Here is a 57,671-nt window from a genome sequence, read left to right as displayed (position 1 = left end):
CCTTTAACTTCTCTGAATTATTTGAAGACGACAGTCTTGTCGCCATTTTGCAAAATGCGGTGCTCCACAAACCATTTCACCGCGCGCGCCAGCACCACGCACTCGACATCGCGTCCGATCGCGCTGAGGGTGTCGGCATCCATCGCGTGATCGACCCGTTCGACGTCCTGCTCGATGATCGGACCTTCATCGAGGTCGCCGGTGACGAAGTGCGCCGTGGCGCCGATCAGCTTCACGCCACGGTGGTGCGCCTGCGCGTACGGCTTGGCGCCCTTGAAACTCGGCAGGAAGGAATGGTGGATATTGATCGCCCTGCCCCGCATCGCCTCGCACAGGCCGGGCGACAAAATCTGCATGTAGCGCGCCAGCACCACCAGGTCGATCTTGTGGGTGTGCATCAGGTCCAGCACGCGCGCTTCCTGCGCCTGCTTGGCCGCCGCATCCGCCCCCGCCGCCAGCGGCAAGTGGTGGAACGGAATGTTATAGCTGGCCGCCAACTGGTAGAAATCCATGTGGTTCGAGACGATGGCCGGAATTTCCACCGGCAACAGGCCGCTCTTGTAGCGGAACAGCAAGTCGTTCAGGCAATGCCCGATTTTCGACACCATCAGCAGCACGCGCGGCTTGGCGTGAGCGTCGTGCAACTGGCCGTTCATGCCCATCTGCGTGCACAGGGCGGCAAAATCGGCGCGCAGCGCGGCGTCGCCGGCGGCGTTTTCTTCCAGCGCAAAATGGACGCGCATGAAAAACAGCTTCGATTCGGCATCGCCGAACTGGGCCGAATCGATGATGTTGCAACCATGTTCGGCGAGGAAGCCCGAAACACGATGCACAATGCCGCGCTGATCGAGGCAGGACAGGGTCAGGATGTATTCTGGATGCGTCATGGTCTTGTAGTGGATGGCGTGGGAACTGCGAACCTTGTATTGTCGCATGCGTCAGGGAAAACCGCCCCACCACAAAAAAGCACGCTCGTGCAGAATTGCGGTATAGTAGACGAATCACTCCCTCACACAAGGATTCGCCATGACGACTACCGCACTGATGAACCAGCAGTTCCGCCTCGCCGCCCGCCCTGTCGGGATGCCGAAACGCAGCGACTGGGAACAAACCACCGAACCAGTGCGCGACATCAACGATGGCGAAATCGTAATCAAGGCCTTGTACCTCTCGCTCGATCCCGCCATGCGCGGCTGGATGAACGACGCCAAGTCCTACATCCGCCCGGTCGCCATCGGCGAAATCATGCGCGCCGCCGGCGCGGGCGTGGTCGTGGCATCGAAGTCCGACAAGTTCGCCGTGGGCGACACCGTGTCCGGCGGCATCGGCGTGCAGCAATACTGGGTCGGCGCGGCCGATGACAAGTCGGCCAAGCTCTACAAGATTTTCCCGGCCATGGCGCCGCTGCCCACCTGGCTCAACACCCTGGGCATGCCCGGCATGACCGGCTACTTCGGCCTGATCGAATCGGGCCAGCCCAAGGCCGGCGAAACGGTCGTGGTGTCGGGCGCGGCCGGCGCGGTCGGCATGACGGTCGGCCAGGTCGCCAAGCATCTGGGCTGCCGCGTGGTGGGGATTGCCGGCGGCAAGGAAAAATGCGATTTCGTGGTGAATGAACTGGGCTTCGACGCCTGCATCGACTACAAGAACAGCTCGGTCAAGGATGGCCTGAAGGAACATTGCCCGGACGGCGTGGACATCTACTTCGACAATGTGGGCGGCGAGATCCTCGAAACCGTGCTCGCCCGCATCAACCTGCGCGCCCGCATCGTCATCTGTGGCGCCATCTCGCAGTACAACACCACCACGCCATTGAAAGGCCCGGCCAACTACATGTCGCTGCTGGTCAACCGCGCGCGCATGGAAGGCATCCTCGTGTTCGACTACGCCGACCGCTATCACGTGGGCGTGGCCGCCATGGCCAAGTGGATGCAGGAAGGCACCTTCAAAAGCCGCGAAGACGTGGTCGACGGCCTGGAAAACTTCCCCGAAGCGCTGCTGATGCTGTTTGAAGGCAAAAATTTCGGCAAGCTCGTGCTCAAGGTGGCCGACGCCTAAGTCGCGCGCCGCAGCGATGATCTGATCAGCATCACCCGGGCCGCCCGTTCGCGGCGGCCCTCTTCCTCCCTCCCCGCTTGACCGAACGCGCCCGCGCATCATGTTCGCGGAACTTTGACGCCTCCCCTCACGTCTATCACATGCCCATTCGACGTCCGTTCGCCTGACCGCGACCGCGTCCTTTCCATGTTTTACGACGAGGACAGCCATGCCATCCAATTCAAGCAGACCATCCATGCGTGCGCAGTTCGACATGCAGGTGGACTTGTTAACCGAGCTGGCCCGCGCGGGCATCGACGCGCTGCGCAGGCTGAGCGAGCTCAATGTACACCTGGTGCGGCAACTCAATGACGATGCCGTGAATGCCGCGCGCGCCATGCTGTCGTGCGGCTATCCCTTCCAGCCGCCCGTGGTCGCCGCAAGCGAGGCGGCGCCGTTCATCGGACACCTGCGCAGCTACCAGCAGCAACTTGGCGGCCTGCTCTCGGGCGTGCAAATGGCGCTGGCCCGGCAGGCGCCAGCGCCGACGGCGCGGCCCACGTCCTGCACGATATCCACCACACGCCGGAGTAAAAACCGGTACACAGCCCAACACGGAGTTCACCCATGTCTACCCACGGTAAGCCAAAAAGCGGCGCGGCGATCGACGCGCTCGCATTGCTGAAAGCCGACCATGAAAAGGTCAAAAGCCTTTTTCGCGAGTTTGAACGTCTGCGTGACGACGAAGACGCTGATGAACGCAAATTTGAACTGGTCGACGATATTTGCTACGAACTGACAGTCCATTCGATGATCGAGGAAGAAATTTTCTATCCGGTGCTGCGCGCGCTGATCGATGACGACCAGTTGCTCGACGAAGCCGGGGTCGAACACGCCGGCGCGCGCGACCTGATCGGCCAGCTCGACGTGATGTACCCGGGCGACGACCATTTCGACGCCACGGTAACGGTGCTGGGCGAGGAAATGGCGGACCACATCGACAGGGAAGAAAGCGCCTTGTTCGACGCCGCGCGCCAGTCCGGCATCGCCCTCGACGACCTGGGCGAACGGCTGTCGGCCCGCAAGGATGAACTGGAGGACGACCTGACCTCGCCGCCGGCCCCGGTCGATGCGATGGAACCGCACAACGGCGCGCGCCGGCCGCCACGTCCGCCGAACTAGTGACGCATCACGGAACTTATGAAGTGAGCACGTCTCTAACCCACATGCCCAGTAACGCGCCAGTAGCGCATGAGAGCGGGGTTCCGATACCGAAGCAAACAAGGAGAACGACATGGCGACAAGTAAGGAAAGTGGAGGCAACAAGAACAGCACATCCGGCGGCAACGCGCAAAAAAGCGGCAGTGGCAATAGCCAGGGTCCCGCCAAGCGCGGCTTCGCAGCCATGGATCAGCATCAGCAGCGCGAAATCGCCAGCAAGGGGGGGCAGGCTGCGCACCAGAAGGGAACGGCGCACGAATTCGATTCCGAGGAAGCGCGCCGGGCCGGGCAAAAAGGCGGCGAGGCGGTCAGCCGCAACCGCGAGCACATGGCCGATATCGGACGCAAGGGTGGCGAGAGCCGCCAATCGGCGGCCCGCAACGCCGCTGCCGCTGCCGGCGGCGGTGCCGGCAGCGATGCTGGCGGCGGTGCTGGCGGCGGTGCTGGCGGCGATGGCGCCGCTGCAAAGGGTTCGCGCCAGGGGAGCAAGGAGAAGGGCCAGGACAAGACGGATTGACCGGCAAGTCCGCTGGCCCCGGCCGGCATGGCAGGTCCGTGTCGGCTGTGGCTGATCCGGTACGACGGCACCAGTGGGTGTTTTCGTTCCGGTGATGCGCTTGCCGCGCTTGTGGCGGCACGCTGCCGGATCGCCGGATTGCCGGGGATGGCTCTCCTGGCAGCTCGCATGCCGCCACCTTCTCATAGCGGCTTGCTTGCATGCCCCCGCCTTCTCATGGCGGCTTGCATGCATGCCGCCACCGGCTTATTGCCTGTCCGGTTTCACGGCTGCTCGCCTGCTCGCCTGCTCGCCTGTTTGGCTGTTTGGCTGTTTGGCTGTTTGGCTGTTTGGCTGTTTGGCTGTTTGGCTGTTCGTTTGGCTGTTCGTTTGGCTATCCGGGCAGACAGTGAGTCTCGATGAGTCCATCGTGCCTCCGTTTGCGCTGGCAACACCGCGCCATGCGGCGGGTGCACGCGCGCACCGCACAGGTCGCCGCCGGAGTAAGCCATTCACCTGGCGCCCCATCCTGGCGTCCAGCTTCGCGTCCATCGTGGCGTCTACCCTTGGCGTCCACCCTGCTTTAGCGCCCGCATACATATACAGATAGTGCGGATGCGCCAACATCCCCGCATAGCCGCCGTGCGCATGAAGAGGGCCGGATGGGTCCCGCATCTCCCACTATGTTCGCGTGCATATACGTATCGGCGCATCCGGTGTCGGGCCATGCCGCGTCCGCATGCATATGACAAGCGCATCAACGCCAGTATGGCGCGCTTTCACGAACAGCAGCTCCCACGTCTCCTCAAACACGGCGAAATAATCTATGATGCAACTCCGGAAGCCGCCGCTGGCGCCCCCCCTCAATCCAACCAGAAAGCCGATTGCCATGCCACGTTTCGCCTTGCGTATATCCATGATCGCCATCGCCGCAGCTTGCAGCGCTTCCAGTTTTGCCCAGGCGCCCGCCGCGGTGGATACCCAGCGCGCGTTTTCCCACCCTAACCAGATGGTCGATATCGGCGGGCGGCGCCTGAACCTGTATTGCAGCGGCTCGGGAACGAACACGGTCGTCTTCGATTCGCCGTCGGGCATGGGGGGCTGGATCTGGTACGCGGTGCAGCCAGAGATCGCCAAGCAAACGCGTGCCTGCATCTTCGACCGCGCCGGCATGGGCTTCAGCGACCCGGCCGAACGCCCCAACACCTCGGAAAACGTGGTCGAGGACTTGCACGCCGCGCTGGGCAAGGCTGGCATCGCGCCGCCTTACGTCCTGGTTGGCAATTCCTTCGGCGGGGGCAACATCCAGTTGTTCACCTACCGCTACCCCAACGAGGTCAAGGGACTGGTGCTGGTGGAAGCCCAGCATGAAGATGAAATAGACCGCATCAATGTCGTCTCGAAAGGCAAGCTCAAGGAAATGAATGCGATGCAGGCGGAGTTTGCAAAAACCTGCGCGACGCAGTCCGAAAAAGGCTTCGCTCCCGGCAGCGAATTGTTCACTCAATGCACTGGCGGCTTCCAGCCGCAGTTCGGCCGCGCCCTGAACGCCGCTTACCTCGCCTCACTGACTTCCCCCGCCTACTGGCGTGCGCGCAATGCCGAGGAAGACGCCTTCGAGACCAGCAACGCCCAGCTGCGCGCGGCGCGCCGGCCGTTCGGCGACCTGCCGCTGATGGTACTGACGCGCGGCGTGTCGCCGTATGCGATTCCCGGCAAACCTCAAAGCGAGCTGAATAAGGCGACCGAAAAAGAAAATTTCATCATCCAGCAGGAGATGGCCGCCCTCTCCACGCGCAGCACGCAGCGGGTGGTGCCGGGCGCCGGCCACCTCATCCAGGTCGACAAGCCGCAGGCGGTGATCAAGGCGATCACGGACCTGCTCGCGCAAATCAAGCCATAATGCGGCATCAGCAGGCGGACCGATCCGCCTGCGACACATAAGGAAGCAGCATGATCCCAGTCGAGGTGAGGGCCGAGATAATGCGCCGTCTGGCGCGTACCGAGCAGGAAGAAGGCGTGCGCATCCTGCTCGCGATTGAATCGGGCAGCCGCGCCTGGGGCTTTGCCTCGCCCAACAGCGATTACGACGTGCGCTTTATCTATGCGCGCGAGGCCGACTGGTATCTGGCCGTGGATCTGGAAGAGCGGCGCGATGTGATCGAATATCCGATCGTCGACGATATCGACCTCAATGGCTGGGATCTGCGCAAGGCGCTGCGCCTGCTATGGAAAACCAATCCGGCGATGGTGGAGTGGATCCAGTCGCCGATATCGTATATCGAGACCGGCGGCTTCGGCGCCGGCGCGCGCGAACTGCTGCCGGCCCTGTATTCGACCGAGCGCGGGATTTATCACTATCGCAGCATGGCCAAGACGAATTACGCCAATCATTTGAGCGGCGCGCAGGTACCGCTCAAAAAATACTTTTATGTGTTGCGCGCGCTGCTGTCGGTGCACTGGATCGAGCGCTACGGCTCCGCCGCACCCATCGAATTCCACAAACTGCTGCACTTGCTCGATCACCGTCCGGATTTGCTGGCCGAGATCGACGCGCTGCTGGACAAGAAGCGCGCCGCCCCCGAACTGGGGCTGTCCGAGCCGATTATCAGCCTGAATCACTTCATCGAGCAGGAACTGGCGCGCCTGGAGTCGGTGCAGCCGCTGCCGGCCGCACGGGTCCAGCCGCTGCCCGCCTTGAACGCCCTGTTCCACAGCGTCCTGCGCGAACAGCAGGAATAACGCCGTCCCGCGCGCCCGCGCGCACGCCCCCAACCGGATGTCAAGCCTGACATCCGGGCACGATCACCCCCTTCCAATCCTCCCGATGCGCGCTTGACCGCGCCGCCGGCGGCATTTCAGCTGCCTGTCTGCACGTAATTCGTAAACCTTCTATAATTTCAGTAATTCCTGAAAATTCAATACTTCCAAAGACCTATAGACATGACAAATCTCAGCCCCCTTGCCCAGAAATTCATCCTCCACTTCGGCGAAATGGGCAGCCGCTGGGGCATCAACCGCACCGTGGGCCAGATTTACGCCCTGCTGTACGTGCTGGCCAAACCGCTCAATGCCGACGAAATCGCCGAACATCTGCAGTTTTCGCGCTCGAACGTGTCGATGGGATTGAAGGAGCTGCAATCCTGGCGCCTGGTCAAGCTGCTGCACCAGCCGGGCGACCGCCGCGAATACTTCGAGCCGCCCAAGGATATCTGGGACATCTTCAAGGCCCTGCTCGAGGAACGCCGCCGCCGCGAAGTCGAGCCGACCCTGTCGATGCTGCGCGACGCCCTGCTCGAAACGCCCGCCACCGATGCCGACCGCATCGCCCAGGAGCGCATGCGCGAGATGTACAACCTGATCGAGCTGTCGAGCTCCTGGTTCGACGACGTGCAGCGCCTATCGCCCGAAACCCTCACCTCGCTGATGAAAATGGGCTCCACGGTGAAAACCCTGCTCAACGTCGGCGACACCGTGCGCGGCACCTTCCGCAAGAAGCGCGCCCCCGAGCCGGCCGCCACCGACGCAACGCCCGCCGACAGCGGCGCCAAAGGCGAATAAGATGCGCGCCCTTCTCCACCGTCTCCCGTTCGCACTGGCGATCACGCTGGTGCTGGTTTTGAAGGTCGTGCTCCTGTTCATGCTCCACAAAGCCTTCTTCTCCACGCCCCAAGTAAAAAAAATGCGCATGCCGACCGCGCAGGTGGAACAGCACCTGCTCGATACGCCGCGACCGAAACCCTCTCTTCCTGCCAAGGCCACGCCATGATTCCCATTGATGATGTTGTCAGCCTGTCGCGGCTGCAATTCGCCGCGACCGCCATGTATCATTTCCTGTTCGTCCCGCTCACGCTCGGCCTGTCGTGGATCCTGGTGATCATGGAGTCGGTCTACGTGATGACCGGCCGCGAAATCTACCGCGACATGACCAAGTTCTGGGGCAAGCTGTTCGGCATTAACTTCGCCATGGGCGTCACCACCGGCATCACCCTCGAATTCCAGTTCGGGACCAACTGGGCGTACTACTCGCACTACGTGGGCGACATTTTCGGCACCCCGCTGGCGATCGAAGGCATGATGGCCTTCTTCCTCGAATCGACCTTCGTGGGCCTGTTCTTCTTCGGCTGGTCGCGCTTGTCGAAGGTGCAGCACCTCGGCGTGACCTTCCTGGTGGCGCTCGGATCGAGCCTGTCGGCCCTGTGGATCCTGATCGCCAACGGCTGGATGAACAACCCGGTCGGCGCCGAATTCAACTTCGAGACCATGCGCATGGAACTGGTCAGCATCGCGGATGTGATCTTCAATCCGGTCGCCCAGGTCAAGTTCGTGCACACCGTCGCCGCCGGCTACGTGACCGCCTCGATGTTCGTGCTGGGCGTGTCCGCCTTCTACCTGCTCAAGGCACGCGACGTGCCGTTCGCACTGCGCTCGTTCGCGATTGCGGCCGGCTTCGGCCTGGCCTCGACCCTGTCGGTGATCGTGCTGGGCGACGAATCGGGCTACACCGCCGGTGAAGTCAACAAGGTCAAGCTGGCCGCCATCGAAGCGGAATGGGAAACCGAGCCCGCTCCCGCCGGCATCACCCTGATCGGCCTGCCCAACGACAAAGAGGAACGTACCGACTACGCCGTCAAGATTCCCTACGTCCTGGGCCTGATCGCCACCCGCTCGCTCGATACCAAGGTCACCGGCATCAAGGACCTGAAAAAGCTGCACGAGACGCGCATCCGCAACGGCATGCTCTCGTACGCCGCCCTCACGCGCCTGAAAAGCGGCGACAAGTCGCCCGAAGCGCGCGCCGCGTTCCTGCGCCTGAAGGACGACCTGGGCTACGGCCTGCTGCTGAAAAAATACACGCCGCGCGTGATCGACGCCACCGAGGCGCAGATCAGGATGGCCGTCAACGATACCGTGCCCAAGGTCGCGCCGCTGTTCTGGTCGTTCCGCATCATGGTCGGCCTGGGGTTCCTGTTCCTGTTCATCTTCAGCGCCTCGTTCTACTTCCTGATCCGCAAGCGCCTGGCGCAGCAGCGCTGGCTGCTGAAACTGGCCGTGGTCTCGATCCCGCTGCCATGGGTGGCGGCGGAACTGGGCTGGGTGGTGGCCGAATACGGGCGCCAGCCATGGACCATCGCCGGCATCCTGCCGACCCACCTGTCGGCGTCGACCCTGCAGGTATCGAACCTGTATTTCAGCCTGGCTGGCTTCATCGGTTTCTACACACTGCTGCTGGTGATCGAAATGGGGCTGATGATCAAGTTTACGCGCCTGGGCCCGAGCGCCCTGCACACGGGTAAATATCACTGGGAAAAGCTGGAGGCCGCATGATCTTCGACTACGACACGCTCAAAGTCATCTGGTGGGGCTTCGTCGGCATTCTGCTGATCGGCTTCGCGCTGACCAACGGTTTCGACTTCGGGGTCGGCATGTGGCTGCCCGTCCTGGGCAAGGACGACATGCAGCGGCGCGTCATCATCAACGTGATCGGCCCGACCTGGGAAGGCAACCAGACCTGGTTCATCGCCGCCGGCGGCGTCATGTTCGCGGCCTGGCCGCTGGTGTACGCGGCCGCCTTCTCCGGCTTTTATGTGGCGCTGATGCTGCTGCTCTTTGCGCTGTTCTTGCGGCCGGTCGGCTTCGACTACCGCAGCAAACTGGCCGACCCGCGCTGGCGCAATGCCTGGGACTGGGGCTTGTTCACCGGTGGCTTCGTGCCGCCGCTAATCTTCGGCATCGCCTTCGGCAACCTGCTGCAGGGCGTGCCCTTCCACTACGACGACACCATGCGCATGGAGTACACCGGCAGCTTCTTCGGCCTGTTCAATCCTTTCGGCCTGCTGGCCGGCGTGCTGGGCGTGTCGATGCTGGCCATGCACGGCGCCACCTACCTGGCCCAAAAAACCGATGACGTCATCGCCGCGCGCGCGCGCAAGGCGGCCATGGCGGCCGGCGGGCTCACCATCGCCGCGTTCGCGCTGGCCGGCGTGTGGGTCGCCATCGGCATGGACGGCTATCGCATCGTCTCGATGCCGCCGGTCGACAGCGCCTTCATGCCGACCGCCAAAGTGGTCGAACGCGGCGTTGGCGCGTGGATGGATAACTACGCGCGCTGGCCGCTCACGATCGCCTTCCCGGTACTCGGCCTGCTCGGCGCGGCGCTGGCGGTGGCCTTGTGCGCGGCGCGCCGCAGCCTGGCGGCGTTCCTGGCCAGCGGCGTGTCGGTGGCATCGATCCTGCTGACGGCCGGCGCGGCCATGTTCCCCTTCATCATGCCATCATCGCTCTCGCCCGGCAGCGGCCTGACCGCGTGGGATGCGGTGGCCAGTCACAAGAGCCTGGGCGTGATGTTCTGGGTGCTGGTGATCATGCTGCCGATCGTGGTGCTGTACACCAGTTGGGTGTACTCGATCATGCGCGGCAAGGTCACCGCCGCGCACATCCGCGAAAACGAACACGAATCTTATTAGGAGCAGACCATGTGGTATTTTGCCTGGATATTAGGGATCGGCCTTGCCCTGTCGGCCGCCATCATCAACGTCATGTGGCTGGAAGCGAACTACGCGTTCGGCCTGCGCGACGAAGACGCCACCCGCGCCAGTTTTGAAAAGGCCAGCAACGATAATCTGCTGCTGTGAGGCGCCCGGTGGTCCCGGCAGCGGGGCTGCCGGGCGAGCAATACGGGTCCGGGATGTCAGGCGGCTTTGGCCTCGGGCACGAACTCGGCCTTTACCGTGCCACCTGTCTTGAGACGGCGAATGTTGTACCGGGCATCAGCTCCTTGCTCCGTGGAGAGCGCAGCCGGTCGCCGACTCACGACGAAACGGCGAAGCTGCTCGCGCCCAACCGGGTCGGCAAGCAGTTCAGTGGCGAACGGATTTTTCAGGACTTTCATCGTTATATGATGCCATGAGGCGGGCCAAACGCACGCACCGGTGACGCCGCCGAGATGGCCCGGCAAAGTATATCCGGAGGCAACGCGGCGGCCCGGTATGGTAAAGTGCTCTTATGCAACCCCTCAAATATCTAGGCGCCTATTCCGACCAGACGCTCGCGCAAGTGACCGCGCTAATCGAGCAAAACAAGCTCGGCGAAGTGCTGCAGAAGCGCTATCCCGCCGCCCACGGCGTACGGACCGACAAAGCCCTGTACGACTATGTGCAGGACCTCAAGACCGAATTCCTGCGCAATGCCGACCCGATCAACAAGGTGGCCTTCGACAGCAAGATCCACGTGATCCAGCACGCGCTCGGCCTGCACACCACTATTTCGCGGGTCCAGGGCAACAAGCTCAAGTCGAAGCACGAGATCCGCGTGGCCACCGTGTTCAAGGATGCGCCGCTCGAATTCCTGCGCATGATCGCCGTGCACGAACTGGCGCACGTCAAGGAAAAGCAGCACGACAAGGCGTTCTACAAGCTGTGCTGCTATATGGAACCGAACTACCACCAGTACGAATTCGACCTGAGGCTGTACCTGACGCAGCTCGACGTGTCAGGCCAGCGCCTCTGGTAAGCGGCTAACGCCGCTGCGCGCCCACTGCTCGCTGGCGGCGTTGTTGAGCGGATTCTGGATGATGGCCGCATTGTCCTGTGTGCTGCCACCCTTGACATCGAGCGCCATGCCGCTCAACTGGTTGCTCACCGTGTTCCAGCCTGCCCCCAAGCTGGCGAAACGCCAGCTTGGGGGCAGGCTGGCGAAACGCCAGCGCTGCCCGCCGCCGGCCCAGTAATCCCACTGCGCGATGGGGGTGCCGGCCGTGCTGGAGTTACCGTAGTTATCCAGGCTGCGCAGGCTGCCCGCGTTGATGATGCTGTAATACCCATCGCCCTGCCCGACCACATACCACGACTGGTGCTTCGCCCCGCTGTCGGCAGCCTGCTGCACCATGGCGCCATTGGCCGTTGCCGCGCCGGCCACCGTCAGCACCTTGCCGCTGGCGCGCGACTTGATCGCATAGGCGCCGTCGCTGATGCCGCCGCAGCCGGCAAAGCTGGTGAAATTGCGCGTCATGCCCGGCCAGCCGCCGCTGTACGTCATCTTGAGGATATCCAGCTTGGCCTTGCCCCCGTCGGCCAGGTCGTAATAATGGGTGGAGACGACATTGCAGCCATCCTGCTTGAGCACCGCCACGTGGCCCGGTCCCCGGTACTTGCCGTCGCTGACCGGCAGGATGGTGCGCACGCCCGAATACGGCCCCGTGATGCTGGTCGCGCGCTGCACTTCCACGTAATAGGTGCTGTCGGCCCACTTGCAGCAGGCGCCGCGGTTGACGAACAAATAGTAGTACCCGCCATTGCGCGTGATGTAGGGCGCCTCGATGTCCTGATGTGCGCCGCCCAGTATCTTGGTCACGCTGCCGGCCAGCTTGCCGGTGGCCTGGTTGATCTGCGCCACCCCGATCCCGCCGAAGAACGAGCCGTACGACAAATACACCTTGCCGTCATGGTCGCGCATCAGGGCCGGGTCGATCGCGTTGATCTCCGTGAACCCGCCGAACGATTCGACCACGATGCCAAGGTCGGTCCAGGACGGATTTTTGAGCGACGCCGAACGCGCCACGCCGATCGCCGAGGTGGTCGTGCCCCATTGCGACACCGAGTAGTACAGGTAGTAGTAGCCGTTCATATGAATCACGTCGGGCGCCCACATCGAGCCCTTGAAGCCCGGGATCTTGTTGGCGATCCAGGCCGGATAGGTGGCAAACACCGGTTTGGTCTGCGCCGACCAGCTCACCAGGTCCTTCGAGGTCGAGTGCCAGATGCCCTCGTCGCTCGTGGTGAAGTTGAAGTACGTGTCGCCGTCCTTGGTGATGGTGCCGGGGTCGTGGGCATTCTTGACGCCAGCCAGTTCGATGGCTGGCGCCGGGGCGGCGGCCAGGGCGAGGCAAAGCGCCGCCAGTAGTGGTGTTAACATGGGTCTCCGATCTTGTTATGTGCTTGTCCTGCCAATGCAGGGTAGGCCGCCCCGCCCGCGCCGGACAATGACTTTTTTACATCGCGCGATCACCGTTTCGGTATCGCCCGCCTTGCGCGCGAAAGTCGATTCTCACCGAATGTTGCATTTCCGCAGCACAAGTTATCAGGACGATTACGTCCGGCAGGATAATCATCGACAAGCGCCACCCTGCTCTATAAAGTCGAGTCTGAACCCGCGCCGGCCCGACTCCCGCCTGCCTGACAAAAAACCACCCCCCGCACCTGGCCCTTCGCTCGCGCGCGCACCACCGTGCTGCGCCTCCGCAAGGCATGTTCCACCGGACTTAATTCATGCACAAGTTTTACCCACGCCCCGCCCATCTCGTCGTCACGCGCGCCTGCGCCCTGGGCGCCGTGCTGCTGGCCGGCGTCGACGCGCGCGCGGCCGATCCCGATGCCCTGAACTGGACATTCGGCGGCTTCGGCACGGCTGCGGTGAGCCATTCCGACAACCGCCAGGCCGACTTCAGTTCCAGCGTGCTCAAGGCCACCGGCGCCGGCTACACCAAGGCCTGGAGCCCGCATGTGGACAGCCGCCTCGGCGCGCAACTGGGCGTCACCGTCAACAAGCAATGGTCGGGCGTGGTGCAGGTGATCACCGAACAGCGGCTCGACCGCAGCTACCGCCCCATCGTCGAATGGGCCAACCTGAAATACCAGGCCACGCCCGACCTGTCGCTGCGCATCGGCCGCATCGCACTGCCAGTATTCCTGGCGGCCGACTACCGCAAGATCGGCTACGCCTATCCATGGGCGCGCACCCCGGTCGAAGTCTACGACGCCATCCCGATCAGTAACAGCGACGGGATCGACGTCAGCTACCGCTGGCGCGCCAGCGGCGTCAAGTTCGTCAGCCAGGCGGTCGTTGGCGGCACCACCCTCGATCTGCTCGGCGACAACAAGGTCAAGTCACGCAAGCTGGCCGGCGTATCGACCACGGCCGAACGCGGCGCCCTGAGCGGCCGTATCAGCGCCTTCAGCAGCGAGGTGTCGATCAACCTGGCCGAATACCTGTTCGACGGCTTGCGCCAGTTCGGCCCGCGCGGCGAAGCGCTGGCGCGTCAATATGAAGTCGAGCGCAAGCGCTTCAACGCCCTGACCCTCGGCGCCACCTACGATCCGGGCAACTGGTTCGCCATGGCCGAAATCGGGCGCTTTACCACCCATTCCTTCTTCGGAAAGTCGATTACCTTGTATTCCAGCGCCGGCTACCGCATCGGCGCGTTCACGCCCTACATCGCCTTTGCCAGCGCCAAGGCCAGGAGCCGGACGCGCGACCCCGGCCTGCCGCTCGACGGCTTGCCGCCGGCGCTGGCCGCGCGGGCCGCCCAGCTCAACGAAGGCTTGAACTACCTGTTGATGAGCGTGCCGGTCCAGAACACCACCAGCGCCGGCGTGCGCTGGGATGTGCGCCGCAATATCGCCCTCAAGCTCCAGTACGACCGGGTGCGGCCGGGCGAGCACTCGCGCGGCACCCTGTTCAACGTGCAGCCGGGCTTCGGCGCGCATCCGCGCGTCAACCTCGCGAGCGCGGTGCTCGATTTCGTGTTCTGAGGGCGCCGGCATGAATAACCATTCCTTTCGCCGCGCGCTGGCCGCCTGCACCCTGGCGTTGCTGGCGCTGCAGCCGCTGCACGCCGCCGGCACCGAGCTGGTGGTGATCGTCTCGGCCAAAAGCGCGGTCGCCAGCATGCGCGCCGACCAGGTGGCCGATATCTTCCTCGGCCAGGTCGGCACCTTTCCCGACGGCGCCGAAGCGGTCGCGCTCGACCAGCGCATCGGCACCGGCCTGCGCGACGAATTCTATGCGCGCGTCGCCGCCAAGACGCCGGCGCTGCTGAAAGCTTACTGGACCAAGATGATCTTCACCGGGCGCGGCCAGCCCCCCCAGGAAGCGCCCGACAGCGCCGCCGTGCGCCGCATGGTGGCCGATAACCCGGCGCTGATCGGCTACATCGACAAGGCGGCGCTCGACCACAGCGTCAAGGCCGTGCTGGTGGTGCGCTGACCATGAGCAGCGCGCGCGCCCACCTCACGCGCCTGGTCGGGCTCGGGCTGGAAACCCACATCTCGCTACCGCTGTTCGCGCTGCTGCTGCTGGCGATGATCTGGATGACCACCGACAACTTCATCGGCATCGAGCGCGCGGCCGCGCGCAACGCCGCGCGCGAATCGAGCCAGGAACTGATCGACACCTACGAAGCGCAGATGCAGCGCAACCTGGGCAGCATCGACCAGACCCTCAAGGTGCTCAAGTACGCGGTCGAACTGAAAGGCACGGCCGGCGCGCTGCCGGCCCTGAACCAGCAAGGCTTGCTGCCTTCGGGACTGGTGTTCGTGGTCAGCATCGCCGACCGCGGCGGCATGGTGGTGGCCAGCAATCCGCCGGCGCGCGTGATCAACGTCTCGGCCCAGAACTACTTTGCCTTTCACCGCGACAGCGACACGAATACGCCTTTTGTAAGCCAGACCCTGCGCGACGACGCCAATCCCGACTGGCACCTGCACTTCACGCGGCGCCTGAACGACAAGGATGGCCGCTTCGCCGGCGTGGTCATCGTCGAAGTCGACCCGGGCTACTTCACCAGCGGCTACGAGCGTTCGCGCCTGGGCGAGTCGGGCGCGCTCGGCCTGTACGGCACGGACGGCGTGTTCCGCGCCCTGCGCATCGGCGATAAGGTGGTGTGGGGCCAGCGCGCGCCGCAACTGGCGCGCGAGGCCGGCGCCGGCCAGGTCGTCGCCAACGCCTGGGACGGCGTGCGCCGCTACACCAGCGTGCGCCGCCTGCACGGCTCTTCGCTCACCGCGCTGGTCGGCCTGTCCGAACACGAATCGATGGCCGCCTTCGAGCAGCAGCGCCGCAATTACCTGTGGGTGGCCGGCAGCGGCAGCGCGCTGCTGGTCATCATCGTCACCCTGGTATGCGGCTGGTCGTGGCAGCTCACGCGCACGCGGCGCCGCATCCGCCGCGCCCAGGAGACTTACGCCGCCGCCTCGGAAGCGAGCCTGGACGCGTTTTTCGTCATGCGCAGCATCAGTGCCGAGGGCGGCGCGATCGCCGACTTCGTCATCGAAGCGACCAACACGCGCGCCGAAAAGCTGGCCGGCATGGACAAACCGAGCCTGCGCGGCCTGCGCCTGTCGGCCATGCTGCCGGCCTTTCGCGACAATGGCATTTTCGAGGACCTGATCAAGGTCACCCTGGCCGGCGGCGTGCACGAAGCCGAATGGCTGGCCGAATTGAGCGGCGAGCGCACCTGCTGGCTGCACCGCCAGGTGGTGGCGGTCGAAGGCGGCGTGGTGGCGATCGTGCGCGACATCACCGAGCGCAAGGTGGCCGAGGAACGCATCCGCCACATGGCGCACCACGACGAATTGACCGGCCTGCCCAACCGCAGCCTGATCCGCGACCGCCTCGACCAGGCCATCCTGCAGGCGCAGCGGCGCGGGCGCTGCGTGGTGGTGGCCTTCATCGACCTCGATGGCTTCAAGCTGGTCAACGACGGCTTAGGTCACAACGCCGGCGACGAACTGCTGAAAGTCGTGGGCGCGCGCATGAGCGCCTGCGTGCGGCGCGAGGATACCCTGGGCCGCTTCGGCGGCGACGAATTCATCATCATCCTGCCCGACCAGGCCGACAATCCGATGGCGGTCGCCCCCCTCCTCGAAAAAATCCGCCAGGCGGTCACCGAACCGGTGCTGCTCGGTGGCCAGGAAGTGCAGGTCAGCTGCAGCATGGGCGTGGTGATGTACCCGCGCGACGGCGCCGATCCGAACGCCCTGATGATGAACGCCGACGCCGCCATGTACCGCGCCAAGGAGATGGGCAACAATAACTTCCAGTTCTACGCGCGCGAGATGAACGCCAGCGTGGAAGAAAAACTGATGCTGCTCGAAGGCTTGCGCGGCGCCCTCGACGAGGGCCAGTTCCACCTGCTGTACCAGCCCAAGGTGGACCTGCGCAGCGGCCTCATTTTCGGCGTCGAAGCGCTGATCCGCTGGGAGCATCCGGAGCACGGCGTGGTGTCGCCGCTGCGCTTCATCGGCCTGGCCGAGGAAAGCGGCCTGATTGTCGCCATCGGCGACTGGGTGCTGCACACAGCCTGCCGCCAGAACAAGGCGTGGCAGGATGCCGGCCTGGAGCCAATCACCATGTCGGTCAACGTCTCGCCGCGCCAGTTCGAGGAAAAGCGCCTGGTCGAGCGGGTCGCGGCCGCCCTGCGCGAGAGCGCCCTGGACCCGGGCGCGCTGGAACTGGAAGTGACCGAAAGCCTGATCATGCGCGACCTGGCGCAGTCGGTCGGCAAGATGCGCGAGCTCAAGGCGATGGGGCTTTCGCTCTCGATCGACGACTTCGGCACCGGCTATTCGAGCCTGTCGGCGCTCAAGTCCTTCCCCATCAGCACCCTGAAGATCGACAAATCCTTCGTGCGCGAACTGGCCGACAATACCGACGACCAGGCCATCGCGATGGCCGTGATCTCGCTCGGCCACAAGCTGAACCTGCGGGTGATCGCGGAAGGCGTCGAGACCGAGCAGCAGTGCACATTCTTGCGCGATAACGACTGCGACGAGATGCAGGGCTACCTGTTCAGCCGCCCGGTGCCGGCGGCGCAGATCGCGGCGCTGCTGGAAGAACAGGCGCGCATGCAGTCAGGTTGCGACCATCCAGGCGCTGGGGCCTACCCACAATCCGGCGCGGCGTAAGCAGTCTTACGCAAAGCGCATCGCCACCGCGCCGCCCGCAATCAAGCCGACCGCGCACAGGCGACGCACGCCAAGCCGCTCGCGCAGGAACACGCGCGCGATCAGCGCCGCAAACAGGATCGATGTCTCGCGCAACGCGGCGACGACGGCCACGGGCGCGGCGGTCATCGCCCACAAGGCCAGTCCGTATGACGCCATCGAGACGGCGCCACCGAGCATGCCGGTTTTCCAGTACTGGCGCCCGTATTCCCGCAACGCCTGCCGTCTGCCCATCACCGCAACGAGCAGCACCAGCGCCGACAGCGCCGACAGCGCGAACAGCCACAAGGTGTAGGCCAGCGGCGCCCCGGACCGGCGCACGCCGATGCCGTCGATCAGGGTGTAGCAGGCGATCACGGCGGCGTTAAGCAAGGCAAACAGGGTGGCGCGGCGCGCAGGTGGCACCGCGCCGGCACCGCGCCACAAGCTCATTGCCAGCACGCCGGCGCAAATGAGCGCAATCGCGCCATACTGCCTTGCACTGAGTGTCTCGCCGACCAGCACGGCGGAGCCCAGCGCCACCAGCAAGGGGGCGCTGCCGCGCATCAGCGGATAGGCGTGGCTCATGTCGCCGTGCGCATAGGCGGCGGCCAGCAGCCGGTAGTAAGCCAGGTGGCAGCATGCCGAACCGGCCAGCCACGGCCAGCTGGCCGTGGCTGGCAGCGCCAGAAATGGCAGCGCCAGCGCGGCCAGCAGGCCGGCGCCGCTGGCGACCAGCACGGTGGAGAGAAGTTTATCGGGGCCCGCCTTGACCAGCGCATTCCAGCTCGCATGCAGCAGTGCGGCGAACAGCACCAGCAGCACGGTGGCGCCGGACACGGGGCGGCCGGCGCGTCGTTAGCTGGCCAGCAGGCGCGCCAGCAGCGCCTCCGGCTCGGCTTCGACCATCATCAAGCCCGCATGCTCCTCGCGCACGAAGGCTTCGCGATGCTGGTGTGCCACGAACGCGGCCAGCAGGTCGTAGAAACCGCCGGCATTGAGCACGCCGACCGGCTTGCGGTGGATGCCGAGCTGCGACCAGGTCAGCATCTCGAACAATTCTTCGAGCGTCCCCATCCCGCCCGGCATGGCGACAAAGCCGTCCGACAGTTCGGCCATCATCGCTTTGCGTTCATGCATGTCGCGCACGATGAACAGCTTGGTCAGGCCGTCATGCGCCAGTTCGCGTTCGAGCAGCGCCTGCGGAATCACGCCGACCGCTTCACCGCCCAGGCGCAGCACTTCGTCGGCGATCACGCCCATCAGGCCCACCTTGCCGCCGCCATACACAAGGCCGATGCCCTGCCCCACCAGCGCACGCCCCATGGCGCGCGCGGCCTCCGCGTACAGCGGCAGGGCGCCATACGAGGCGCCGCAATAAACTGCGATTGACTTCATTGATTCCTGCTTCTTATTTGAGTTTTTTGAGGTATTCCTCGGACAGCTTCTGGAACAGCAGATGCGTGTCGCCGCGCAGGTAGGGCCCGATTTGCGAGAGTACCTGGTAGCAGCCGCGTGCCAGCGCGTCCGACATGGCCTGCTGCTCCGAATACTTGCGCGGATTGAGCACGTATTCGTACGACAGCCAGTAGGTGGCGACCACCACCATGTTGGTGGCCATGGCATTGATGTCGGCGTCCGACGCTTCGAGCGACTTCTCGCTGCGCAAGTCTTCGCACAATTCCTTGGCCACCTTGATCTTGTGCGCCAGGATCAGCTTGAAATGCAGTTCGAGCTTGCGGTTACGCGAGAGCAGGTCGTTCAGGTCGCGGTAGAAGAAGCGGTAGCGCCAGATCAGTTCGAACATCAGGTGCAGGTAAATCCACACGTCCTCGATGTTCGAGCGGCGCCCGTCCGGCACCGTCAGGATGCGCTCGATCTCCGCTTCGAACTGCACGAAGATCGAGTTGACGATGTCGTCCTTGTTGCGGAAATGGTAGTACAGATTGCCCGGGGAGATATTCATCTCCTCGGCGATCACGGTGGTCGTGATATTCGGCTCGCCGAACTCGTTAAACAGCCGCAACGACAATTCCAGGATGCGTTCTCGGGTGCGGCGTGGCGCTTTTTGTAGCATGGCGGGGCGGTCGGTGTTTTTTCTCACGCAAGCATAACACCGAACACCCATGTATTCACAGGGTCAATGACGATACCCCGCCGTACGGTCACTCGCCCTTGCCGCCCTTCGGCGCGGACGCTTTGCTGAGCGCGGGCTTGCGCGTGCGCGCCGCTGCCGTCCTGGCGGCTGGCTTGGCCGTCTTCCCAGCCGTCTTCCCTGCCGCCTTCCTGGCCGCCGTCCTGGGCGCCGCCTTGGGGGCTTGCGCGCCCAACTCTTCCAGCTGCTTGCTCAATTGCTCGACCTTCAAGGCCAGCGCATCGATTTCCTGCCGGGTCGGCACGCCCATCGTGGCCAGCGCGCGCGTGACCCGGTCTTCGAACACCTGCTCCATCTTGTCCCACGAACCGGATGCCTGGCGGGCCACGAGGTCGGCCACATCGGCGGCGGCATCGGCCACGTCGCCCGCCTTGTCCCCGGCCATCGAGCGCGTGCGTTTTTGCAGCTCGTTGCCTTCCTCGACCAGTTTGTTGAAGACCCGTGTGCCCTCCTGCTGCGCCTTGGCGAACGCGCCCAGGCCGGCCTGCCAGACCTGATGCGCCGAACTGCGCACGGTGTCGGTGAGCTGGGCGTCTTCGTCGATCGTTTGCGGCTTGAGTTTTTTTTCCATTGGGCAACTCCATTGATGAAGTGGGGATCGGGCAGGCTGCTGCCCATTCTAGTGGGCTATGTTAGAGCATGCTGTCTAAAGCGTGGGGCGTCAATCCATCTCGGCCGCCGGGCTGGCATCGTCGTCGGATAAAGACCGGCAATACATTTCCAGCATTCCCAGGCGCGTATGCGCAAAACCGGGCGGGGTCTGCGCGAGCAGTTTCTGGATTTCCTTCAAACGCGCGGCGCGCAGGCCGGGGTCGTCATTCTTGATTCTATCGAGCACGGCAACGGCCTGGTAGCCCGCCTCGTCGTACGGGCCGGCCGCCACGCGCAGCAGCGCGCTCACCACCGCGGGCGTCATCGGCGCCAGTTGTCCGATGCGCCGCACCGCCAGGGCGCCCCGGGTCGCGGGGTAGCGCCCGATCAGGATACCGGGGCCGCTGCGGATCACCAGGCCGTAGCCGGAAATCGGCTCGGGCACCAATTCGTCCGCATCGTTCCGCAATGGCAGCGCCAGCACGGCCGGCAGCACGCGCGCGCGCTGCCGCTGCAGGGCATCCTCGGCGGCGGGCGCGGATAACAGGGACTCGACGGCGGCCAGCGGTCCGTCGCGCAGGCTGCCGATGTCGGCCTCGATGCGCGGCAAGACCAGCCCGATCTGGCGCTGCAGGATTTGACTGAGCAAGTACATGTGTTCCTCATTGAGGCCGCCCAAAAAACCCTCATAGAGAAATTCCAGCGCATCACGGCTGTGCAGGTCCGCGAGCATGTTCGACACCGTGGCCAGGCACTGCGTCGCGTTGGCGCGGGAAGCGTCCCGATAGGCGGTTTTCAGCACGCCGGAATCGGCCGGCGGGATTGGCCCGAGGCTGGCCAGCAGGCTGGCGGAGCGGCATGCCACCGCAAAGCAGGCCGGCGCCGTGCAGCCGCGCGCGGGATCGGCGCTGCCCGCCGCCAGGGCGCGCGAGCCGCGCTCCGCCAGCGGAGCGGTCCTGGCGACCGCCTTTGACAGCGCGGCGCGCCGCACGCCGTCCGCGCCGTCCGTCGCCGCCAGCAGTGCGCGCAAGCGCTGGTTCGCCTGCGGAATGTCTTGCCCGAGCGCGGTAAAAACATCGGCAGCCGACGGATCGCTCAAGCGCTCGATAAAGTAGGCGATGGTCGCCGGCGATGCCATTCCCCGTCTCATCAGGTCCAATGCCGCAGGCAACAAGGCCGGCTTGTTGGCGGCAGTGAGAAGACGCCTGTCCAGTTCCGCCGGCGACGCCCGTTTCCTGAGCGCGGCCTCGATCGCCGTATGCATCGCGTCATCGCTGCTGGCCGCATACACGGTGAGAAGATGCGCAATCCCGATCTCGTTTCCCTGCACGCTGAGAAAAGCGTCGACCAGGCCGGGGCCGATGGGCGGCAGACGCAAGCCGGCCCGCAACGCCGGCAGCACGGCTGCGGCCCGCCCGCCCTGATCGGCCAGGAAGGGCCCCAGCACCGATACCGTCTGCGCGGTCAGGTTTTCCTCAGCCAGCAACAGCGGCAGTGCTGCAAAGCGCTCGCGCTCATATCCTTCAGTGAACTTCCAGAACAGGGCGAAACCCTTTGCGCTTACCTTCGCCTCGTCTTCCGGATCGCCATATTGGGCCAACAGATAGTGCGCCGCCGACTGCGCGGAAGCGCGCGGCGGCCCGCCGATGCACATCAGTGCGGATAAAAAAACTCCTTGTCCGATTCCTCAGGCCGGCCACCGGCCAGCGCCTCGCGCCGCGCAATCGCCTTGGTGGCGACGCAATACGAAGCGGGCCGGCCATCATGGAGGAGCCGGATCAGCACAGGGACGGCTTGCTCGCCCAAAGCCACCAGCCGCTCTTCAGCACAGTGCATATGCTCCCCACCCTCATGAATCAGCGCCTCCAGGCGCTCCGGGGTCATGGACGCATACGCCCTCCCGCACGCTGGTGGCACGGCCATTCCCGCCCCGCTCGCGGCGAACGGGACAAGGGCAAACATCGCCATGAGCGCGGCACGGCGCATTGCGGGCGTGAATATCATTCCAGCACTTCCTATCGTAAAAAGACCACCGGATCCGCCGGCTTGCCATCTCCGGCAGATTTCCATTTGGTATCAATTGTAGCGCGCCATGGTGTATAAAAGAGCCTGCGACGCCACCGGCGTGACCGACATGGAGAGGATGACTTGAACAGGAACCTGATGGGATGCTGCGTGCTGGCCGCCATGCTGGCCGCATGCCACGACCGGGCCGCGCAGGCCAAGGACGCCCCCGGCGCGGCCAACACGATGAGCTGCATCATCGATGGCGCCACCGCCTTCAGCGCCAGCGGCAAGGATGTCAGCGTCGCCAGCCTGGGCACCACGGCCGCCACCGCCAACCTGGGACTCGGGCTGCACGCCGGCAGCATCGGCCGCACCCATGCCATATCGACCGGGCTGGTGGAGCTGCCGATCGCCCCGGGCAGCTATCAATTCCCCAAGCCCGGCACGCCAGGCGCATCGGGCGCCTACTATCGCATCAAGAATGACGCCAACGAGACCCTGGAAGACTATACCGGCAGCGCCTACGGGCAGTTTTACGCCCTGGCCGAGCAGGATCCGCAAGCCCGGCTGGTGCTCGACATCACCCGTTTCCAGAAGCTGCCCGCGACCATGCCGACAACGCAGCGCCTGAGCATCGCCGGCACCTTCCGCTTCAACGCGGCGTATGTCGCCTACGTCAAGGGCAAGCTGCCGGACGCCTGCAGCACCGAAGCGCTGACCCGCTCGATGAGCAATATCGGCAAGCCGGTCAGCTACCCGCGCTACAACCCGGACATCTGCGGCGCAAAACGCCACCGCGTCGAGTGCAAGTTCGACGTGACGCAAGACTTGATGCTGCTGTGAGCCGTCAGCGGCAGTTCGCGTTCCACGCATCGTAGTCGGCGCCGGTGCGGCGCGCCCAGATGGTGGCGTCGCCATCGCGCGCGCTGCGGAACACCAGCGCCACCATTTCTTCGCTGCCCTCGCCGCTCGCGCCGACATCGATTGCGTGCAGCTCGAACGGCGCCGAACGCTGGCGCGCGCAGCCGGTGTTCCCGGCCAGCAGCAGGCGTGCCTTGTCCAGCAGCTTGCCCTGCTGCGCCAGCACGCCGACCAGTTCCGTATCCGGCATGCGCTGCAACAGCGCCACCGGCCTGGCCGGCGGCACGCAGCCGCTGGCGCGGTCGAGCCAGACGAACTGGCGCACGCGTTCGCCGCCGCCCCACTCGCCTTTGTCGGGCGCGTAGGCAAAATCGATGCGCTGCATGCGGCACAGCAGCTTGAGAGCGCGCCGCGGGGCCATGAGCACCGTGGCCGTCACCTGCCATGGCGCGCCGGCGCCCGCGCGCGTGACCGCGAAGGCTGGCTGCGCGCTGTGATTCTCGGGAAAGCGCTTCTGGTAGTAGGCATGGAACGATTTGAGCTCGGCCTCGGCCGGGACCCGCGTCTCCACGGCCGCCTGCCCGGCACCCATATGCCCGGCGCCCGCCACCAGCAGCAGGGCCAGCAACGCCGCCCTCATGCGCGCACGACCGTGCGCCGCTCGACCGGCTCGCCGGCGCGCATGCGGAACGTAAAGCGCGTGGCGCCGTTTTCGGATGTCACTTCCAGCGTGCCGCCATGCGAACGGGCGATTTCGGACACGATGAACAAACCCAGTCCCAGGCCTTCGCTGGCGGCGTGGCCGGCGGCGCGCCAGAACGGCTTGAACAATTGTCCGATGGTGGCCGGCGCGATGGCCGGCCCGCCATTGGCCACCGAGATTTCCAGCTCGCCGCCGCGTGCAATGGCGCGCACCAGCACCGCTTCCTCGCGCGCACCGTGCACCAGCGCGTTCTTGAGCAGGTTCGACAGCAATTGCTGGATGCGCCCACTATCGCAATACACGCAGCCCGGCACGTCGATGTCTTGTGCGATACGGTGTTCCGGATAGGCGCCCTGCAACTCGGCCACCACCTGTTCGAGCGACTGCTGCAGGCCGGCGTCGCTATGCAAATTGAGCGCAATGCCGCCGCCCATGCGCCCGCGCGTGAAATCCATGACATCGTTGACCAGGGTCGACATGCGCAGTGCGCTGCGCCGCATGCGCTCGACCACGCCCGCGGCCTGTGCGCTGAGCGGCTCGCGCTTGAGCAGTTCGGCGCCCAGCAGGATCGACGACAGCGGCGTGCGCAAGTCATGTCCCAGCACGGCAATGAACTGCTCGCGCAGCTCCGAGGTATCGCGTTCGCTCAGCAGCGCGGATTGCGATTCGCTCAGTTTCAGTTCACTTTCGAGGTGCTTGGATATGAGCTGGGCGAACAGGCCCATGCTCGCCACGGTGGCCGTGTTCGACAAGTCCGCCGGCAGCGGATCGAGCCCGCACAGGGTGCCGAAATAGCTGCCGTCCGCGCGCTGGATCGGCAGCGAAATATAGCTCTGGAAGCCGTAGATGCGCGGCGTATGGTGGTCGCGGTAGCGCGCATCGGCGCTGACATTGTCGATGATGACGGGGCGGCCGCTGTCGCGCACTTCTTGGCACAGGGTGGTGGCCAGGTCGAGGCCGTCGCCGGCCTTGAGGCCGAATCCGAGCCGGTCGAGCACGGCGCACGTGGTCCACGCATCGGCGCTCACGCGCGCGATGCAGACAAAGCGCAAGCCGGTGATCGCGGCCACCGCTTCGAGGATTGTCGGAACTGAGGAAATCGCCTCAATGGCGGCGATATCGGCAGCAATCTCTGTTTGCATCAATCTCTCTTGCGCGAAAACCGGGTTGATCGAAGCGCAATCGTATCATGCGTTCCCGGCGCCGGAGATTTTCGAGACGGCGGGCACCCCGCCCCCGCCCCCGCTCAGGCAGCCTGGCGCCCGTGCATCTGGTGATGCAGGCGGAAGCCTTCGCGAATATTCTCGCGCAGCACCGCGCCCTTCCACGGTTTGGTGTAGAAGCGGTCGATCGCTCCATGGTTGATCGCCGCCATGATCGGGGTCAGGTCCGAATACGCCGACAGCATGATGCGGAAGGTGTCCGGGCACAGGTTCTTGACCCGCTCCATGAATTCGGTCCCGCTCATGAGCGGCATGCACTGGTCGCACAGGATCACCTGCACCTTGTGGCGCGCCAGGATGTCGAAGCCTTCGGCCGCCGTCTGCGCGGTCAGGATGCGGTAGCCGTCCTGCGCCAGGAAGTCCGACAGCACGTCGAGCATGAAGGCGTCGTCGTCGACGATGAGCAGGGTTTGCTGGTTGACCAGCGATTCGTCGAGCGGCGGCATCAGGTACTTGCCCTCGCTGAGCATTTGCTCGAATTCGTCTTCCGGCAGCGGGCGGCTGAAGTAGTAGCCCTGCATCTCGTCGCAGCCGTGGCGGCGCAGGTAAGCCAGTTGCGCATCCTTTTCCACGCCCTCGGCGATCACCTGCAGTTTCAGGCTGTGCGCCATGTTGATGATGGCCAGCACGATGGCCGCATCGTCGGGATTGCTGGTCACTTCGCGCACGAACGCGATGTCGATCTTCAGTTTGTCGATCGGGAAGCGCTTCAGGTACGCCAGGCTGGAATAGCCGGTACCGAAATCGTCGATCGAAATCTGGATCCCCAGCGCCTTGAGATTGCGCAGCACGGTGATGGTGTCTTCCGCGTTCGACATCAGCGAGCTTTCGGTCAGTTCGAGTTCCAGCAGTTCGGGCGCGATGTCGTGCACCTTGATCGCATTGAGCACTTCCTGTTCCAGGCCGCCGACGAAAAACTGGATGCCCGACACGTTCACCGACAGGTGCACCGGCCCGATCTTGCTCTTGCCCCACTCGCTGATCTTGCGGCACGCTTCATTCAACACCCAGGTGCCGACCCGCACGATCAGGCCGGTCTCTTCCAGGATCGGGATGAACAGTCCGGGCGAGACCATGCCGTGGCCCGGCCGCTTCCAGCGGATCAGCGCTTCGGCGCCGCTGATGCGGCCCGACCCGATATGCACCTTGGGCTGGTAGAACAGTACGAATTCGCCATTGTCGATGGCGCGCCGCAGCGCATTTTCCAGGTCCAGGCGCGCCAGCGACTGCGCGTTCATCTCCGCCGTAAAGAAGCGGAACGCATCGCGCCCGGCTTCCTTGGCGCGGTACATGGCCGTGTCGGCATACTTGATCAGGGTGTCGGCATCGAGGCCATCGTCCGGATACACGGTGATGCCGATGCTGGCCGTGACGGTCACTTCGTGCCCTTCCAGGTCGAACGGGCGGCGCAGCGTTTCGCGGATCTTGTCGACCACCGCGATGGCCGTCTGCGGGCCTTCGGGCAGCATCAGGATGGCCGCGAATTCGTCGCCGCCGAAGCGCCCGATGGTGTCGCGCACGCGCAGGCAGTCGACCAGGCGGCTGGCGAACTGGCGCAGCAGCTCGTCGCCGATCGGGTGGCCGAGCGTGTCGTTGACGGTCTTGAAGCGGTCGACATCGAGGAACAGCACCCCCACCGCCCAGCGGTGCTCGCCCGCCTGCTCCAGCGCGCGCGTGAGCGAGGAATAGAACTGGCTGCGGTTCGGCAGCCCGGTCAGGGTATCGAAATGGGCCAGTTTCAGCAGGCGCAGTTCGGCTTCCTTGCGCTCGGTGATATCGCGCGCCACCGCCACCAGGATCCAGCTCGAACCGGAACGCAGGGTGCGGCGCTGCACTTCGACCGACAGCGGCGAGCCATCCTTGCGCTGCAACAGCAGTTCGGCCATGGCGCCCGACTGGTCGCCCGAGAGCAGCTTGTCGTACAGGTCCTTGAGGCGCAGCTTGTCGTTTTCATCCTCGCCCGGCAGGGCCGGCGCCGACAGCGCCAGGAAGTCGTCGCGCGCGAAGCCGAGCATGCGGCAGGCGGTGGCGTTGACGTCGACGAAGGCCATGCCGGAACGGTCGATCAGGAAAATCGCGTCGGCGGTGGCATCCATCGCGGTGCGAAAGCGCCGCAAATCCTCATCGAGGCGGATGCGCGCCGTCATGTCGGCGGTCAGCTGGGCATGGTGGCGCTTGATTTCTTCGTACAGCAGCAGGTTTTCGTAAGCGACGGCGATCTGCGCACTGACCGTCACCACCACGCGCTCGTCGACTTCCGAAAAGCCGTCGGCGCCGAGCTTGTCGACCAGGTACAGCCAGCCGTGCACGCGTTCGCGCGCGGCGATCGGCACGCCCACGAAGGAATGCACCGGCGGGTGGTTCTGCGGCAGCCCGATCGTGCGCGGGTCGCCGCCCACGCTATCCATGCGCACCGGGATGCGCTGGTCGAGCAAGGTGGCCAGCACCCCGGCGCGCGGCGTGCTGGCCACCACCCGCGCCTGGCGGTTTTCGCCGCACGAGGAAAAGTAACTCAGTTCGTCGGCGCCTTCATCGAGCACGCCGATGCAGGCATATTTGGACACGCAGACATTCTGCGCCACGCGGCAGCCGATTTCGAGCAGCGCGGTCGGATCGCGTTCGGCCCCCAGCTCGATCCCCAGTTCGATCAGGGCGGTCAGGCGCAGGCTCACCGCCTGCAGGCTGGACAGGGAACTGGAGAGCCGGTCGGTCATCTGCGCCAGGTCGTACGAGGGCTCGGGCATGCCGTGGCTGGCGATGCGCGACAAGACCTGGCTGCTGCTCGACTCGACTTCGACCAGGCATTCGGCCACCGTGTTATCGATCAGGTGCATGCGGTTCGGCTCGGCCTGCGGCACCGAAAACGCGGGCAGCATGGGCGGATCGGTGATCCCGAGCGCTTCGTGCACGGTGCGCAGGATCACGTCCGGGTCCGACGGTTTGGGCAGCACCCAGCGCACCCCGCAGGCTTGCGCCATCTTGTTCGCTTCGCGCTCGCGGTAGGTGGCGGTGTAAAAGATCACCGGCAGCTCGTCCATGGCCGGGTCCTTGCGCAGGCGCATGACGAATTCGTAGCCATCCATGTTCGGCATCAGGATGTCGGAGATGATCAGGTCGGGGCGCTCGGCATACACCATCTTCAAGCCTTCGACCCCGTCGGCGGCCTCGATCAGGCGGTAGCCGCCGTAGCCGAGCAGGGTCATCAGGAATTCGCGGTTGAGCACATGGTCGTCGACGATCAGGATCGTGGCCTGTTCACCGCTGCGCGCTTCGCTGGCGGGCGCGCCGGCCGGCTCGGCATGGCCCTCGGCGGGACTGGCCACCGGTTCGGACGGCGCCAGCAGCGGTAGAAAGCTTTCCAGCTGGGCCACAAAAGTGTCGGGCTCGATCGGTTTGCCGATATAGCCGTCGAAGCCGGCGGCGAGCAAGCGTTCGCGGTCGCCCACCATGGCCAGCGCGGTCACCGCCAGCACCGGAATGGCGGCCAGCGCCGGATCGCCCTTGAGCGCCGCGACCACGCCGTAGCCGTCCAGGCGCGGCAGGTGCACGTCGCAGATGATCAGGTCGGGAATCGCCTCGCGCGCGCTATCGACGCCGCTCACGCCGTCGTACGCCGTCAACGGGGTATAGCCGAATGCCTTCAGCAAATACACCATCAATTCCATATTGGTGGTGTTGTCTTCGATGATGAGGATGCGTGCGGACACTGTTGCGCTCCTGGGTTAAACCGGACTGGTGCAACTGGTGGAATCGCATTCCGGGCTTGTCTGTTGCATCCTGACACATTCCTACGCCGATAGGCAATTGTGCACGACGTTATCAACGGGACAGAGACGCAAGCAGTCGCTATTCGGCGACAAAACCCGCACCGGCGATGTTCCGAAAACAAGAATCTCACCAATACTATCGAGCAAGAAATCGGACTGTCCATGACAATCAACGCTGAATGACTCTATCACGCCTTTTGCCGGGCTTGCTAAAGAATATCCGCCGGTGTGGATAGCTTGGCAATTTCATCCATGAGGCGCGCCAGCACGCGCCCGTTGCGGCACAGCGCCACATGGCCGACGCCGCCGAAAGCGATATTGCGCGCCCCTTCCAGCACGCTGGATGTTTGCGGGGCCACGATGTTGTCGTGGTGGGTATAGAGGGAGGTGATGAGGGCGCGCGTGGCCGCGCTTTCGCTCGCGCCCAGCGCGCGCAGCCAGGCGCTTTCCAGAGCCTCGCCGCCGGCCTGGCGCTGCATCTGGCTGGCGTTCACGCCCACGCCCTTGCCGGCCAGGACGGTGCCGTGGTGCGGCGTACCGATGGTAAATACATGGGCCACGCGCGCGCTGCCGTGCGCGCGCAGGTAGGCGCGCGCCACCAGGCCGCCCATGCTGTGCGCCACGATGATGACGCGCTGCGCGCCGCTCGCTTCGCACAGGGCATCGGCGGCGCGCCGCACCAGCGGCACGAAGTCGTCGATGCCGGCCAGCAGCGGCTCCAGGTCGAGCGAGGCGTGGCTGATGCGGGCCGCGTCGAGATGCCGTGCCAGGTGCGCCCAGTAGCCGCTGTTGCAGCCGTAACCGTGCAACAGCAGCACCGGCGGCGCAGTGCTGCCAGGGTAAATACGCTGGCGCGCCACCGCGTGCACCATGAACCACGACGATTGCAGCATGCTCGCCATGAATTCCTCGGCGAACAGGCGCAGCATGGCGCCGGGGCCGATCCGGAACGGCGCCGGCGTCGGGCTGGCAAAGCGCGCCGTCATGACGAAATTGTTCGCAGTGATCAGCAGGCGCACCAGCAGCACCGCTGCCAGCCCGCAGCCGAGCGCCAGCCAGGGCGAGGCCAGGCCGCCGTAGCGCATCGCCGCCAAGCCGATGGCGCCCGCCGCCGCGGCCTGCACCAGCAGCAGCGAGCGCAGCAGGGCGCGCGTGCTCAGCGCCGCCTTCACGCGACCCGGGGGGCCGGCTTGCCGCTCAGTTCCTGCGCCAGCTCGCTCGCCAGGCGCGCCGTGATGGCATAGATCGACAGCTGCGGATTGGCCCCGATCGAGGTCGGGAACAGCGAACCGTCGTGCACCGACAGGTTGCGCACGCCGTGGTAGCGGCCATTCGCGCCGGCCACCCCGCGCCGCTCGTCGTCGGACATGCTGCAGCCGCCCATCACGTGCGCCGAGACGATGCGCGTGATGTGCTCGCGCATCGGCAGCGCGGCGATGCCTTTTTTGGCGGCCTCCCAGCTGGTATAGCGTGCGGCCAGTTCGTGCACCGGCTGCACGCTGGTGGCGCCGGCCGCGAACTGGATTTCGGCCATCGACAGCATGGCGCGGCGCACGCCATCCCACAGATAATCACCCAGCGGATAATCGAGCAGCGGCGCGCCTTCGCGCGTCAGGCCCACGCTGCCGCCCGGGGCATCGCCATGGAAACCGTCGCGCAGCAGCGCCAGCAAGCCATGCACATGGGGGAACTGGCGCATGGTGTCGGTATGCGCCTGGCCAAAGCCGGCCATGGTGGTCGACAGCAGCAGCGGATGCAGGGGCGGCGCTTCGAGCTTGTAGCCGATCGGCCCGTCGATCGGGCCGGTTTGCAGGAAGTGGTCGGAATAGATGGTTTGCGGGGCGCCGGCGAAGCCGTCCACGCGCTGCGCGAAGATGGCGGCCGAGATCACGGTCGGATGCAGGAAGGTGCGCCTGCCGAGCAGCCCGTGGGGATTGGGCGCGCGTGAGCGCAGCAGCAAGGCCGGCGAATTGATCGCCCCGCCGGCCACGATGAAGTGTTTGGCGCGCAGCGTGACGAGGCGCCCGCTCGCGGCCAGCCCGCTCGCGTCCATCGCTTCGCACACCAGGCTGTCGACCGTGTCGCCCTTGAACACCAGGCGCTGGGCGCGCGCATGCGTGAGCAGGGTGGCGCCGTGGCTGAGCGCCGCCGGGATGGTGGTGACCAGCATCGATTGCTTGGCATTGGTCGGGCAACCCATGCCGCAGTAGCCCAGGTTCCAGCAACCCTTGACGTTGCGCCGGATCGCGCCCGAGGAAATGCCCAGGCGTGCGGCGCCGCGCTTGAGCAGGTCATTGTTTTCGTTGGGCGGGGCTTGCCAGTCGCCCACCGACAGGCGCGCTTCCATCATCGCGAACCAGGGCGCCAGCGCCTCGGTGCTGTAGCTGGCCAGGCCGAAGTTCTTTTGCCAGTACGCCAGGGTCGGGGCCGGGGTGCGAAAGCTCGAGGTCCAGTTGACGGTGGTCGAGCCGCCCACGGTGCGCCCTTGCAGGATGTTGATGGCCTTGTCGCGCGTCTTGCGCGCGGCCGATTCCTGGTACAGCGCCGGATAGGCATCCGCTTCGCGCATCTTGAAGTCTTTCGAGGACTTGAGCGCGCCCTCCTCCACGATGACGACCGTGAGCCCGGCCAGCGCCAGGATCTCGGCGCTGACGCCGCCCCCGGCGCCGCTGCCGATGATGACCACGTCGGCAAGGATGCTGCGGTCGGCCTCGAGGCGGGCGCCATCGATCACTTTCCAGCCGGCCGCCAGGCCGGCTTCGATCGGATCGGGGATGGGACTCATGCCAGTTCCTTGATCGGACCGGGATAGCCGATGCCGGCCCAGCTGGACGGATCGGCATACCAGGAACCGATGATCAGGTCATGCAGCGCGTGGTAGGCGCTTTGCAGCATGCCGATGCGGTGAAAGCGCCAGTCGTGCAGGAACACGCCGACCTGCTCGACGCTGGCGCCGGCCCAGCCGCCCGACACGCCCGCCAGCAAGCGCCGCGCGGGCGCCAGCGAGAGCAGGCCGAACAGGTCCTGGACTTCCTTTTGCGCAGCCAGCGGCAGGCCCAGGATGGCCTGGTGCACGCGCGCGGTGGTGGCCGTCACGGCGGCCAGGCGCGCGCCCGGGTCGGCCGGCAGCGCCCCGGCCAGCATGGCCGGTACGATGGCGTCGATGGCCGCGCGCGCTTCGCCGTCGAGGGCAAAGCGGCCCAGCGGCGAGGGATGGGTATAGCGGTAAATGCCGCCGCCTGCCGCCAGGGTCAGCGCGGCCAGCGCCCCGACCTTGAGGAAGGTTCTGCGTTTGGTCTCCATGTCTTTGTTTTCCATGCTATTTTTTGGGGTAGTGTACGCCAAAGGGGATGGTATAAAATCCAACAAACTAGAGTGAACCGTCTAGACGTTTCTGGTACAAAGCGAATGAATAAAGACAAACTGGCCGCCGAACTCGAACACCATCTGCGCCTGCTGGCGGCCGGGCGCGAGCAGGCGCGCCGCGATCCGGCCCTGCAGGCGGCGCGCACGGCGCTCAAGCGCTACCAGTCGGCCCGCCTGGCCGCCACCCACCCCGACCTGCTGGCCGCGCCCGACACGCGCGAGGCGGCCGCTTTTTTCCTCAACGATATCTATGGCGCGCACGACCTGGAGCGGCGCGAGGCCGACCTGGAACGCGTGGTCCCCAGCCTGCAGCGGCTGTTGCCCTACGAATCGCTGCACACGATCACGGGCGCGATCGCGCTCGACGCCCTGACCGAACAGCTCGATACGGCCATGGCGCGCGTGCTGGGCGCCGACTTCGACGAAAGCGCGTACCTGCTGGCCTACCGCAGCGCCACCGCACCCGAGCAACGCGCGCGCCAGCTCGACCTGGTGCAGCAGCTGGGCGATTCGCTGTGCGCGCTGGTGCGCATTCCCCTGCTTTCGCTGACCTTGTCGGTGATGCGCGGGCCGGCCAGGCTGGCCGGCGTGACCGACCTGCACCAGTTCCTCGAACGCGGTTTCAGTACCTTCAAGAAGATGAAAAAGCCGGCCCACTTCGTCGACACCCTGGTCGGGCGCGAACGGCGCGCCATGGGGCATATTTACAGCGGACGCAGGGAACCCTTCGACGTCTTCTGATCCCGGCCCGCCCCTCCCTGCGCCATCGCGATTGCGTCAAGCCCCGGATCAAGGCCCTTGTTGTTTCCATACAGCGTTTGGTCGTTTGCGGACTGCTCAACTGCCAAATTTGCATTTCCTTAATATATTTACAGCACTGTGATTATTGGGGAGATTTGCACTGGCGATATGGCGTATGTTGGATGGCTCGGTACCCGAAAACAGACCAGCGGCGTGGACGCAGCACGCCTCGAGGGGAAGACGATGCCACACATTCCGGCCGGCCCGAACGATCCGCAAGCCTCTGACGCGCAAGGGGCGACGCGCGCCCCGATGTTCGTCGAAGCGGATCAGCCGGCCATTGGCCTGATGTGTTTCGTGGCGGCCGGCATGGCCATCCCGCAGGCTTGCATTCCAAGAACATCCCCATCGACGCCCGCATTCCTATAGTGATACGCAGTCAGCGTCCCGCTGCCTCCCCGGTGCCGGCACGCCAGTCCCATTCCAACTATCCAGAGAGGGAGAACAGCAATGAAAGCGAGTCAGCCCCTGCACAGTGCGTTCCGGATTCATCCTGCCGTCGGTGTCGCGCGGGTGGGCAATAGCGAGGAATTTGTCATCGCCCCCGAGACCATGGCCGGCGCTCCGATCGCCCCGGGCCAGGTGCTGAGCGGCGGTTTGCCGATCCGGGCTGGCAGCGAGGCCGACCCGGTGCGCAGCGGCGACCTGCGCGATGCGCAAGGCGCCCTGAAGCGCCAGGCCGCGCGCTTTCGCATCTTCCACTACGCCCCCCAGGCCAGCGAGAGCTGGCCGCGCGGCGACGGCACCGAAGTCGCGATCGGCACGCGCATCGAGGGCTTGACGGTGACCGACATCATCTGGACCGTCCACCTGGCCAACAAGAAAGCCAACACCTTTGTGCTCGAAGAGACGCATCTGCCGGGCATCGATGGCTACGAGAAGGGACAGCTGCCGCCGATCCGCAATGCCGCGCTGCCACTCCAGCAAGCGTCGCACTCGACCGACAAGATCGCCATCCTGAACCTGCCGGAACGGGTCCGCAAGCTGACCATCGACCCCGGTCCGCGCACGATCGCGGGCGCGCGCGCCAGTGCCGTGCATTTCGACAAGGCCAGCGTGGCCTCGTATTACGATGCGGCCAGCGCCAGCGTGGTCGCGCTGGCGCGCTATCCGATGTCCTTCCCGGGCGACGCGTTCGCGCGCATGGACAGCCCCGCCGGCCCGATCGATACCCTGGGCAGCCTGCTCACCGACGAGCGCGGCCGCCTGCTGGTGGTCGGCGGCTTCGGGCGCGCCAGCGGCTGGGCGCAAGCGGCTCCCACGCCACTGGACGACGATGTGAATAACGACCAGTGGTTCGACGACACCTCGGACGGCCCGGTAGCGGCCACGCTGGTGTTCGACGACGGCAGCCACGCCGTGGTGCACGGCGCCTGGGTCACCACCACCGATCCGGCCTACGCACCCCAGATCCCGAACATCGTGTCGCTGTGGGACGATGTGTACGACTGCTGGGTGCGCAAGATGGCGCTGGCGCCGGCCATCTTCAACGCCAAGACCGGCACTTACCGGAGCGACTACAAGCCCAGCTTCGACGACCAGCTGGCCCCCATGTTCACCAGCGCGGCGCTGCAGCAATGGACGGTCAACATGAGCGAGCGCGGCATGTCGGCGCACCGCAACCTGGCCACCATCCGCGCCGAGGACGATCCGGCCAGCACCGCCCTGGCCGGGCTGGTCGCGATCTTCCGCAATCCGCTCGATTCCAGCCAAACCGACACCACGCGCATGCCTTTGCACCTGGGCGACGCCAAGAGCGCGATGCTGACCCTGCGCCAGACCCAGTATTTTTTTCTGCAACGCTGGAACCAGGGGCGCGGCAACTATGTCGCCGGCAGCGGCCCGGCGCTGGGGGCCGGCGAGTATCTCGACAAGGCGACCATGGTCAACTGCCTGGGCGGGCGTTTCAGTCCCGGCATCGACCTCACCTTCACCATGCGCGAAGCGGCCATCTACCTGCAACCGTGGGCCAGCTGCGGCGCCGGGCCGTTCCGCATCCGCGCCGCCGCGCTGGACTACGCGGCGATCGCTGCCGGCCCCGGCACCGGCGCGCCCGTGCTGAGCGTCGGCTATGTGCCGCGCCACCGCGAGGCGGACGGGCTCGAGCCGGGCGACCTGTCCAAGTTCATGGCGGTCCCGTGGCACACCGACTATAACTCCTGCGCCACCCACCTGCCCTCGCCCAACCCGGCCGGCAACCGCACCCTGTTCTGGTCGTGGCCGGCGCAACGGCCGGTGGCGGTCTACGCCCTGGCCGACGTGCGCAGTGAAGCGTCCGGCGATATCAATACCCAGGAACCGGACCGGCCGCCACAGGTCGCCGTGCTCGGCGCGCAACGCTGGTCGGTGCGCGGCCCCGGCACCGATTCCGAGCGGCCGGAAAACTGGGGCCGCTACCAGAGCCGGATGGACATCCTCGATCACTGGCACCGTATCGGCGTGGTCATGCAGGCGAGCGCGATCGACGGCAGCGCGCTGGCGCTCGACGATGGCTGGTACCTGGAAGTGGAAAGCAAGCTGGTCGATACTGGACTCACGCCCGTGGTGCCGTTTCCCAACTTTGCCAGCGCGACCGCGCCCAAAGACGCCCGCACGCTCGACGCCCGCAGCCTGTTCCACCAGCTGATGAACGTGGCGGCGCATCCGGAAGTGCTGCCCGACGCGCGCGCCTACGTCGATGCCTGGCTGGCCTGGGCCGAGCTGTTCGCCGCCGATCCGCAGCGCGCCTCGGCGGACTTGCTGGCATTCGACTACAGCGAGGATGCGTTGCGCGAGCGGCTCGACCTGATTTACCAGGAAATGGTGGACGATGCCGCCGCCGTCGATCCGGGCAACAGCGACCAGTATTTCAACACCTATGCCGCGATGGTGACCTACACCATCCAGTGGGCGCCGTTCAACCTGATCGACGGCGCCTGGCTGCGCAACATCGGCCGTACCGGTCCGATCGACGCCGTGCGCGCGCTGCTGTACTCGGTGTCGATGGATGAAATGGGCGATGGCAATGTGTCCATGAACCATTGCAATATCTACCGCGATCTGTGCGCCTCGGTCGGCTATTATCCGCAGCCGATCGACTCGCGCGAGTTCGCCTTCGATCCGATGTTTCTCGACAGCGCCTTCAGCGTACCGGCATTCCAGATGGCCATTTCGCAATTTTCGGAAGATTATTATCCGGAACTGATCGGCATGACCCTGTACCTGGAATGGCAAGTGGTCGACCTGAAGCCGACCCGCGACCTGATGGAATATGTCGGCATCGATCCGCACTTTTATGTCATGCACATCGGCATCGACAACGCCGTCAACGGCCACGGCCAGCGCGCCGCCGAGGCGGTGCGGCTGTATCTGCAAAGCGTGCGCGACCTTGGCGAAGGCGAGCAGGCGGTGCAGCGCGCATGGCGCCGCATCTGGAACGGCTTCGTCGCCTTCGGCAGCATCGGCAGCTTCGGCGCAGACCTGATCAAGCTGGTCACGCAAGCGCCCACCCTGCGCCAGCAAATGCTGTCCATGATCGAGCGCAAGACGACCTTCGGCAGCCGCAACCACCAGAAAAAGATGGTGGGCGGCTGCCGCATCGACGAGTGGTTCGCCGACCCGCCCGGTTTCCTCGACGCGCTGGCGGAACACGGCTGGATCACGCCCGGCGACTGGGCCGGCAGCCGCATGCATGCCTTGATGAATTTCGAGACCGGCCCGATGTACCGCGTGTTCACCGATGACGAAATCACGCTCTGGGCCGATTACACCGCCGCGCTGGCCCATCCCGCGCCGCCGCCGGTCTTGCCGCCGCTCTCGCCCGCCTTCGCGATGGCGGCGCTGGTCGACCAACTGCGCCCGGTGCAGCGCGGTATCGCCGGTCACGTCACCGGCATGATGGCCGACCCGCACGGCGTGATCCATTCGATGGCCTGGTGGTTCGAGCAAAGCACGCGCGACCTGATGGCGGCGCTGGCCTCGCCCGTCAACGGCCTGGTCGTGCCGGGCCGGCCGCAGGACAGCCGCTTTTTCATGAGCCTGATCGCTCCCACCGGCCCCATGGGCTCGGCGTTCAGCCTGCCGGCGGCGGCGCCGAACAGCGGCACTTGCCGCGATGTGGTGCACCGCTGGATCCTGAACCAGTGTCCGCTGCTAAACCCGGCGCCCCTGCGCGTGCGCCTGCACTCGCCGCGCGCCAGGCACGAACGCAATCCGGGCGGGAAGATCATTGGCATGGGAGGCGTGCATTGACTGGCCCGGAGCGCTGCGACGTCGCCGTGCTGGGGGCCGGGCCGGCCGGCTGCGCGACGGCGCTGGCGCTGGCGCGCAACACCGCCTGGCGCATCGGCCTGATCGACCCCGGCGTGGCGCCCGGGCCCAGGGTCGGCGAGACCCTGTTGCCCGACACCCGCCTCGTGCTGGAACAGCTGGGCGTGCTGGACGCGTTCCTGGAGCAAGGCCATGCAAGCTGCCTCGGCAGCTGCTCGGCGTGGGGCAGCGCCATCCTGGGCTTCAATGACTTCCTGCTCAGTCCGAACGCGCTGGGCTGGCATCTGGACCGGCGCCGCTTCGATGCCTTCTTGCTGGACCAGGCCGCCGCCCGCCCGCAGGTGCGCTGCCTGCCGTCCCGCTTCGAGGCGTGCGCGCCGCTCGCCGGCGGCGGTTTCGCGCTGCGGCTGGCGGACCGGCAGGGCGCTGGCGCGGTGCTGGAGGCGCGCATCGTGGTCGACGCCACCGGACAGCGCGCCGCGTTTGCCCGGCGCGCGGGCGCGCGCCAGCTGTACCTGGACCGCCTGATGTTCGCGTATGGCTTTTTCGACACCGGCGCGGCCAGTTCCAGCGCCAGGCTGACCGTGCTGGAAGCGGCGCCATCGGGCTGGTGGTATGCCGCGCAGTTGCCCGATGCGCGCCTGGCGGTGGCCTGCGCCACCGATCCGGACTTGCTGCGCCGCGATGGCCTGGGCGGCGACGACGCCTGGCTGGTGCGGGTGCTCGCCACCGCGCATATCGCCGCCCGCCTCGACGGCTGCCGTTTCCTGCGCGGATCGCTGAGCATACGCCCGGCCATCAGCGGCATGCTCGATGCCGTCGCCGGAGCGCACTGGCTGGCGGTCGGCGATGCCGCCGCGGTGTACGATCCGCTGGCGGCGCAGGGCATCCATAAAGCCTTGTCCGACGGCCTGCGGGCGGCAGCGGCGATCGATGCCGCGCTCGGCGCCGATGGCGTGCTGGCGCCAGGGTATGGCGCCGGTGCGGCCGAGCGCTTCGAGCAGTACCGGACCAACCGCAACTATTTTTATGGACTGGAGCGGCGCTGGGAGCGGGACACGTTCTGGCAGCGCCGCCATGCGCGCACCGAACTGCAGCCGGCGCGACGCCATTGACGCTGGCGCGGCTGGCCTGCCGCGCCGCTCAGCGCGGCAATTTCAGGATATGGCGCGCGATCCCGCGCAGGATATTCACTTCCTCGGTTTCCAGCTGGGTGCGCGAAAACAGGCGTTTCAGGCGCGGCATGAGTTTCTTGGGATTGTCGGCATCGAGAAAATCGATCGCCACCAGGGCTTGTTCCAGGTGCGCATACATGCCGTCGATCTGTTCCAGGCTGGCGGCGTCGCCATGAAAGCCGATCGCGCTGGGCGCTGCTTCGCCGGTCTCGTTCGCCATGCCCGCCACCCGGCACTCGTAGGCCAGCACCTGGGCCGCCTGGGCCAGGTTGAGCGAGGAATAATCGGGATTGGCTGGAATATTGATCAGCACATTGCACTGTTCGACGATCTGGTTGGGCAGGCCGAAGCGCTCGTTACCGAAAATCAGCGCGGCCGACAAGTCGCCCTGCCCCGCCACGTGGCCGGCAAAATCGCGCGGGGTCCACACCGGCGGCGAGAATTCGCGCAGCCGGGCCGACACCGCGGCGGCGAAATTGCAGCCTTCCAGCGCCTCGCCGATGCTGCCGACGATGCGCGCCCCGGCCAGCACATCCTGGGCGCCGCTGGCGAAGGCCACCGCTTCCGGGTCTTGCAAGGCATCGGGAAAGCGCGGATTGACCAGCACCAGGTCGCCGAAGCCCATGGTTTTGATGGCCCGGGCGACGGCGCCGATATTGCCGGCGCGGCTGGTCTCGACCAGGACAAATCGCAGGCGTTTGAAAACAGACGTGTTGATTTCGGGCGTGTTCATTTAAAATAGCGCTATCGCGCAGTAGCGGATCATTAAAAACAGGGCTGACCAGCCCGCGATTTTAACCAGTTCGCCGCCGCACCGCTCTTTAATTCATTCTTGTTCACTACCGTACGCTGCGCCCAAGGGGGCGCCGTGGGCGTTAGCGTTCTTTTAACGGAAGCTCTACATGCACCCAATGCTCAATACGGCGATCAAGGCAGCTCGCCGCGCCGCCACCGTGATCCAGCGCGCGTCTTTCGACGTCGACCGGATCAGTGTTACTGAAAAACAACACAACGATTTCGTCACCGATGTCGACCAGGCGGCCGAACAGGCGATCATCGAAACCTTGCTCAAAGCCTATCCCGACCATGCCATCCTGGCCGAGGAATCGGGTGCATCCGCCAACCTGAACGACGAGAGCGAATTCGCCTGGATCATCGACCCGATCGATGGCACCACCAATTTCATGCACGGCTACCCCAACTATTGCGTTTCGATCGCGCTGGCCCAGCGCGGCATCGTCACGCAAGCCGTGATCTACGACCCCGTGCGCAACGACCTGTACACCGCCAGCAAGGGCGCCGGCGCCTACCTGAACGACAAGCGTATCCGCGTCACCAAGCACGACCGCCTGGCCAACACCCTGCTGTGCTCGGGTCACGCCGCCGGTCCGCGCGCCTTGGCCGAATACATGAAGATGTACGGCGTCGTCGCCGAACGTTGCCAGGCCGTGCGCAGCGCCGGTTCGGCCGCGCTGGAACTGGCCAACGTGGCCGCCGGCCGCAGCGACGGCTTCTACGAAAAAGGCTTGAAAGCCTGGGATATCGCCGCCGGCTCGCTGCTGGTGACGGAAGCGGGCGGCATCGTCGGCGAGTTCAACGGCGAGTCCGCCTACCTGCACAAGGGCGACATCATCGCCGCCAGCCCCAAGGTGTTCGGCCAGATGGTCACGCTGTTGGCGCCTTTCGCGTAAAATACGCCACTAAGCTGTTCAGGAGGTCTAGTCCGGCCTCCACTTTCCCTCCGCCAGGCTTAACAAGCCGCACGTGAAATTTCCACAGCGAAACTGATTTCTGTTAAATTTAGCCTCGCTGTGTATGCTGCAATGTCGGGTGGCACCGTTTCCAGTGCCTTTGCCACCACGATTTTCTAATATTGATTGCCTGCGACTGGCGCTTTCTGCAATGAGCGACGGGCCGATCTCCACCATAAAGTTATCATGTCATTTTCTAAACTCGGCCTGTCCGATGCTATCGTTCGTGCCGTAACCGAACACGGTTACACCGTCCCGACCCCGATCCAGACCCAGGCGATCCCCGCCGTGCTGAACGGCGGCGACCTGCTGGCGGGCGCACAGACGGGCACCGGCAAGACCGCCGGTTTTACCCTGCCGATCCTGAACCGCCTGTCGACCGACGCGGTCGGCGCGGCATTGAGCAGCAAAACCTCGACCCGCTCGGTACGCGCGCTGATCCTGACCCCGACCCGCGAACTGGCGGCCCAGGTCGAGGAAAGCGTGCGCGTGTACGGCAAGTACACCCAGCTCAATTCCGCCGTGATTTTCGGTGGCGTCGGCATCAATCCGCAGATCAAGCAGCTCAAGCACGGCGTCGACATCCTGGTAGCCACCCCGGGCCGCCTGCTGGACCACATGGAACAGCGCACGGTCGACCTGTCGAAGGTCGAAATCCTGATCCTGGACGAAGCCGACCGCATGCTCGACATGGGTTTCATCCGCGACATCAAGAAAGTGCTGGCGGCCCTGCCGGCCAAGCGCCAGAACCTGCTGTTCTCGGCCACCTTCTCGGAAGAGATCAAGGCCCTGGCCGATGGCTTGCTGAACAAGCCGGCCATGATCGAAGTGGCGCGCCGCAATTCGACGGTCGAAGTCATCGCCCAGAAGATCCACCCGGTCGACCGCGACAAGAAGCATCCGATGCTGTCGCACCTGATCAAGTCGAACAAATGGACCCAGGTGCTGGTATTTACCCGCACCAAGCACGGCGCCAACAAGCTGGTCGAACAGCTCGGCGCCGACGGCATCGGCGCCATGGCGATCCACGGCAACAAGAGCCAGTCGGCACGCACCAAGGCCTTGTCGGAATTCAAGGATGGCGCCCTGCAAGTGCTGGTTGCCACCGACATCGCCGCGCGCGGGATCGATATCGACCAGTTGCCGCACGTGGTCAACTACGATCTGCCGAACATTCCTGAAGACTATGTGCACCGCATCGGCCGTACCGGCCGCGCCGGCGCCACCGGCGAAGCCGTGTCGCTGGTCTGCGTGGACGAGCACGACATGCTCAAGGATATCGAGAAGCTGATCAAGCAGACCCTGCCGCGTCAGATTATCGCCGGTTTCGAGCCGGACCCGAACGCGCGCGCACAGCCTGTGCAACTGCGTAGCGGCGCGCCTGGCCATGGCGGCCGCGGTGGCCGTTCCGGTGGCGGCCAGGTGGTCAAGGTCGGCGGCGGCGGTGGCCGTGCTCCGGCCAAGCCACGCAGCGCCGGTGGTGGCGGTGGTGGCGGCGGTGGCGGTGGTGGTACGGCTGGCGCGCGCGGTCCGCGTCCGGCGGCACCGCACCGTTCGGGCGGCCGCGGCCGCTAAGCAGGTCCGGCTCACGCCTTGACGCGTGGCCACCGCTTCGCCCATCCGCAAGGATGGGCGAAATACGTGGCCACGCGTTTTAAAAGCAGATATACTTGCGCACTCAAACATCTATACCGTATTTATAAAGGATAGCGCAATGACCGAATTGCATTCCCACGCCGAACTCTGCCTGCGCATGGCGCGCGCCAACGCGGCCCTGCTGCGCCGCTTCGACAACTCGCTGGGCGGGCATCACGGCATCAGCTTTTCCGACTTCCAGATCCTCAACCACCTGAGCCGCGCGCCGGGCGGACGCCTGCGCCGGGTCGACCTGGCCGAGCGCCTGGGACTGACCGCCTCCGGCATCACGCGCAGCTTGCTGCCGCTGGAGAAAATCGGCCTGGTCACGCGCGAAGCCGACCCGCGCGACGCCCGCGTCGGCTTTGCCGTCATCACCGCGACCGGCAAGGAACTGGCGCTCAACGCCAGCGACGTCGTCGACCTGATCAGCCGGGAAGCGCTGCGCCCCTTTGCGCCGGACCAGCTCGAAGCGATGTCGGCCATCCTGGGCCAGATCGCCGGCATTAACCTGAGCAATAGCTAAGCGCCATGGAGAATCAACAACAAGCAAGCGGCGCCCTGCTGCGCCAGCCGGATTTCCGCTGGATGATGAGCGGCGCCATCATCACCGCCCTGGGTGACCAGTTCACCATGATCGCCCTGCCCTGGCTGGTGCTGGTGAGCACCGGCGACCCGCTCAAGATGGGCCTGGTGATCGCGCTGATGAGCGTGCCGCGCGCGATCTTCATCCTGCTCGGCGGCGCCCTGGTCGACCGCTATTCGCCCAAGTCGATGCTGATGATCAGCAAATACGTCAATACCGTGCTGCTGGCGCTGCTGGCGGCGCTGGTCTTGGCCGGCTACGCCAGCCTGCCGGTGATCAGCGTGCTGGCGCTGGCGATCGGCTTCGCCTCGGCCTTCAGCATCCCGGCCGGCACCTCGATGCTGCCGAACGTGGTGGCACCGGCCCAGCTGGCGCAGGCCAACGGCATCATGATGGGCGTGCGCCAGGTCAGCATGCTGGCCGGACCGCTGCTGGCCGGCCTGCTGATCGCGCTGTTCGGCGATGGCGGCGGCGCGGCGGGCAGCGCGGCCGGCATCGGCGCCGCGTTCGCCATCGACAGCGCCAGCTTTTTGTTGTCGGCCTGGACCCTGTCCAAGGTCAGGCTCCCGCATGCGCAGCCGAAGGCGGCAGCGGAGCCGGTCCTGCGCGCGGTCGGGGCCGGCGTCACCATGGTCTGGCACGACACCGCGCTGCGCACCTGCATGCTGTACTGGGGCTTGTGCGCGTTCGTGGTGGGCGGCACCATGCAGGTGGCGCTGCCGGTCCTGGCCAGCAGCGTGCTGCACGGGGCGTCGGCACTGGGCCTGATCATGGGCGTGCACGGCGCCGGCAGCCTGGCCGGGATGGCGCTCACTGGCGTGCTGGGCAAATTCCGGGTGCGCAATTTCGGCACCACCGTGCTGCTGGTGGACGTGCTGGTCGGCCTGCTCCTCATTCCGCTGGGCCTGGTGGCGGCGAGCTGGCAAGCGGCCGGGCTGATGCTGGTGATCGGCGTGCTCGGTGGATACATGCAGGTGGCCGTGTTCAGCTGGCTGCAGCAGCGCGTGCCGCGCGCCATGCTGGGGCGGGCGATGAGCATCTTCATGTTCATCTTCATGGGCGTGGCGCCGCTGTCTGCCGCACTCACGGGATGGCTGCTGCAATGGGTGTCGCTGGCGCAACTGTTCGGCGGAGCCGGCTTGTTCCTGATGAGTACGGCACTACTGGCCTGGCTGCTCACGCCGATGGGGAGCGTGTCCGACAGCCCGCCGGCGCAAGCCTGAAACGGCTGGCCTAGCATTACCTTCATTTTTACAACACTATAAATAAAAAGAGGCAGACTCAATCGCGCTTACATGCTTTGCGTTATAGTTTTTAGACACGAAATTTAACCGTACTATTATTTTTGTGTCTGATACCTGCGCTATGGAAATTACCGGTTCCACCGTCACACTCCAGCCTGGCATGTACATCCTGCGCCATCCGACCCGGAACGCGGCCGCGCTGAGCATCGCGCGCGCCCCCGGCACTGCCGCCACGCAGGGGACCATGGAGCTGCTCAGCACAGCGGGAACCCACGGCAGCGTGCTGCGCGACGGCGCCGACTGTATCGTACTGCACATCAGCGACGCGCCCGTCACCTTGCTGGTCAGCGCCTTCCTGGAAAACAAACACTCCCCCGTTCCGGCACTGCGTGTCGACCAGATCGCGCTTGACCGCGCGCCCGTGCCGCCCCCCATGCGGGTCCCCGCCGCGCTGTCCACGCCGGCCGGCGCCCACGCCGCGCCGATTCCCATCAGCGCCCAGGGCATGACCCTCATCGGTCACATCGAGCGCAACGGCGACATCATGGCCGCCCCCGGCACCCTGCTCGGCGACCCCGACAGCCTGCTGCGGCTGGAAGGCTTCCAGGTCATGTGGCCCGACCGCCCGCCCGGCGTCGACCTCGCGTACAGCATTGCGGTCGAAGGCGGCGGCGTGCTGCCCATCGTCAAGAGCGGCAAATTCTGCGGCACCCGCAACGAGGCCAGGCGCATCATCGAAGTGAGCTTCGCCCTGATCGGACCGGCCGCCAGCGGCTGGCGCCTGGAGGGAACAGCGCACTTCAGTGGTGGCTACCAGGCGCCGGTGCACTCGGCCGTGCCGCTCAGCGGTCCCTCGGGGCTCGAGCACCTGACCGCGATCACCCTGCAGGCGCACCCCGCCGAGGTGTCGGCCAGCGAGCGCAATCCCTGGCTGGAATCGGCCACCACCAAAGTTTTCAAGGCGACAGCTGCGCAAGGCGAGCGGGTGCAGTCGGTCGACAGAGCTGAAGAGCTTGCTTCATGAACCACGTTTCGTAGCCAGTTACGATCGCGGCGGCACGTCTTAACGACCAGAGGAGAACATCTAATGTATCAACTATCAAACAGTGCGACCACCACGACCCTGATGAACCTGAATTCGACGCTGTTTACGCAGGGAACGATCGACCGCATCCTGGCATTGACAGCCTCGGTCGACAAATCGGTGTCCTTCGATACGGTAACGCCCGATACGAACGGCAAGCTTCCCGTTACCGAGACCACCGAGATACTGCTGGTGGCGTCCTCCGACACCGCCCAGACCACCATCGTCAGCGGCCCCAGCGCGCCGGTCACTATCTTCCAGGGCAAGGGCGGGATCAACGCGCGCTTCGAGGATACGCGCCCGACCGACCTGCCCTACACGGTCACTGAACGGATCGTGGTCGGCAGCACCGGCAACGACAAGTTCGTCATCGCCGACGACCGCAACACCCAGCTGACCCTGGGCACCGGCAATAGCATGGCGTCGAGCATCGGCACCAGCTACGACACCATCGTCGCCGGCCTGGGCAACAGCACCATTGTCGGCGGCACTTCCGGCAATGCGATCGTCCAGCTCAAGGGCAACGCGTCCGACTACAAGGTCACGATCCAGGATGGCCATGCCATCGTCACCAACCTCGGCACGCTCAAGACCACCGACATCAGCAAGATGCAGTTCGTCCAGCTCGACGGCAACCAGGCACTGGTGTTTGCCAACGATGCCAAGGAGGCCAGCGTGAGCACCCTGTACTCGGCCGCGCTGGGACGCTTGCCGGACGCCAAGGGCCTCGAATTCTGGATGGATGCGGTACGCTCCGGCGTTTCCCTGGAAAGCATCGCGCAAGGCTTCCTCGATTCGGCCGAGTACAAGGCCAAGCCGCAACTGACCGATCAGCAATTCCTCGACGGCCTGTACCTGAAAACCTTCAACCGCACGCCCGATGCCGAGGGCCTGGCCTATTGGACCAATGTGCTCGACAGCGGCATCTCGCGCGCCTCGGTGCTGGCCGGCTTCATTTCCGTGGCCGGTAACAGTCTCGATGGCACCGGCAACTATATCGAGCCGGTCGTGGTCGGTACTGTCACCGTCGTTCATAACATTATTTGAACGCGACCGCTGCCGTCCAGGGCACGCCGCCTGCGGCAGCCTGGAGCGCGTCGCGCCTGCGCGAGGATTTCCTGCTCGCGCAGGCGGTCGACGCACTCCAGGACGGCTGGCCGGCCGACGCCCTGCTGGCCGCCGAAGCGGCTTGCCGCCGCCACGCCGAGGCCGCCATTCCGGCGCTGCTGCGCGCCACCATCCTGCAAGCGTCCCGTTCGGCCTTGAGCAGCGCGGCCTGGTACCACGCCTGGCGCCGCGATCCGCAAGATGCACGGCTCCAGGATTTACTGGTCCAGGATTGGCTCGCCCACGGCGCCAGCGCCCGCATCGCGGCACTGGCGCCGGCGCTGCTGCCGGCCCGCTGCCGCGCCGCCAGCCACGCCAGTTTGCTGCCCAGCCTGCGCCAAGCCGCCTGCCTGCCGGCCGGGGCCTGCTGGCGCGCCGGCTCCGCCATCGAAGGCATGCTGTTCGAGGCGCACGCGGCCGCGCCTGCCCAGCTCTGCCTGCGCGACGAACTGAGCCAGCAAAACTATGACGTGCGCCTGCCGCCGGGCGCGCCCGGCGCGCACTTTTCCTTCATCCCGCCGCACCCGGACGGGGTCTGGTCGCTGGCCCTGGCCGGCGCCACCGCCGCCCTGCCCGGCTCACCCCTGGTGTTTGCCGTGCCGCGCGCAGCGTCCGCCGCAGCCGCCGCGCCGCCCGCCACCACCGCGCTGGGCGTGCTCATTCCAGTCTACAGCGGCCTGGCGCAAGTGCAGGCCTGCATCGCCAGCGTCCTGGCCAGCCTGCCCGCCAACCGCGCCGGCGCCACCGTCCTGGTGATCGACGACGCCAGCCCCGAGCCGGCGCTGGCGGCCTGGCTCGACACACAATGTGCCGCCGGACGGATCGGCCTGCTGCGCAACCGCTACAACCTGGGTTTCGTGGAAAGCGTCAACTGCGGCCTGCGCCAGTTGCCGGGCCACGATGTGCTCCTGCTCAATGCCGACACCCTGGTCCACGGCGACTGGCTGGACCGCCTGCGCGCCGCCCTCTACCGGGCCGACGATATCGCGGCCGTGGCCCCGTGGTCGAATAATGGCGAAATCAGCAGCTTTCCCAGCATCGCCAGGGCCGCCCCGGCACCGGACGCGGCCGGCCTGGCCCGCCTCGACGATCAGGCCAGTGCCCTGCACCGCGCCGGCGCCTGCGCCGACGTCGACGTGCCGGCCTGCTGCGGCTTCGCCATGCTGATGCGCGCCAGCGTGCTCGCCGCGATCGGCGGACTGGACGGCAACGCCATCGAACGCGGCTATGGCGAGGAAGTCGACTGGTGCCTGCGCGCGGCCGCCGCCGGCTACCGCCACCGGATCGCCACCGGCGTCTATGTGGCGCATGCCGGCGGGGTCTCGTTCGGCGACGAAAAACACTTGCGGGTGCGCCAGAACCGCGCCGTGCTGATGGCGCGCTATCCGCACTACTACAGCGTCTACCAGCGCTTCCTGCAAGACGATCCGCTGGCCGCCGCGCGCGCCTGCCTGGCCGCCGCGCTGCCGCCCGCGGCGGCTGCCATCGAGGCGCCGCCCGCGCCGCTGCCGCCGTCGCTGGCCTCTTCCTGCACCCGCATCGCGGTCCTCGGCCACTGCGCCGCGGGAGCGCTGGCGGCTGGCGTGCTGGCCCTGGCGCGCCTGGTCGCCGCGCGCACCGACCTGGCCCTGCGCCTGCTGGTGATCGGCGAAGTCAGCGAAACGCTGTGGCGCACCGGCGTGGTCGACGTGGTCGCGCCCGCCAGCGGGGCAAGCTTGCTCAGCGACAGCGACTTGATCGGCCTGAGCGGCTGCATCGTGCTGCTCGCCGCCGACCCGGCCCAGGCCCGCATCGCCATCGCCACCGAGCGCCTGGACCCTGGCTTCGATGCCGGCAGCTGGTTTTCCGCCTTGCTCGCGCGGGCCCACGTGGCCCCGCGCGCGGCCCTGGCGCCTCTCCATTTTGCCAACCCGGGCAGCACGGGGGCGCGATCATAGCGCAGCCGGGCGACAGCGGCGTCGCGCGCCGCCTGTCCGACGACGGCGCCGCCGCGCGCCCGCGCCAGCTGCTGCACGTCGGCTGCGGCGCGCGCGGCAACCGCGACTTGCCGGCCTGCCTGCGCGGCCCCGCCTGGCGCGAAATCCGGCTCGACATCGACCCCGCGGTCGAACCGGACATCGTGGCCAGCATCAGCGACCTGCACATGGTGGCCGACGCCAGCATCGATGCCATTTTTTCCTCGCACAACCTGGAGCACCTGGACGCCTTCGCGGTGCCGCGCGCCCTGGCCGAATTCCACCGCGTGCTGCGCGCGGACGGCTACGCCCTGATCACCCTGCCCGACCTGCGCGCCATCGCCCTGCACATCGCCGCCGACCAGCTCGACGCGCCGCTGTACCAGTCGCCCGCCGGTCCGATCAGGCCGCTGGACATGCTGTTCGGCCACCAGGGGGCGCTGGCCGCCGGCCACCAGCACATGGCGCACCGCACCGGCTTTACCGCCAGCACCCTGGGGCGCAGCCTGCTGGCGGCCGGCTTCCACGAGGTGCGCGTGCACGAAGGCCGGCACTGGGACTTGTGGGCCCTGGCCAGCATGCCCGCCACCGGCGCCGCCGTGTGGGACGAGCTGGCGCAGGTGATGCAATGAAGATCCTGTTCATCCATCAGAATTTCCCGGCCCAGTTCCTGCACCTGGCGGGCGACCTGGCGCGGCGCGGGCATCAGGTGGTGGCGCTGTGCCGCAACGCGCGCGCCGCGCCCGACGGGGTCACGCTGCGTCCCTACCAGCTGCTGCGCCCGGCGATGCCCGAGATCCATCCGCTGCTGGCCGAACAGGAAAGCCAGGTGCGCCACGCCGAAGCCTGCGCCGCCGCCGCCATGCAGCTGCAGCGCGAAGGCTTCACGCCCGAGATCGTGCTGGCCCATCCGGGCTGGGGCGAGGCGCTGTTCATCAAGGATGTGTTCCCGGACGCCAAACTGCTGATGTATTGCGAATACTATTACGCGCTCGAAGGCCAGGATGTCGGCTTCGATCCCGGGCTGCCCCCGCTCAGCATGCCCGAGCGCTGGCGCCTGCGCTTGCGCAACAGCACCAATCTGCTGAGCATGGAACTGGCCGACGCCGCCATCGCGCCCACCCGCTGGCAGCGCGACACCTATCCGGCCTGGGCGCGCGACAAGATCAGCGTCATTCATGACGGCATCGACAGCGAGCGGCTGCGCTTCAACCCGCAGGCGCGCCTGGCCTTGCCGGGCGTGGCCAGAACGTTCGCGCCGGGCGCTGAAGTGATCAGCTTCGTGGCGCGCAACCTGGAACCGATGCGCGGCTTCGATGTGTTCATGCGCGCGCTGCCGGACGTGCTGCGCCGCCGTCCGGACGCGCACGCGATCGTGGTCGGCGGGGACGAGGTCGGCTACGGCTATCCCGCTCCGGGCGGGCGCAGCTGGAAAGAGCACATGCTGGCCGAGGTCGGCGCGCAGCTGGACCTGTCGCGCGTGCATTTCGCCGGCCAGCTGGCGCCCGGCGAATACCTCGACCTGCTCAGCATCAGCCGCGTGCACGCCTACTGGAGCGCGCCCTTCGTGCTGTCCTGGTCGTTCCTGGAGGCGGCCCTGAGCGGCGTGCCGGTGCTGGCCTCGGCCACCGCGCCGGTGCTCGAATTCGCCGCCGCCCTGGGCGTCGCCTGCGTGCCGTTTTTCGATGCCGCCGCCTGGGCCGATGCCATCGCCCTGCGCTGCGCGGCCGGCGCCCAGCCGCGCCAGGCGCCGCCGCCGCTGCCGGAACTGGTGCTGGAGACCTGCCTGGCGCGCCAGCGCCAGTGGCTGGCCGCGGCGCTGGCGACATGAAACCCCGTTTTTCTTACCGCACCTGGAGAACGCATGGACCTGCATGACAATGCCCCTGAGAGCCACGCCGACGCCGCGCTCGGCGCCGCGGACGACGCCCCTGCGCGCCTGATTCGCGGGCGCATCGAGCGCGTCGACGCCTCCGGCGTGAGCGGCTGGTGCGTCGACCTCAATTGCCCGCAAGAGCAGCTGGCGCTCGAATTTCGCGCCGGCGGCAGGCCGGTCGGCTTTACCACCTGCGGCGTGTGGCGCGACGACCTGGTTGCCGAGGGCATCGACCCGCGCTGCATCGGCTTTCACTGGCCGCTGCCGCGCCACCTGCCGCAGCTGGCGCTCGACACGCTCGAAGCCTGGGTCTTCGAAACCCCGGTCCGGCTCGAGCGCGCGCCGGAGCACGGCGCGCACCTGGCGCGCGCAGCAGCGCCGGCCGGCGCCGCGCGCCACGCGCTTGCCATCGTCATCGAGCGGGTCGAGTCGTGCGGCATCGCAGGGGTGCTGCGCGGCGCCGATCCGGCGTGCGCCGTGGCGCTCGAACTGCATGCCGACGGCGTGCTGGTGGCCACCAGCACGGCCAGCGCGCCCAGCCACGCCTTCGTGCTGGCGCTGCCGGACCTGCTGTTCGACGGCCAGCCGCACCGGCTGCTGGTGCGCGCGCCCGAACTCGAGGCCGAACTGGCCCTGACGCCGGCGCAAAGCCTGTTCCAGGCCTACCAGGGCGGCAGCTGGCACACCCGCAACGGCATCCTGTACGGCTGGATCGATCCGCAGCGCTTGCCCGGCGGCGCGGCCGAACTGCGGGTCGACGACGGCGCCCGCAGCCTGGGCAAGATGCCGGTCGACGCCGCGACACTGGTCAACGGCGCCTTCAGCTTCAAGTTCGAGATGCCGTTCAGCGTCTACGATGGTGCCCGCCACGAAATCGCCATCAACCTGGAAGGCACGCGCTACCGCCTGTGCACCCAGGGCGGCGCGCTCTCGCTGGCCTGGTGCAACAGCGTGATCGGCCGGGTCGACCTGGTCGACACCAACGGCATCTGCGGCTGGGCGCTCGACACCACCGACAGCGGCGCGGTCCTGACGGTCGGCCTGTACCAGGGCGAGCAATTGCTGGCCCAGACCACGACCCAGATGGCGCGCAGCGATGTCAACAAGCTGTTCAAGTGCGAAGGCCGGCATGGCTTCGAGCTGCTGTTCCCGGCCGCGCTGTACGACCGCCAGGCGCGCCAGATCGCGGTGCGCGTGAACGGCATGCCGCTCAATGTGCGCATCGAACACGACGTGCCGCTGCTGCTCAGCGAGCAGCAGCTGGCCCAGATCGCGCCCGCCGAGCGCTACCAGGGCTATGTCGAGCAGCTCACCACCGGCGCCATCATGGGCTGGGCCTGGGACCGCAAGAACCCCGCGCTGCCGGTGCATGTGGCGGTCTACGTGGATGACCAATTGCTGGATGTGGTACAGGCCAACCGCTTCAATGCCCGCCTGCGCGCCGACAACCGCCACGGCCATCATGTGTTCCTGCTCAAGTTCCCCACGCGCCTGATGAATGGCAGCAAGCGCCGCATCCGCGCCGTGATCGTCGAAGGCAATCTCGAGATCAAGCAAAACGACGATACCCTGCTATTCCCCCTGGTCGACCATGGCGGACTCCAGATCCGGCCCCTGCCGGACGGCCACTATACCCATAGCGTGCCGCCCCGGCTGTGGCAAGGCGGGCGTCCGCGCGTCCCGGCCGTCGCCGCCGAATCGGCCGCGCCGCTGATCTCCATCATCGTGCTGAACTGGAACGGCGCCACCATCCTGCGCGACTACCTGGACTCGATGCTGCGCATCGACTGGCTGCATTCCTACGAACTGCTGCTGGTCGACCATGGCTCGACCGACGCCAGCCTGCAGGTGGCGGCCGAGTACGCCGCGCGCCTGCCCTTGCGGGTGCTGGCGCGCGGCGTGAATTTTTCATTTTCGGCATCCAACAATTACGCCGCGGCGCAGGCGCGCGGACGCTACCTGGTGTTCGCCAACAACGACCTGGTCATGCTGCACGACTGCCTCGCGCCCATGCGCGCCCACCTCGACGACGAGCGGGTCGGCGCGGTCGGCCTGAAACTGCTCGAGCCGCTCGTCAACGGCGCCGACGCGTGGCGCTTCATCACCCATCACCAGGGCGTGCAGTTCAAGACCGACAGCCTGCCCGGCAAGGGCGGGCGCTACTACGCACCGATGGAAGTGGGCGAGCAGCCGCACGCCGACCTGGCCGGGTGCTACGACCTGCCGGTGGCCACCGGCGCGCTGCTGATGTGCCGCAGCGAGGATTTCCACGCCGTCGGCGGTTTCCACGAAGGCTATGTGTACGGCATGGAAGACGTGGACCTGTGCCTGGCGCTGCGCCTCAAGCTCGGCAAGGCGATCTTGTGCGATACCGCCGCGCTGGCGCTGCACAACCGCAGCGCCACGCGCGACGCCAAGATCCTGGCCGGCAGCCAGCAGAAAGTGTACTCGGCCAAGGTGCACGCCAACAACCGCAGGCTGTATATCGAGCGCTACGGGCGCGACCTGACCCGCACCATCCTGCGTGCCCTGGTCGAGGGCGACAGCATGTGGCGGCCGGCGCCGCTGCGCGTGACCATCGCCGTCACCGCCACCGACATCAGCACCGCGGCCGGCGACTTTTTCACCGCGCTCGAATTCGGCGAAGCCCTGCACCGCCTGTACGGCTGGGAGGTGATGTTCGTCAACAACCAGGTACACCAGCTGCCCGGCACCGACGTGGTCATCGCCATGCGCCACGATTACGCCATCGACAAGATCAGCGAAGCCAATCCCGGCCTGGTGACGGTGGCCTGGGTGCGCAACCGGGTCGACCAATGGCTGGGCGCGCCGCAGTTCCAGGCTTACCAGCTGATCTTCGCCTCCTCGCACAAGGCGATCGAGCACATCAAGGCCGCCACCGGCATCGAGGCCACCCTGCTGCCGATCGCCGCCAACGCGGCGCGCTTCCGGCCCATGCCGGCCGCTGCCGAACACGCCAGCGACGTCACCTTCACCGGCAGCTATTGGGGGGCCGAGCGCGAAGCGATCGGCTTGCAGGACCTGGCGCGCGAACCCTACCGCTTCGCCATCTACGGCCACGGCTGGCAAGACCGGCCCGACTGGAAAGCGAACTGGCGCGGCGCCGTACCCTACGCCGCCCTGCCGCAGATCTACAACTCGGCCAAGATCGTGCTCGACGATTCGCACCCGGTCACGCGCGAATGGCACTCGCTCAATTCGCGCGTGTTCGACGCCATCGCCAGCGGCAAGCTGGTGCTGACCAATTGCAGCGGCGGCGCGGCCGAACTGTTTCCGGACCTGCTGCCCAGTTTCGAGACCGACCAGCAATTGCAAGCCTTGCTGCGCCACTTCCTGCGCCACGACGACGAGCGCGAAGCGCTGGCCGCCAGGCTGCAGCGCGAGGTGCTCGAGAAGCATACCTACGACCAGCGCGCCGCCACCTTCCGCCAGCGCCTGCGCGGCTTGCTCGAGCAGTCGCTGCGCTTTGCCATCAAGATCGGGGTGCCGTCCATGAAGGAGCGCGAACAATGGGGCGACTACCATTTCGCGCTCGGCATCAAGCGCGCCCTGGAACGGCGCGGCCACGTGGCGCGCATCGATATCCTGCCCGACTGGTACGGCGGCCTGTGCGCGTCCGACGAGGTGGTGATCGTGCTGCGCGGCCTGTCCCAGTACCAGCCGCAGCCGACCACGATCAACCTGGCCTGGCTGATCAGCCATCCGGACGAGGTGACGGTGACCGAGCTGCAGCAGTATCACCACGTGTTCGTAGCCTCGGACAGCTTCGCGGCCTGGCTGGGCGAGCGCATGGGCGACCAGGTCAGCCCGCTGCTGCAATGCACCGATCCGGAGCTGTTCTACCCGGAGCGCGATGCCGACCTGGAGGTGCCGGAAGTCATTTTCGTCGGCAATTCGCGCGGGCAGTTGCGTGAAGTCGTGCAGTATGCGCTGGCCGGCGGGGTCGACTTCAAGGTGTATGGCGGCCTGTGGGAAGGCATCCTGCCGCCGCACCAGGTGCCCCAGACCTATATCGCCAACGCGCGCCTGCGGCATTACTATTCGGCGGCCAGGGTGGTGCTCAACGACCACTGGGGCGACATGCGCAGCCAGGGCTTTTTGTCGAACCGCCTGTTCGATGCCGGCGCCTGCGGCGCCGCCATCGTCACCGACGAGATGCAAGCGTGCCGCGCCCTGTTCGGCGATGCGCTACATTACTACAGCACGCCGCAAAACCTGGCCAGCGAAGTGGCCAAAGTGCGGCGCGCCAGGTCCAGGCCGGACAAGGCGGGCCAGCGCTTGCGCGAACTGATCGTGAACCATCATACGTTCCAGCACCGGGTCGACGCCATCCTGCAAGTGCTCGCACGCCTGTCGCCGCAGTTGGCGGCCGGCGCGCAGGCCGGCGCCGCCGCGGTAGTCCATCCATCCACCGGAGTCGAGGCATGAGCGCAGTCCTTTCCCAGATCCCCCCACCGCAGTTGCGCTTCATGGGCGAGAGCGACGCCAGCTTCATGCCGGTGGCCGAGCAATTGAGCGCCACCGTGCTGGAACAGGTGGGCGGGCGCGCTGTCGACCTGCTCGACATCGGCTGCGGCTACGGGCGCCTGGCGTACGGGCTGCGCCAGGCCGGCTTTGGCGGCAGCTACCGCGGCTTCGACATCCTGCGCGAGCATGTCGAGTGGCTCAAGGAACACTTCGCCGCGCCCGGCGATGGCGCGCGCTTCGGCTTCGACTTTGTCAACGTCCACAATGCCCGCTACAACCCGGGCGGCCTGCCCCTGGCCGACGTCGCCCTGCCCTACGCCGACAACAGCTTCGATTGCGTGACCGCGTTTTCCGTATTCACCCACATGGAAGAGGATGACGTGCGCACCTACCTGCGCCGCATTCATCCGCTGGTGCGCGAGAACGGACTCTGGATCGCCACCTTTTTCTCGCTGCCCGACGGCTTTTCGCTGGCCACGCAAAACCCGCAGATGCGCTACCGCCTCAGCGAGCAGGTGTCCGAGCACGCCTTCATCCACAATCCGGCCGAACCGCTGCATGTGATCGCCTACAAGGAAGCGTTCCTGCGCACCCTGTTCGCGCAGGAAGGCTGGGAGCCTGTGGCGCACAAGGGCGGCAGCTGGCTGGGCGACCCGGCCAAGGGCGAGTTCCAGGACCGCTTCGCGCTGCGCAAGCGCGCCGCGCCGGTGGCGCTGGCGGCGCCCCAGCCGGAGATCGCAGCGGCCCCGCCCAGCTGCAATATCTGCGGCAACCAGGCCTTCGTGCCCGGCCCGTCCGGGCGCCTGGCCAGCAGCGGCGCCGCCCCTTGCTGCGCACGCTGCGGGGCGCTGGAACGGCATCGCGTGGTGCGCCAGATCTTCCTGGGCATGCCGATCGGCTATCTCGACTGGCGCCGCGGCCTGCAGCTCAGCCCCGACCCGGCCCAGCATCCGGCCTGGTACCGCAGCTACGAAGTGTCGGTGTATGGGGGCTCCGGCAGCCTCGACATCCAGGCCATCGCGCGGCCCGACGACAGCTACGACTTCATCACGCTCAGTCATGTGCTCGAATGCATTGCCGACGACCTGGCCGCGTTCGACGAACTGCAGCGCGTGCTGGCGCCGCGCGGCCTGCTGCATATCGGCTTCGGCGGCGCCCAGGGACGCGCGCTGAGCGAGGACTTCGAGGCCGACATCGACCAGTACGGCAACCGCCACCGCTACGGGCGCGATGTGTACCAGCGCTTCGGCTGCGCCGCCAAGGGCATGGGCATGCTGGCGGTGCAAGGGACCGATCCCGCCACCGGCGTGCAGGACGTGGCCTGGCTGTTCGTCAACCACGGGCCCGACGTGGCCCTGCTGCGCGGCTTCCTGCTGGCCTGGGACCCGGAGCTGGTCATCCTGGAGCAGGCCCTGCCATGAACCGCGACGCCACGCCCGTGTGCCGCGAGCCCGGCGCGCAGTGCAATCTGTGCGGCGCCGCCATGCCCGACCCGGCCGGCGCCGGCGCGGACCTGGCGCAGCCGGCCTGCCCCGCCTGCGCCAGCAGCGCGCCCCAGCGCGTCATGCGGCGGGTGTTCCAGGCGCTGCCGGCCGGCTTGCTGGCGTGGCGCAGGCACGCGCTGGAAACGGGCCGGCACGGGGTCGATCCGGCCTGGTTCGGCGCAGCGGCGGCGGACGACGCCATGGCCGACTTCATGGCCGTCGAGCGCGACGCGCAGGGCGAGGCCATCGCCGCCGCGCTGGGGCGCCTGACGGCGCGCGGCGTGCTGTATGTGAGCGGCGCCGCCCAGGGCGCCGGCGGCAGTGCCCAGGACTTGCTGGAATCGATGACGGCCTTGCTGGCCACCCAGGGCTTGCCCTGCTCGGTGATCGCCATCGACGCCGCCGACCCCGGCGGCGGCGCGCGCCTGCCGGTCTGGCTGCTGCTGCGCGAGGCGGCGCAGGCCGAACGCTGGCACCAACACCTGGCGGCCTGGCCCGGGGCCGCGCCGATGGCGGCCGGGCCGGTGCCGGACCAGTTCGCGCCGCTGCGGGAAGAACTCACCTACTGGCAGGCCACGCGCTCCGAATGTGCCTTCTGGTGGCGCGACGACGACCTGGTCGACGACAGCGCCGCGCTGCGCCGCCTGGCCGCGCTGTCGCAGCGCCACCAGGCGCCGGTGCTGATGGCGGTGATCCCGGCCCAGGCCGATGCCGCGCTGGCGCAGGTAACGGCCGATGCCATGCCGACCCTGGTCTATTGCCAGCACGGCTGGGACCATGTGAACCATGAAGCGCCCGGCCAGCCCAGCAGCGAATTCGGCCCCGGGCGCGATCCGCAAGCGGCCGAGGCCGACCTGATGCAGGGAGCGGGCCGCCTGCGCGCCCTGTTCGGCGAGCGCTTCCTGGCGGTCATGGTGCCGCCCTGGAACACCCTGGCGCCGGCGCTGGCGGCGCGCCTGCCGGCGCTCGGCCTGCATGGCTTGTCGCAGTATCTGTTCCAGCCGCGCGGCACTGCGGTCGACGGCCTGGTGCGGGTCGACACCCACCTCGACATCGTCGACTGGAGCGCCGGGGCCGGGGTGCGCGAGCCCGGGGCGCTGGTCGAGCGCCTGGTATCGATCCTGCAATTGCGCCGCGCCGGCCAGTTGGGCGAGCCGCTCGGCATCCTCACCCACCACCGCGTGATGGCCGACGGCAGCTGGCGCTTCCTCGAGCAACTGCTGGCCCTGACGGCCGAATTTTCCTGCGTGCGCTGGCTCGACCCGCGCGCCGTGTTCGGCGCCGCAGCCAGCGAAGGAGCGCCATGCGCTGCCTGATCGTCGGCACGGCCAAGAGCGGCACCACGGCGCTGCTGTACGCGGTGGCGCAAGCGATGGGCGGCGACCCCGTGGTGCACATGGAAGACCGTATCAGTGCGCTGCAAGTGTTGCCCGAACACACGGCCGTGAAACTGATTTTCGAGCACGAGAGCGGCCCCGCCATCAGCGCCTTCGGCGCCGGCTTCGACAAGCGCATCCTGCTGGTGCGCGATCCGCGCGATAACCTGATCAGCCGGCTGCTGTACATGGTCGCCAACAACCGGGCCATGCTGGGCGACCAGCCCTGCCTGCGGGTGTTCTGCCAGCTCTTGCAGCGCAAGCAGCAGGTACCGGCCTCGGTATCGCTGCAGCAATTTCCCCCCATGGGCAAGCCCTCGGAATTCCTGGCCTCGTCCTGCGCCCAGATCCAGGCCCTGGCCGCGTTCGCCGCCGGCGCCGGCGCCGACTGGCATATCCTGCGCTACGAAGACCTGGTGGCAGGCCGCCTCGAGGCCCTCGCGGCCTACCTGGGGCTGGCCGTGCAGGCCGGCGCCAGGGTCGACCCGCAGTACCAGCGGGTGGCGCGCACCAAGGGCGCGGGCGACTGGCGCCACTGGTTCAGCGGCGCCGACGTGGCGCTGCTCAGGCCGCTGCTGGCGCCCATGATGGCGGCGCTGGGCTACGCCGACGACTGGCAGCTCGCCCCCGAGCAGCACATCACGCCCGAGCACAGCTGGATGTACTTCGAGCGCCTGGTGCGCGAACGGCGCCAGCACTTCGGCCTGGCGCCGCTGGCGCTGCCGGGGCCCGAC

Annotated in this window: 49 protein-coding genes (1 of these 49 running past the window's edge); 33 read left to right on the top strand and 16 right to left on the bottom strand. The window is 66.5% G+C overall.

Features of this window, described 5'->3' with window-relative positions; translation table 11 throughout:
* Positions 1-17: 17 nt before the first annotated feature.
* Positions 18-887 carry a formyltetrahydrofolate deformylase gene (purU, locus tag PO883_RS14045; protein ID WP_289310324.1) on the bottom strand — a complete coding sequence of 290 codons (870 nt, stop codon included), beginning with the start codon at positions 885-887 and terminating at the stop codon, positions 18-20.
* Positions 888-1,026: 139 nt separating this feature from the next.
* Here purU and PO883_RS14040 point away from each other — a divergent pair, with 139 nt between their 5' ends.
* From PO883_RS14040 to cydX, 11 genes are all read left to right on the top strand, one after another.
* Entirely contained in the window at positions 1,027-2,058 is a 1,032-nt protein-coding gene (locus PO883_RS14040) for an NADP-dependent oxidoreductase (RefSeq protein WP_289310323.1), read from the top strand.
* 235 nt (positions 2,059-2,293) lie between these two features.
* A complete protein-coding gene (locus PO883_RS14035; RefSeq protein WP_289310322.1) occupies positions 2,294-2,722 on the top strand; it encodes a hypothetical protein in 429 nt (142 codons plus the stop codon).
* A complete protein-coding gene (locus PO883_RS14030; RefSeq protein ID WP_289310321.1) occupies positions 2,665-3,219 on the top strand; it encodes a hemerythrin domain-containing protein in 555 nt (184 codons plus the stop codon). The genes PO883_RS14035 and PO883_RS14030 overlap by 58 nt, the downstream gene beginning before the upstream one ends.
* A 112-nt stretch (positions 3,220-3,331) precedes the next feature.
* Positions 3,332-3,775, top strand: a complete 444-nt coding sequence (locus PO883_RS14025; protein WP_289310320.1) for a KGG domain-containing protein — start codon at positions 3,332-3,334, stop codon at positions 3,773-3,775.
* Positions 3,776-4,643: 868 nt separating this feature from the next.
* Positions 4,644-5,657, top strand: a complete 1,014-nt coding sequence (locus tag PO883_RS14020; protein WP_289310319.1) for an alpha/beta fold hydrolase — start codon at positions 4,644-4,646, stop codon at positions 5,655-5,657.
* Positions 5,658-5,707: 50 nt separating this feature from the next.
* Positions 5,708-6,496, top strand: a complete 789-nt coding sequence (locus PO883_RS14015) for a nucleotidyltransferase domain-containing protein (protein WP_289310318.1) — start codon at positions 5,708-5,710, stop codon at positions 6,494-6,496.
* A 201-nt stretch (positions 6,497-6,697) separates the two neighbouring features.
* A complete protein-coding gene (locus PO883_RS14010; protein WP_289310317.1) occupies positions 6,698-7,315 on the top strand; it encodes a GbsR/MarR family transcriptional regulator in 618 nt (205 codons plus the stop codon).
* A gap of 1 nt (position 7,316) precedes the next feature.
* Positions 7,317-7,523, top strand: a complete 207-nt coding sequence (cydP, locus tag PO883_RS14005) for a cytochrome oxidase putative small subunit CydP (protein ID WP_167088492.1) — start codon at positions 7,317-7,319, stop codon at positions 7,521-7,523.
* Positions 7,520-9,082: a cytochrome ubiquinol oxidase subunit I gene (locus PO883_RS14000; protein WP_289310316.1), complete on the top strand. Its 1,563-nt coding sequence runs from the start codon at positions 7,520-7,522 to the stop codon at positions 9,080-9,082. Before cydP ends, PO883_RS14000 begins: the two co-directional genes overlap by 4 nt.
* Entirely contained in the window at positions 9,079-10,221 is a 1,143-nt protein-coding gene (gene cydB, locus PO883_RS13995) for a cytochrome d ubiquinol oxidase subunit II (protein ID WP_289310315.1), read from the top strand. Before PO883_RS14000 ends, cydB begins: the two co-directional genes overlap by 4 nt.
* Before the next feature lie 9 nt (positions 10,222-10,230).
* The gene (gene cydX / locus PO883_RS13990; RefSeq protein WP_289310314.1) at positions 10,231-10,389 is read left to right on the top strand and encodes a cytochrome bd-I oxidase subunit CydX; all 159 of its coding nucleotides are present in this window, start codon (positions 10,231-10,233) and stop codon (positions 10,387-10,389) included.
* Positions 10,390-10,445: 56 nt separating this feature from the next.
* Here cydX and PO883_RS13985 read toward each other — a convergent pair whose 3' ends face one another.
* On the bottom strand, positions 10,446-10,646 hold the full coding sequence (locus tag PO883_RS13985; RefSeq protein WP_289310313.1) for a hypothetical protein: 201 nt from the start codon (positions 10,644-10,646) through the stop codon (positions 10,446-10,448).
* Between the two features lie 113 nt (positions 10,647-10,759).
* On the opposite strand from PO883_RS13985, the gene PO883_RS13980 reads away from it, so the two are divergent.
* The gene (locus PO883_RS13980) at positions 10,760-11,266 is read left to right on the top strand and encodes a YgjP-like metallopeptidase domain-containing protein (protein WP_289310312.1); all 507 of its coding nucleotides are present in this window, start codon (positions 10,760-10,762) and stop codon (positions 11,264-11,266) included.
* On the opposite strand, the gene PO883_RS13975 is transcribed toward PO883_RS13980, so the two are convergent.
* On the bottom strand, positions 11,246-12,667 hold the full coding sequence (locus PO883_RS13975; RefSeq protein WP_289310311.1) for a family 43 glycosylhydrolase: 1,422 nt from the start codon (positions 12,665-12,667) through the stop codon (positions 11,246-11,248). The genes PO883_RS13980 and PO883_RS13975 overlap by 21 nt on opposite strands.
* A gap of 353 nt (positions 12,668-13,020) precedes the next feature.
* Between PO883_RS13975 and PO883_RS13970 the strand changes: the two genes are divergently transcribed.
* From PO883_RS13970 to PO883_RS13960, 3 genes are read left to right on the top strand one after another with little or no spacing between them, the layout of a single operon-like run.
* Positions 13,021-14,283 (top strand): hypothetical protein, encoded by a 1,263-nt coding sequence (locus PO883_RS13970; protein WP_289310310.1) that lies wholly within the window; start codon positions 13,021-13,023, stop codon positions 14,281-14,283.
* 10 nt (positions 14,284-14,293) lie between these two features.
* Positions 14,294-14,737 carry a phosphate ABC transporter substrate-binding protein gene (locus tag PO883_RS13965; RefSeq protein WP_289310309.1) on the top strand — a complete coding sequence of 148 codons (444 nt, stop codon included), beginning with the start codon at positions 14,294-14,296 and terminating at the stop codon, positions 14,735-14,737.
* A gap of 2 nt (positions 14,738-14,739) precedes the next feature.
* Positions 14,740-17,436: an EAL domain-containing protein gene (locus PO883_RS13960; RefSeq protein ID WP_289310308.1), complete on the top strand. Its 2,697-nt coding sequence runs from the start codon at positions 14,740-14,742 to the stop codon at positions 17,434-17,436.
* A gap of 6 nt (positions 17,437-17,442) precedes the next feature.
* Here PO883_RS13960 and PO883_RS13955 read toward each other — a convergent pair whose 3' ends face one another.
* The 6 genes from PO883_RS13955 to PO883_RS13930 all read right to left on the bottom strand — a co-directional run bounded on the left by PO883_RS13955 (position 17,443) and on the right by PO883_RS13930 (position 22,204).
* Positions 17,443-18,294 (bottom strand): DMT family transporter, encoded by an 852-nt coding sequence (locus tag PO883_RS13955; protein ID WP_289310307.1) that lies wholly within the window; start codon positions 18,292-18,294, stop codon positions 17,443-17,445.
* 18 nt (positions 18,295-18,312) lie between these two features.
* The gene (locus tag PO883_RS13950; RefSeq protein WP_289310306.1) at positions 18,313-18,852 is read right to left on the bottom strand and encodes a TIGR00730 family Rossman fold protein; all 540 of its coding nucleotides are present in this window, start codon (positions 18,850-18,852) and stop codon (positions 18,313-18,315) included.
* Between the two features lie 13 nt (positions 18,853-18,865).
* Positions 18,866-19,531, bottom strand: a complete 666-nt coding sequence (locus PO883_RS13945) for a TetR/AcrR family transcriptional regulator (protein ID WP_054263370.1) — start codon at positions 19,529-19,531, stop codon at positions 18,866-18,868.
* Between the two features lie 88 nt (positions 19,532-19,619).
* A complete protein-coding gene (locus PO883_RS13940) occupies positions 19,620-20,180 on the bottom strand; it encodes a phasin family protein (RefSeq protein WP_289310305.1) in 561 nt (186 codons plus the stop codon).
* Between the two features lie 90 nt (positions 20,181-20,270).
* Positions 20,271-21,800, bottom strand: coding sequence for a hypothetical protein (locus PO883_RS13935; RefSeq protein WP_289310304.1), 1,530 nt, complete (start codon positions 21,798-21,800; stop codon positions 20,271-20,273).
* A gap of 53 nt (positions 21,801-21,853) precedes the next feature.
* Positions 21,854-22,204 (bottom strand): hypothetical protein, encoded by a 351-nt coding sequence (locus PO883_RS13930; protein WP_289310303.1) that lies wholly within the window; start codon positions 22,202-22,204, stop codon positions 21,854-21,856.
* Positions 22,205-22,348: 144 nt separating this feature from the next.
* Here PO883_RS13930 and PO883_RS13925 point away from each other — a divergent pair, with 144 nt between their 5' ends.
* Positions 22,349-23,050 carry a hypothetical protein gene (locus PO883_RS13925; RefSeq protein WP_289310302.1) on the top strand — a complete coding sequence of 234 codons (702 nt, stop codon included), beginning with the start codon at positions 22,349-22,351 and terminating at the stop codon, positions 23,048-23,050.
* Positions 23,051-23,054: 4 nt separating this feature from the next.
* On the opposite strand, the gene PO883_RS13920 is transcribed toward PO883_RS13925, so the two are convergent.
* The 6 genes from PO883_RS13920 to PO883_RS13895 all read right to left on the bottom strand — a co-directional run bounded on the left by PO883_RS13920 (position 23,055) and on the right by PO883_RS13895 (position 32,079).
* On the bottom strand, positions 23,055-23,708 hold the full coding sequence (locus tag PO883_RS13920) for a hypothetical protein (RefSeq protein ID WP_289310301.1): 654 nt from the start codon (positions 23,706-23,708) through the stop codon (positions 23,055-23,057).
* Positions 23,705-24,913: a GAF domain-containing sensor histidine kinase gene (locus PO883_RS13915; protein WP_289310300.1), complete on the bottom strand. Its 1,209-nt coding sequence runs from the start codon at positions 24,911-24,913 to the stop codon at positions 23,705-23,707. The genes PO883_RS13920 and PO883_RS13915 overlap by 4 nt, the downstream gene beginning before the upstream one ends.
* Positions 24,914-25,017: 104 nt before the next feature.
* Positions 25,018-28,701 (bottom strand): EAL domain-containing protein, encoded by a 3,684-nt coding sequence (locus tag PO883_RS13910; protein WP_289310299.1) that lies wholly within the window; start codon positions 28,699-28,701, stop codon positions 25,018-25,020.
* A 269-nt stretch (positions 28,702-28,970) separates the two neighbouring features.
* The gene (locus PO883_RS13905) at positions 28,971-29,933 is read right to left on the bottom strand and encodes an alpha/beta fold hydrolase (RefSeq protein ID WP_289310298.1); all 963 of its coding nucleotides are present in this window, start codon (positions 29,931-29,933) and stop codon (positions 28,971-28,973) included.
* Positions 29,930-31,546 (bottom strand): GMC family oxidoreductase, encoded by a 1,617-nt coding sequence (locus PO883_RS13900; protein ID WP_289310297.1) that lies wholly within the window; start codon positions 31,544-31,546, stop codon positions 29,930-29,932. The genes PO883_RS13905 and PO883_RS13900 overlap by 4 nt, the downstream gene beginning before the upstream one ends.
* Positions 31,543-32,079: a hypothetical protein gene (locus PO883_RS13895; RefSeq protein ID WP_289310296.1), complete on the bottom strand. Its 537-nt coding sequence runs from the start codon at positions 32,077-32,079 to the stop codon at positions 31,543-31,545. The genes PO883_RS13900 and PO883_RS13895 overlap by 4 nt, the downstream gene beginning before the upstream one ends.
* 90 nt (positions 32,080-32,169) lie before the next feature.
* Between PO883_RS13895 and PO883_RS13890 the strand changes: the two genes are divergently transcribed.
* From PO883_RS13890 to PO883_RS13875, 4 genes are all read left to right on the top strand, one after another.
* Positions 32,170-32,868, top strand: coding sequence for a hypothetical protein (locus PO883_RS13890; RefSeq protein ID WP_289310295.1), 699 nt, complete (start codon positions 32,170-32,172; stop codon positions 32,866-32,868).
* A gap of 243 nt (positions 32,869-33,111) precedes the next feature.
* Positions 33,112-33,297 carry a hypothetical protein gene (locus PO883_RS13885; RefSeq protein ID WP_289310294.1) on the top strand — a complete coding sequence of 62 codons (186 nt, stop codon included), beginning with the start codon at positions 33,112-33,114 and terminating at the stop codon, positions 33,295-33,297.
* Between the two features lie 81 nt (positions 33,298-33,378).
* Positions 33,379-37,158 carry a LodA/GoxA family CTQ-dependent oxidase gene (locus tag PO883_RS13880; protein WP_289310293.1) on the top strand — a complete coding sequence of 1,260 codons (3,780 nt, stop codon included), beginning with the start codon at positions 33,379-33,381 and terminating at the stop codon, positions 37,156-37,158.
* Complete coding sequence (locus PO883_RS13875; RefSeq protein ID WP_289310292.1) at positions 37,155-38,291, top strand: NAD(P)/FAD-dependent oxidoreductase; 1,137 nt, start codon at positions 37,155-37,157, stop codon at positions 38,289-38,291. The genes PO883_RS13880 and PO883_RS13875 overlap by 4 nt, the downstream gene beginning before the upstream one ends.
* Positions 38,292-38,319: 28 nt before the next feature.
* On the opposite strand, the gene PO883_RS13870 is transcribed toward PO883_RS13875, so the two are convergent.
* Positions 38,320-39,084 (bottom strand): RNA methyltransferase, encoded by a 765-nt coding sequence (locus PO883_RS13870; RefSeq protein WP_289310291.1) that lies wholly within the window; start codon positions 39,082-39,084, stop codon positions 38,320-38,322.
* A gap of 178 nt (positions 39,085-39,262) precedes the next feature.
* On the opposite strand from PO883_RS13870, the gene PO883_RS13865 reads away from it, so the two are divergent.
* From PO883_RS13865 to PO883_RS13805, 13 genes are all read left to right on the top strand, one after another.
* Positions 39,263-40,042, top strand: a complete 780-nt coding sequence (locus PO883_RS13865) for an inositol monophosphatase family protein (RefSeq protein WP_167088604.1) — start codon at positions 39,263-39,265, stop codon at positions 40,040-40,042.
* A 246-nt stretch (positions 40,043-40,288) separates the two neighbouring features.
* Positions 40,289-41,677, top strand: coding sequence for a DEAD/DEAH box helicase (locus tag PO883_RS13860; protein ID WP_167088534.1), 1,389 nt, complete (start codon positions 40,289-40,291; stop codon positions 41,675-41,677).
* A gap of 139 nt (positions 41,678-41,816) precedes the next feature.
* Positions 41,817-42,263, top strand: a complete 447-nt coding sequence (locus tag PO883_RS13855; protein WP_289310290.1) for a MarR family winged helix-turn-helix transcriptional regulator — start codon at positions 41,817-41,819, stop codon at positions 42,261-42,263.
* Between the two features lie 5 nt (positions 42,264-42,268).
* On the top strand, positions 42,269-43,546 hold the full coding sequence (locus PO883_RS13850; RefSeq protein WP_289310289.1) for an MFS transporter: 1,278 nt from the start codon (positions 42,269-42,271) through the stop codon (positions 43,544-43,546).
* 142 nt (positions 43,547-43,688) lie between these two features.
* Positions 43,689-44,591: a hypothetical protein gene (locus PO883_RS13845; protein ID WP_289310288.1), complete on the top strand. Its 903-nt coding sequence runs from the start codon at positions 43,689-43,691 to the stop codon at positions 44,589-44,591.
* A gap of 63 nt (positions 44,592-44,654) precedes the next feature.
* Entirely contained in the window at positions 44,655-45,698 is a 1,044-nt protein-coding gene (locus PO883_RS13840) for a DUF4214 domain-containing protein (RefSeq protein WP_289310287.1), read from the top strand.
* Positions 45,695-47,695: a glycosyltransferase family 2 protein gene (locus PO883_RS13835; protein ID WP_289310286.1), complete on the top strand. Its 2,001-nt coding sequence runs from the start codon at positions 45,695-45,697 to the stop codon at positions 47,693-47,695. Before PO883_RS13840 ends, PO883_RS13835 begins: the two co-directional genes overlap by 4 nt.
* Positions 47,696-47,727: 32 nt before the next feature.
* A complete protein-coding gene (locus tag PO883_RS13830; RefSeq protein ID WP_373890066.1) occupies positions 47,728-48,345 on the top strand; it encodes a methyltransferase domain-containing protein in 618 nt (205 codons plus the stop codon).
* Positions 48,342-49,544, top strand: a complete 1,203-nt coding sequence (locus PO883_RS13825; protein WP_289310284.1) for a glycosyltransferase — start codon at positions 48,342-48,344, stop codon at positions 49,542-49,544. Before PO883_RS13830 ends, PO883_RS13825 begins: the two co-directional genes overlap by 4 nt.
* Positions 49,545-49,577: 33 nt before the next feature.
* Positions 49,578-54,038: a glycosyltransferase gene (locus tag PO883_RS13820; protein WP_289310283.1), complete on the top strand. Its 4,461-nt coding sequence runs from the start codon at positions 49,578-49,580 to the stop codon at positions 54,036-54,038.
* Entirely contained in the window at positions 54,035-55,498 is a 1,464-nt protein-coding gene (locus tag PO883_RS13815) for a class I SAM-dependent methyltransferase (RefSeq protein WP_289310282.1), read from the top strand. The genes PO883_RS13820 and PO883_RS13815 overlap by 4 nt, the downstream gene beginning before the upstream one ends.
* Positions 55,495-56,877, top strand: coding sequence for a polysaccharide deacetylase family protein (locus PO883_RS13810; protein ID WP_289310281.1), 1,383 nt, complete (start codon positions 55,495-55,497; stop codon positions 56,875-56,877). Before PO883_RS13815 ends, PO883_RS13810 begins: the two co-directional genes overlap by 4 nt.
* On the top strand, positions 56,865-57,671 hold the start of the coding sequence (locus PO883_RS13805; protein WP_289310280.1) for a hypothetical protein. 1,227 nt of this gene lie beyond the right edge of the window; 807 of the gene's 2,034 nt are visible here — the first part of the coding sequence; the start codon lies at positions 56,865-56,867; its stop codon lies off the right edge, out of view. Before PO883_RS13810 ends, PO883_RS13805 begins: the two co-directional genes overlap by 13 nt.

Source organism: Massilia sp. DJPM01, assembly GCF_030348125.1.
GTDB classification, from domain to species: domain Bacteria; phylum Pseudomonadota; class Gammaproteobacteria; order Burkholderiales; family Burkholderiaceae_D; genus Telluria_A; species Telluria_A frigida.
Note: the sequence above shows the minus strand (reverse complement) of the source record. Positions and strands in the feature narration are given on the sequence as shown.

Excerpts from the sequence above, each read along its gene's own strand:
- purU (WP_289310324.1), bottom strand. The coding sequence starts at position 887 with ATGACGCATCCAGAATACATCCTGACCCTGTCCTGCCTCGATCAGCGC.
- PO883_RS14040 (WP_289310323.1), top strand. The coding sequence starts at position 1,027 with ATGACGACTACCGCACTGATGAACCAGCAGTTCCGCCTCGCCGCCCGC.
- PO883_RS14035 (WP_289310322.1), top strand. The coding sequence starts at position 2,294 with ATGCGTGCGCAGTTCGACATGCAGGTGGACTTGTTAACCGAGCTGGCC.
- PO883_RS14030 (WP_289310321.1), top strand. The coding sequence starts at position 2,665 with ATGTCTACCCACGGTAAGCCAAAAAGCGGCGCGGCGATCGACGCGCTC.
- PO883_RS14025 (WP_289310320.1), top strand. The coding sequence starts at position 3,332 with ATGGCGACAAGTAAGGAAAGTGGAGGCAACAAGAACAGCACATCCGGC.
- PO883_RS14020 (WP_289310319.1), top strand. The coding sequence starts at position 4,644 with ATGCCACGTTTCGCCTTGCGTATATCCATGATCGCCATCGCCGCAGCT.
- PO883_RS14015 (WP_289310318.1), top strand. The coding sequence starts at position 5,708 with ATGATCCCAGTCGAGGTGAGGGCCGAGATAATGCGCCGTCTGGCGCGT.
- PO883_RS14010 (WP_289310317.1), top strand. The coding sequence starts at position 6,698 with ATGACAAATCTCAGCCCCCTTGCCCAGAAATTCATCCTCCACTTCGGC.
- cydP (WP_167088492.1), top strand. The coding sequence starts at position 7,317 with ATGCGCGCCCTTCTCCACCGTCTCCCGTTCGCACTGGCGATCACGCTG.
- PO883_RS14000 (WP_289310316.1), top strand. The coding sequence starts at position 7,520 with ATGATTCCCATTGATGATGTTGTCAGCCTGTCGCGGCTGCAATTCGCC.
- cydB (WP_289310315.1), top strand. The coding sequence starts at position 9,079 with ATGATCTTCGACTACGACACGCTCAAAGTCATCTGGTGGGGCTTCGTC.
- cydX (WP_289310314.1), top strand. The coding sequence starts at position 10,231 with ATGTGGTATTTTGCCTGGATATTAGGGATCGGCCTTGCCCTGTCGGCC.
- PO883_RS13985 (WP_289310313.1), bottom strand. The coding sequence starts at position 10,646 with ATGAAAGTCCTGAAAAATCCGTTCGCCACTGAACTGCTTGCCGACCCG.
- PO883_RS13980 (WP_289310312.1), top strand. The coding sequence starts at position 10,760 with ATGCAACCCCTCAAATATCTAGGCGCCTATTCCGACCAGACGCTCGCG.
- PO883_RS13975 (WP_289310311.1), bottom strand. The coding sequence starts at position 12,667 with ATGTTAACACCACTACTGGCGGCGCTTTGCCTCGCCCTGGCCGCCGCC.
- PO883_RS13970 (WP_289310310.1), top strand. The coding sequence starts at position 13,021 with ATGCACAAGTTTTACCCACGCCCCGCCCATCTCGTCGTCACGCGCGCC.
- PO883_RS13965 (WP_289310309.1), top strand. The coding sequence starts at position 14,294 with ATGAATAACCATTCCTTTCGCCGCGCGCTGGCCGCCTGCACCCTGGCG.
- PO883_RS13960 (WP_289310308.1), top strand. The coding sequence starts at position 14,740 with ATGAGCAGCGCGCGCGCCCACCTCACGCGCCTGGTCGGGCTCGGGCTG.
- PO883_RS13950 (WP_289310306.1), bottom strand. The coding sequence starts at position 18,852 with ATGAAGTCAATCGCAGTTTATTGCGGCGCCTCGTATGGCGCCCTGCCG.
- PO883_RS13945 (WP_054263370.1), bottom strand. The coding sequence starts at position 19,531 with ATGCTACAAAAAGCGCCACGCCGCACCCGAGAACGCATCCTGGAATTG.
- PO883_RS13940 (WP_289310305.1), bottom strand. The coding sequence starts at position 20,180 with ATGGAAAAAAAACTCAAGCCGCAAACGATCGACGAAGACGCCCAGCTC.
- PO883_RS13930 (WP_289310303.1), bottom strand. The coding sequence starts at position 22,204 with ATGATATTCACGCCCGCAATGCGCCGTGCCGCGCTCATGGCGATGTTT.
- PO883_RS13920 (WP_289310301.1), bottom strand. The coding sequence starts at position 23,708 with ATGAGGGCGGCGTTGCTGGCCCTGCTGCTGGTGGCGGGCGCCGGGCAT.
- PO883_RS13915 (WP_289310300.1), bottom strand. The coding sequence starts at position 24,913 with ATGCAAACAGAGATTGCTGCCGATATCGCCGCCATTGAGGCGATTTCC.
- PO883_RS13900 (WP_289310297.1), bottom strand. The coding sequence starts at position 31,546 with ATGAGTCCCATCCCCGATCCGATCGAAGCCGGCCTGGCGGCCGGCTGG.
- PO883_RS13895 (WP_289310296.1), bottom strand. The coding sequence starts at position 32,079 with ATGGAAAACAAAGACATGGAGACCAAACGCAGAACCTTCCTCAAGGTC.
- PO883_RS13890 (WP_289310295.1), top strand. The coding sequence starts at position 32,170 with ATGAATAAAGACAAACTGGCCGCCGAACTCGAACACCATCTGCGCCTG.
- PO883_RS13885 (WP_289310294.1), top strand. The coding sequence starts at position 33,112 with ATGCCACACATTCCGGCCGGCCCGAACGATCCGCAAGCCTCTGACGCG.
- PO883_RS13880 (WP_289310293.1), top strand. The coding sequence starts at position 33,379 with ATGAAAGCGAGTCAGCCCCTGCACAGTGCGTTCCGGATTCATCCTGCC.
- PO883_RS13870 (WP_289310291.1), bottom strand. The coding sequence starts at position 39,084 with ATGAACACGCCCGAAATCAACACGTCTGTTTTCAAACGCCTGCGATTT.
- PO883_RS13865 (WP_167088604.1), top strand. The coding sequence starts at position 39,263 with ATGCTCAATACGGCGATCAAGGCAGCTCGCCGCGCCGCCACCGTGATC.
- PO883_RS13860 (WP_167088534.1), top strand. The coding sequence starts at position 40,289 with ATGTCATTTTCTAAACTCGGCCTGTCCGATGCTATCGTTCGTGCCGTA.
- PO883_RS13855 (WP_289310290.1), top strand. The coding sequence starts at position 41,817 with ATGACCGAATTGCATTCCCACGCCGAACTCTGCCTGCGCATGGCGCGC.
- PO883_RS13850 (WP_289310289.1), top strand. The coding sequence starts at position 42,269 with ATGGAGAATCAACAACAAGCAAGCGGCGCCCTGCTGCGCCAGCCGGAT.
- PO883_RS13845 (WP_289310288.1), top strand. The coding sequence starts at position 43,689 with ATGGAAATTACCGGTTCCACCGTCACACTCCAGCCTGGCATGTACATC.
- PO883_RS13840 (WP_289310287.1), top strand. The coding sequence starts at position 44,655 with ATGTATCAACTATCAAACAGTGCGACCACCACGACCCTGATGAACCTG.
- PO883_RS13825 (WP_289310284.1), top strand. The coding sequence starts at position 48,342 with ATGAAGATCCTGTTCATCCATCAGAATTTCCCGGCCCAGTTCCTGCAC.
- PO883_RS13820 (WP_289310283.1), top strand. The coding sequence starts at position 49,578 with ATGGACCTGCATGACAATGCCCCTGAGAGCCACGCCGACGCCGCGCTC.
- PO883_RS13815 (WP_289310282.1), top strand. The coding sequence starts at position 54,035 with ATGAGCGCAGTCCTTTCCCAGATCCCCCCACCGCAGTTGCGCTTCATG.
- PO883_RS13810 (WP_289310281.1), top strand. The coding sequence starts at position 55,495 with ATGAACCGCGACGCCACGCCCGTGTGCCGCGAGCCCGGCGCGCAGTGC.